Genomic DNA, 57,078 nt, shown 5'->3' with positions numbered 1-57,078 from the left:
TCACCCCGGCTAGAATGGCCATATTGCTTTTACAGCGAAAGAAAACGTGTGTGGGAGTCTGACCTACATGACCGCAGGTGCCGCCAGCTGGCTTCCCCTGAGCCCGGGCGAACGCTCGGTGGCGATCGAGGTGCTCGTCCACGGGCCCCTGTCGCGTACCGACCTCGCCCGACGGCTCGACCTCTCCGCGGGCAGCCTCACCCGCCTGACCAAGCCGCTGATCGAGTCCGGCCTGCTGGTCGAGGTTCCCGAGGCGGGCAGCGCGGCGGAGGTCCGCCAGGGCCGCCCCTCGCAGCCGCTCGACGTCGTCGCCGAGTCCCGCTCCTTCCTCGGCTTCAAGATCACCGACGACATGGTCTACGGCGTCGTCACCACCCTCCGCAGCGACATCGTCGCCCGCCACGACCGGCCGCTCGCCACCCACGAACCCGCCCGGGTCGCCGACCTGCTGGCCGAGATGACCGAGGAGCTCACCCGTTCCCACCCCCGGATCGCGGGCATCGGCATCGGGGTGGGGGGCCTGGTCCAGGACCGGGCCGTGGTGGGGGAGTCCCCCTTCCTGCACTGGCGGGAGGTCCCGCTGGCCGCGCTCGTCGAAGAGCGCACCGGGCTGCCGGTCGTCGTCGAGAACGACGTCGCCGCCCTCGTCGAGGCCGAGACCTGGTTCGGCGCCGGCCGCGGCCTGGACCGGTTCGTCGTCCTGACCATCGGCGCCGGCATCGGCTACGGCCTCGTCCTGGGCGGCAAACGGGTGCCGTACGCCGAGGAGGACCGCGGCTTCGGCCGCCACTGGATCGTGAACCCCAACGGCCCCCTCACGCCCGACGGCGAACGCGGCAGCGCCGTCTCGCTGCTGACCATCCCCAACATCCGCTACCAGGTCCAGGCCGCCACCGGCAGTGAACGCACCTACGAGGAGATCCTCGCCCTCGCCGCGGCGGCCGACCCGATGCCCGCCCGCGTCATCGAGGAGGCCGGGCGCGCCCTGGGAACCCTGGTCGCCCAGATCGCCAACTTCGTCCTGCCCCAGAAGATCCTGCTCGCCGGCGAGGGCGTCGGCCTGATGGACGTGGCCGGCGAGACGGTCCAGGAGACCATCCGCGCCCACCGGCACCCCCTGGCCGCCCCGGTCGACCTGGAGACCAAGGTGTCCGACTTTCACGACTGGGCACGCGGCGCGGCCGTGTTGGCGATCCAGGTGCTGGTGCTGGGGGCGGCGCAAGTGTGAAGTACGCCACGGGGCTTGACATATGGACGTGATCAGCAACACGGTCCGAAATGCCCCATTGGCTCGTGATTACTCACATCGCCTTCACGTCCGGAGCCGTATGCTTCACATCATGTCCACCAGTGTTGAACCCGCTACCGAACGTTCGGCTGACGAGGTCAACGAGGAGATCAGGGCCCTGTGGCTCCGGTCGGGCGGGACACTGAACGGCGAGCAGCGCGAGGAGTACCGGCGGCTCGTCCTCGAGTGGGCCGCAGCGGCCCCGCAGTCGTCCGAAGCGGCCTGAGCACTCCTCGAAGTCCCGCCGCCCCTCCTCGAAATCCCTCCGCTATTTCTGAGTTCCGGAGTCCGCTCCCGCCTCCCGGCGGAGCCCGCCGGGCATCACCGCGTCCGTCCGGGGCACTCCTGCCCGGATGGGCCCCCTTCTGGCACTGGCCTCGGCCGCCTGTTACGGCATTGTCGACTTCGCCGGCGGACTGCTGTCCCGGCGTACCCACTTCGCCGCCGTCACCTTCCTCGGCCAGGTCGGGGGACTGCTGCTCGCCCTCGCGACCGCCCTGCTGCGTCCCGCCGACGCCGTCCGCTCGGCCGATCTCGCCTGGGGCGCACTGTCCGGCGTGGGCAGCGGCACCGCCATGCACTGCCTCAACCGCGGACTGAGCCGCGGCGCGATGAGCGTCGTGGTGCCGGTGAGCGCGGTCACGGGGGTCGCGCTGTCCGTGCTGTGCGGGGTGCTCCTCGGCGACCGGCCGACGCCGCTGGCGTGGGTGGGCATCGTCGTCACGGTGCCCGCGCTCTGGCTGGTCAGCGCGGGCGACAGGGGCGCCGGCGGGGGAGTGTCCGACGGGCTGCTCGCCAGCGCCGGCGTCGCCGTCCAGTACATCGCGCTCGCCCAGGCGAGTGCGTCGAGCGGGTTGTGGCCGGTGGTCGCGGGCCGGGTCGCCGCCGTGCTCGTCCTGCTGCCCGGCGCGGCAGGGCACGCCGGGCGCCTGCGGATCCCGCCGGGGCTGTGCGCCCAGGCGCTCCTGGTCGGGGCGGGAGCCGCACTCGGACTCATCCTGTATCTCCTCGCCTCCCAACGGCAGTTGCTGGCCGTCGCCGTGGTCCTCGCCTCCCTCTATCCGGCTCTCCCGGTCGTCCTCGGACTCGCTCTGCTGCACGAGAAGGTCACCCGGAGACAGACGGCCGGCCTGCTGGGGGCGGCCGCGGCCACGGTTCTGCTGACCCTCGGATGAGCCGGGGCCCTCAGCCCCAGGTGGCCGAGTAGTACCGCCGGTACGCCTTGCGGTCCTGCTCCGCCCGGATGTACCGGGTGGCCACCAGGGCGATCAGGCTGCCCGCGATGACCAGTAACCCGGGACCGACGTTCCTGCGGTCCGTGAGCCGGGACAGCAGCGGCTCGCCCGCGCTACCGCCCGCGATCGGAGCCGACGCCCCGGGTGCGGCCGCGCCGGGGGCGATGGAACTCTGTGTGGCCGAGGCCGACGGTGCCGCCGAGGGCGCCGCGCCGCCGCCCGCGGCGGGGGTCGCCACGAGCAACTGCACGTCGAGTTCGGTCAGCGCCTTCGTCACCGGCTGGAAGAACGTCGTACCGCCCGCCTGGCAGTCCCCGCTGCCGCCGGAGGTCACGCCGAGCGCGATCCCCTCGGAGAACAACGGCCCCCCGCTGTCGCCGGGTTCGGCGCACACGTTCGTCTCGATCAGGCCGGTGACCGTGCCCTCGGGGTAGTTCACCGTCGCGTTGAGCGCCGTCACCTGGCCGTCGCGCAGCCCGCTCGTACTGCCGCTGCGGAACACCCGCTGCCCGACGGACGGATCGGCCGCGCCCGTGATCTGCACTCCCTTGCCCTCGCCGATGGCCACCACGGCGGCACCGTCGCCCGCCTTGCCGTCCGCGTACTGCACCAGGGAGTAGTCGTCGCCCGGGAAGCTCTGCGTGACCGTCTTTCCGACCTGCTTGGTTCCCCCGTTGTCCGCGAACCAGACGGAACCGGTGGGTCCGCAGTGCCCGGCGGTGAGGATGAAGTCGCGTTGCCCGTCGGTCACGTTGAAGCCGGCCGAACAGCGTCCGGCGGTCGACAGAATCGGCAGCGCGCCGTTGAGACGGGGAGTGAACGTGCCCTCGGTGCGTTCCATCCGGACGAAGGCGCCGATGCCGTCCGCGACCCGCGTCATTCTGGACCAGTCCGCGGCCGAGACGGTGCTGTCCCCGCGGACCACGATCTGGTTGGTCCGGTAGTCCATCGCCCAGGCCGTTCCGGCCACCCGGGGCGCCGAACGCAGCGTCTCGGTCGCCGACTTGAGCTCGTTCATGCTGTGCGAGACGACCTTCGGCTCGGCCCCCGCGCCGCGGACCTCGGCGGCGGCCTTCTGGTCGGTGACCGCCACGACCGGCCGGCCGTCCTCGCCGATCCAGGTGCCCGCCGTACGGGAGCTCCCGAGCCGCGAGACGAGACCGGCCCCGGTGTCGGCGGCCTCCTGGGCGTACGTCCGCGGGACGGCGGCCTCCGGAGGCTCGCTCGCCATGGCCCGCGTGACCATCGTGCCTCCCAGGAGGAGTCCGCCGACGGCCGCCAGCCGTGTCACTCGCCGGACGACCCGTCGTCGTGCGTGCCTCATGCATGGCTCCCGAACCCGAACACACGGTGTGAACACCGCGGGGCCCTCCGGTCGTTGAGCACCCACCATCCATACGCGGCCGGGGACCGCCGTGTTCACGGCACACGTGATCTCTCCGAATCCGCGAGGCGGACCCCCGCCCACCACGGGCCTCAACCGGCCTCAACCGGCAGACGAAACGGCGGAGTCGACGGGTGCGGCGCCCGGCGCCGGCCGGAGCCGAGCCCAGCTGCGCTCGTCGCCCCACACGGACGCGGTACCGACGTAGGGACGCAACAGCGCGGTGAGCGCGGGATCGCCGCGTCCGTTCAGCTCGTCCGAGCCGATCCTGCGGGCGACACCGGCGAGGAAGTCGGCGAGCTGCACCCGCGGATCCTCCCGCGCGATCACCAGCCGCACCCCGTCCAGGCCGACCCCGGCCCGCCGGGCCGTCTCCTCGATCCACGCGATGCGCTCCGGCGTCAGCATGTTCTGCCGGTCGTGCACCAGCCGTACCGGGCGGCCGCCCGCGCTCCAGTGCGCGGCCGTGGCGACGATGGCGGGAAGCAGCGGGTTGAGGACCGGGATCAGCGTGGGGCCGCCGGTGACGCCCGCCCGGTAGGAGTCGGCGCGAGGCCGGGCGGCGGCGAGACGGTCGAGGATGTCCGACACGGTCGTACCGGCATACGCCCGCCGCAGGCCGTCGACCTGCTGGAAGAAGGCGTCGGCGGGCCACCCGGGCTCGCCGTCGTTCCTCACCCGCAACAACTGGTTGGCCGCCGCGAGGAACTCGCGCCACCGCTGGTCCCCGAAGGTCCGCCGTCCCTCGCGGAACAGCGTGACCGCCTCCGCCGCCTCCGGCCCGTCCGACGTACCGTCGTCGAGCAACAGGTCCACCGCCCGGTCCACGACGAAGAACGTCTTCTCGACGAGATGCACGTGCGCGTGCCCGTGGAGCGGGCCCGCGGGCGCGAGCAGCCACTCCAGTACGGCCCGGTGCTTCTCGCGCAGCAGATGGTTCGCCTTGTACTCCTCGGCGGGCGAGCGGATCCGGTCCCGTATCTCCTGCACGTGCCTCGCCGCGCACTCCACGGACAGCCGCACACTCGCGTGCGCGAACACGTCGGTGTTCCCGGCGGTGAGGTTCTCGCCGTCCGATCCCGACTCGTCGCAGGCGACCTCCAGAACACCGGCCCCGACGACGGACACCGGACGCGCTCCCCGCACCCCGTCCTCACGATTCCCGGTCACACCACAGCCCCCTATCTTGTGCCCCATGACCAGGATCCCGCACGAACCGTCCGGTGAACCGAACCCCCTGGGCGCACTCACCCTCGACCGCCTCCGACGCCGTACGAGCATGAAATGGCGCACCTACCCCGACGACGTCCTTCCGCTGTGGGTCGCCGAGATGGACGTCCCCCTCGCCCAACCCGTGATCCGCGCGGTCACCGACGCCCTCGAACTCGGTGACACCGGCTACCCGGCTGGCACCGCGTACGCCGAGGCGCTCGCCGCCTTCGCCGACAAACGGTGGGGCTGGGGCGGGCTCGCGGTGGAACGCGCCGCGATCGTCCCGGACGTGATGCTCGGGGTGGTCGAGATGATCAAACTGGTGACCGGGCCCGGTGACCCGGTCGTGGTGAACCCGCCCGTGTATCCGCCGTTCTTCCAGTTCGTCGGCCACATGGACCGGCAGGTGGTCGAGGCCCCGCTCGGCCCCGAGGGGCGCCTGGACCTCGGCGTCCTGGAGGACGCCTTCCGCCGGGTCGTCTCGGACGGTCGCCGGGCCGCCTACCTCCTGTGCAGCCCCCACAACCCGACCGGCGCCGTGCACACCGCCGCCGAACTGACCGAAGTCGCCGCCCTCGCCGCCCGCTACGGCGTGCGGGTCGTCGCCGACGAGATCCACGCGCCCCTCGTCGCCGACGGCGTGCACTTCGTGCCCTACCTGAGCGTGCCGGGCGGCGAGAGGGGCCTGTCCCTCATGTCGGCGTCCAAGGGCTGGAACCTCGCCGGTCTCAAGGCCGGGCTCGCCGTCGCGGGCCCCGCGGCCGCCGCCGACCTCGCCAGGCTGCCCGAAGAGGTCGGCCACGGCCCGAGCCACGTCGGCGTCATCGCCCACACCGCCGCCCTGCGCGACGGCACCGCCTGGCTGGACGCCCTGCTCGCCGGCCTCGACGACAACCGGCGCCTGCTCACCGACCTGCTCGCCGAGCACCATCCCGCGATCGCGTACCGCCCCGGCGAGGCCACCTACCTGGCCTGGCTCGACTGCCGCGCACTGGATCTCGGCGACGACCCGGCGGAGGTCTTCCTGCGGGGCGGCCGGGTGGCGCTCAGCTCAGGGCTCCCGTTCGGGACCGGCGGGGCCGGACACGTACGCCTGAATCTGGCGACTTCACCGGAGATCATCGAGGAGGGCGTACGGCGGATGGCGGCGGCGCTGCGCTGACGCGGGCGCGTGCGGTGCGACTCCGGGTGCTGCGGACAGCTCGGCGCGGCCGCCTCCCTCGTCCGGTCCGGTGCGGCGGCCTAGACTGCCCGCCATGGACGACACGCCGCTGGAGCGGCTCGGTGCGGGCAAGTACCTGCTGATCACCAGCTATCGGAAGAACGGAACCGGAGTCGCCACCCCGGTGTGGGTGGTCCGCGACGGGGACGCGCTCGGTGCCTGGTCCGCCGCCGACGCCTGGAAGGTGAAGCGGATCCGGGCGCGCGGTGACGTCCTGGTCGGCCCCTGCGACCTGCGCGGCAACCCGACCGGCGACCAGGTGCCCGCCACCGCCGAGATCACCGACGCGGAGACCACCGCCCGTTACCGGCGCCTGATCGCCCGCAAGTACGGCATCGTCGGCCGCCTCTCCCTCCTCGGCAGCCGACTGCGCCGGGGACTGGACGGGACCGTCGGAATCCGCGTGACGCTGTGACGTACGGGCACGCCCGGGAGGTCCGTGCGCTGTGACGCACGGGCCACCGGGCCGCACGGGCCCATGGCCGCACGCCCGCATGGACCCATGGCCGCACGGGCCCATGGCCGCACGGGCCCACGGCGGCACGGGCCCACGGCCGCACGCCCGCATGCCCGCACGGACCCACGCCCGCACGGCCGCGCGCCTGCACGGGCCCACGCCCGCACGGTGGCACGGGCCCACGCCTTGGCATGGACCCACGCCCGCACGGCGGCACGGCGGCACGGGCCCACGGCCGCGCGGGCCGTGCCCCGCACGGCCCGCGCGGTTACGACGCGTTCAGCACCGTGCCCGTCAAGACCGGGCGGTCCGGCAGCGGCTCGGCGTCGTAGTCGGTCGGCGCGAGACGCATGGACTCGGTCGGCTCGGCCACCTGGTCCTTCACGGTCGGCACGGTGAAGTCGACGCTGGTGCTCCCGGCCGGGACGCTCAACCACACCCACAGGTTCGCCTCGGACAGCGGGCGCTCCGGGTCCGGCGAGTCACCGGAGGTGTCCAGGAGCCACTGCGGGTCCACGTCCTTGGTGGACAACTCGGCGCCCCCGGCGGCCGGAAGCACCCGCACCGGCTGCCAGATCTCCAGGTCGGCGGGCACGGCCAGGGACATCCGCCAGGTCAGCGTCTCCCCCTCGGTCACCCGGTCCGCGACGGCCGTCAAGGTGATCTCGGGCTCGGGGTCGTCGTTCTGAGCGGTCACGCCGCCCCGGTGCGAGCCGACCACCGCGTTGCGCACCGCCTTCACGACGATGTCGTGCCGCACGTCGTCGGCGAAGCGCGTGTTGCCCCGCACCTCGACCGGTACGTCGATGGCGTTGCCGCCGGGCCGTACCGTCACCAGCTTGTTCGTGACGAGGTCGGTGTCCGGATCGAGGACGTACACACGGACCTGGCCGCTGCCGTGCCCGGAGATCCCGACCGGGACCCGGTAGGTGCGGGTGCCCGAGTCGCCCTCCTTGACCCCCGTCCGGCCGATGTCGACGCGCGGCAGTGCGGCCGCCTTCACCGCCGGGGTGCCGGGGGCCCAGCCCCAGGCGTCCATCAGCCAGACCTGCCCCGCAGGCGAACGGGGTGTCAGCTCAAGGGACTTGACGTGCCGAAGGTCGAGACCGGCCCGGGTGGCCGCGGTCAGCGGGACGCGGACCTCGCGCGCCCAGTAGGAGGCGGTGCGGTTGCTGCCGGGGAGTCCGTCCACCTGTACCCGGCCGAGCGTGGCCCGGCGTCCGGCGGCGTCGGTGACGGCCACGTCGAGCTTGGTGCCGGTCGTGTTCGGCGGCACGAAGACCCGCAGCGCCAGGTCCTTGGAACCGGTGAGGGAGAGCGGCTTCGCGGGGCGGACGCGAGCAGCCTCACCCGGCGCCGACCACTTCAGCGCGACCGCGCGGCGGCCGGCCTCCTGTCCCGTCTCCCACCACGCGAAGTGCGGCGAGGAACCGGCGGCCTCGGGGTCCAGACAGGCGACGGCCGGGTCGGGGTCGATCGCCGAACACAGCTTGGCGCCGGTCACCTCGACCGGGCCGTCCGGCAGGAACCCGGCACCGCGGCGCGCACCGACCGCGTGGGTCAGCACGCGGGCGGGGTCGGCCGAGGGGGCCCGCCTGCCCGAGCCGTCGAGCAGCGGACGCACCCGGTCGTCCCCGCCGACGAACAGCCGGGCCGCGGCGGCGATGTAGGTGGCGCCCGCCCGGTGCTGCTGGTCGGCGGTCAGCCGGGTCGCGGTGCCCGTGGAGCACACCGGGTCCGGCGCTTCCTCGTCCTCCCAGAAGTCGTCCCCGGCGGGCGCCTCGGCCTGGCCCGGGGTCCACTCGCTGTTGAAGTAGTTGTGGTTGGCGCCGACCATGTAGACGGCGCTGTGCAGCGCGGTGCCCCGGCTGATGCCGCGTGTCCCGTCGACGTAGACCTCGCCCTGGAGGTCGGACACGTCGCCGTCGCAGCCCGGCAGGATCGTCACCGACGGCACGTCGGCGACCGGATTCTGGCCGAAGATCGTCGGTCCGATGAGGACGGTGCCGCGCACCTTCCAGCGCACCGGGCCCCGGTAGCCGTCCTGGGCGGCGGGCGGCGGGTAGAGGCTGTCCATGGCGGCCCGGTTCACGCCCTCGCCGCCACGCGAGTGGCCGACGAGCAGGACGCGGGAGAGGTCCGTCTTCGGTGCCTCGCGCACGACGGCCGGGGCGGTGGCCCGGTGGGCGGCCCAGCCGGCCCAGCGGGCGAGGTGCTGGCGCACCAGCGACGAACGTGCCTGGGCGCCGCCGTCGTCGGCGGCCCAGTCCTGGCCGTTGATGCCGTTGGCCGAGATCGACACCGTCACATAGCCCTGGGAGGCCAGGAGTTTCTGGTCACGCAGGTAGCCCTTGTGACTGGGGATCGGCTTGTAGCCGTCCGCACAGGGCCAGTCACCGGTCACGTCGTCCTCGGCGCCCGGCTTGTAGCAGGTGGCGTGGCGGCCGTGCAGGAACAGTGCGAGCGGGCGAGTGCCGGTGGCGCCCTGCGGGGCCACCACCTCGGCGCGCATCTCGACGGGGGCGGGGAACCCGGGCAGTTTCACCGGGTCGAGGTCGTACGCGCCGGTGACCGTGCGGTAGGAGCCGGGCTTTCCGGGGTCGACGCCGCCCGCCGGTGCTGCGGCCGACGGCTGCGCGGCGGCCAGGGAACCCCGCTCGCGGGGCTGGGCGGACCTGTCGGTCGTCACATCCAACCGACGGCCGCTCGCCAGTACTTGAAGGTCCGTCAGTCGTTCCGAGCGGGCCTTGTCGAGGTCCAGCCGGAACGTCCGGCCGTCCTTTCCGGCCTTCGGCACCCCGAGCAGCCGGCCCTCGGCGTGGAACTCGACACGCGCGTCCCCCATGGGCACGGGCTTCGGCGCCCGCCAGACCAGCTCACGCGCGGCACCCTCCCCGCCGAGCCGCCAGCCCGGTGGCAGCCCGCCGTCGGCGTTCGCGCTCAACGGCCCTGTCCCGCTCAACGGCCCTGTCCCTGGTGGCTGTTGAGCCTGTGCCAGTCCGGGCGATCCCGCCAGGGCCGCCAGCACCGCCACGGCGGTCACACATATTCGCCGGGCACGGATCAATGGTTCCCCTCCTCAAAACCCAAGCGCAGGCGCCCCGTTGGTCCACGGGAGCCTCTCGCGTCACAGAGGACGGAAGGGGAGGGGCTGTGGGTTGTCTGTGAAGAGGAAATGACCGCGGCCGAGCGACGCGATCAAGCCAGCGGGAGGGTGCGGGGCCGGTCGGGATCGGGGGAGGACTAGTCGCGGACGCGGTGGGGGAAGCGCTTTCCATGAGCCGACCCACCCACCACCGCGCAGCGATCGTCGGTACCGGTCACCGCGCCCAGATGTTCACCCGGGCCCTCGCCGAACGCCCGGACCACCGCGTCGTCGCCCTGTGCGACCCGAGCCCGACCCGGATGGCCTTCCACAACCGGCTGCTCACCGAGGCCGGCGAACCCGCCGCCACCAGGTGGGAGCCCGGCCACTTCGCCGACCTGCTCGTCAAGGAGGACATCGACGAGGTCGTCGTCACCACCGTCGACGCCGAACACGACCGCTACATCGTCCCGGCCCTGAAAGCCGGCTGCCGGGTGGTCACCGAGAAACCCATGACCGTCGACGCCGAGCGCTGCGCCCGCATCCTCGACACGGTCCGCGACACCGGCAACACCCTGACCGTCGCCTTCAACTACCGCTTCAACCCCGCCCACGAGAAGGTCCGCTCCCTGCTCGCCGACGGCGCGATCGGCGAGGTCCTGTCCGTCCACTTCGAATGGCTGCTCGACGTACGCCACGGGGCCGACTACTTCCGCCGCTGGCACCGCGAGAAGCGGCACAGCGGCGGCCTCATGGTCCACAAGTCCAGTCACCACTTCGACCTGGTCAACTGGTGGCTCGCCGACCGGCCGCAGGAGGTCTTCGGCTACGGCCGGCTCGCCTTCTACGGCCGTGAGGCGGGCGAACGCCACGGACTGCGCCGCGACTACGACCGCGCCCACGGCGCCGCCCCGGCGGCCGAGGACCCCTTCGCCCTGGATCTCGCGGCCGACGACACCCTGCGCGCCCTCTACCTCGACGCCGAGCAGGACGACGGCTACGTCCGCGACCGAAACGTCTTCGACGGTCCCGTCACCATCGAGGACGACATGGCGGTCCTCGTCCGCTACGCCCGCGGCGCGACGATGACGTACCACCTGACCGCCTACTCCCCGTGGGAGGGCTACCGGGTCATGTTCAACGGCAGCGCGGGCCGCCTGGAACTCGAGGTCGAGGAGAGTCGCTGGCAGCCGCCCCGCATCCGGATCACCTCCGGCGGCGGCGCCCTGCACGGCGACACGGCCGCCGAGCACGCGGGCGGGGCACGGCTCACCCTCCGTCCGCTGTGGCGGCCCCCGGTCGACGTCCCGCTCGAAACCGCTCACGAGGCCCACGGCGGAGGCGATCCGCGCATGCTCGACGCGCTCTTCGGGGCCGCGGCCGCGGGGCCGACGGACATCGGGGCCGAAGGGCACCCGACGGCCACCGAACGCGACGGCGCTCTCGCACTGGCCGTCGGTCTGGCCGCCAACCGGTGCTTCGAGAGGGGGCGTCCAGTGGGGGTGGGGGAGGTGGTACCCGGGGTGTGAGAGCGCTGAGGCGCCGCGTCGGGAGATCCGGCCGCCGGCGCGGCGGAAGTTCCGCGGCGTTGATCCGGGCGCCGCTTCCCGCCCAGCTCCCGCTTCCCGCCCGGTCCCGCTTCCCACCCGGCGGGCGGTTCCCCACGGGTATCGACGCCCGTCAGCTCCAGGCGCGGTAGGGCTCGTCGAGCAGTTGGAAGACCGGCTCGCCCCGGACCGGGTCCTTCGCGGTGGACAGCCGGACCCGGTCCCCGCTGTGGATGCCGATGGGCGGGCCCATGACCCGGCCGCGCAGGACGAAGCCCTCGGCCATCTCGATCAGGGACACGTTCCGGGCGGCGGGGGTGTTGCGGTGCACTACCGTGGAGTGGCGGACCGTCCCGGTGCCCTCGCTGCGCTCCGTCCGCAGGTCGCTGCCCTGGCAGACCGGACACAGCAGCCGGTGGTACATGGCGGTGCCGCACCAGGTGCAGCGCTGGAAGAGGATGGTGTCCGTGTCCGCGATCCTGTGATCCGGAGTCCTCGGATCCAGTAGGCCCGTCGCGAAGCCGGCTGACTGACGGGCAACGCTTCCTGAGGGGTGGTACACGCTGGTCAACTCCCTGCGTTCGACCGGAATCCCACGTGCGCGGATCACCGTGCACGCACGTGCCCGGTCGCCGTGCCACCGTGCACGCCCTCAGAGTATGGCACTCAGTGCCACTCGTAAAGGCACTCCGTACCCCTGATCTGAAGGTGTCGGTGCGGTGCGGGGTCCCTGTTCGAGTGCGGACGTGGCAGACGTCAGTCGCGCGCGAGCGTCGTCTCGATCTCCTGGACGACCCGCCACAAGGGCGCCCCGCGCCGGGAGACGACGACCACCACGTCCTCCGGCCGCTCGTCGGCGAGAGACGCGGGAGGGCTGCCGAAGGCGGACTGCACATAGCCGAGGGCGTGGTCGACCGTCGCGCTCGCGTCGCCCTGCCCGTCCGAACGCAGCCAGGAGCGCAGCGCGTTGTTGTGGGCCGCGACCACGGCGGCGGCGACCACGTCGGCCTGCAGGGTCCCGTCGCGGCGGCCGGCGAACCGGCCCCGCAGATACTCGGCCAGCGCCCGCTCATAACGCCACACCACGGACAGTTCGTACGCGCGCAGGCCCGGCACCTTCTTGGTCAGGCGGTAGCGCTGCACGGAGAACGTCGGGTTCTCGGCGTACATCTGAAGCACCATCCGGGCCGCGTCACAGACCCGCCCCACCGGTTCGTCCCCGTCGTCGCCGGCGGCCAGGAACTCCGTCATCTCGGCCAGGCACCGCTCGTGGTCCGGGAAGACCACGTCCTCCTTGGAGGGGAAGTAGCGGAAGAAGGATCTGCGTCCGACACCGGCAAGCGCCACGATGTCGTCGACCGTGGTCTGCTCGTACCCCCGCTCCAGGAAGAGCCGGAAGGCCGCCGCGACCAGCGCGTCCCGCATGGGCGGTTTCGCGACCGCCGCCTCCGCCTTCTCACCACGACGGGGCGCCGCGCTGCTGGAGCTCATGGACGGGAAAGTAGCATCTGCCCGAGATGAATGGCACTCAGTGCACTGATATGGGGGAACTGAGTGCTCTGCCTGCCCGATATCGCCGTCGGGCGAGGTCCGCCGTCGAAAACCCCGCCCACCGGGTGTCGCGGCCGCCGCAAGCGGTGCCGTTCGTTCGGCGAACACCTGTCGCATACGATCGGCTCCCCGCGCCACCGAGGAGTCCCGCATGCCGCCCGCCCGCCCCCGTCTCCTGTACGTCACCGACCTGGCGTACCAGGCACGCGGGCGCCGCTACTGCGACGAGGACATCTTCCTCACTTCCCGTCTGCGCGAGGACTTCGACCTCGCTCTGTGCCACCCGCGGGACGCGGCCGTGCTGATGGACGCCTTCGACGCCGTCGTCGTCCGCAACAGCGGTCCGGTCCTGGCCCACCAGGAGGCGTACGACGCGTTCCGCGCGCGGGCTCTCGCCGGCGGTGTCCGTGTCTACAACCAGCTCTCCGGCCGGGCCGACATGGTCGGCAAGCAGTACCTGCTCGAGCTGAGCGCGGCCGGACACCCGGTCATCCCCACCGTCGACCGCCCGGAGGACCTGCACCGGCTGCCCGAGACGGAGCGGTACGTCGTCAAGCCCAAGCTCGGCGCCGACTCCGTGGGCCTGCGGATCGTCACCGCCGACGCCGTGCCTGACCTGACGGACGGGACCGTCCTGGTGCAGCCGTGCATCGACTTCACCTACGAGGTGTCCTTCTACTTCGTCGACGACGACTTCCAGTACGCCCTGTACGCGCCCCACCCGGACCGGCGCTGGCAGCTGGAACCGTACGAACCCGCCGCGGACGACCTGGAGTTCGCCCGGCGGTTCATCCAGTGGAACGCCATCGACCACGGCATCCAGCGGGTCGACGCCTGCCGTGCCCCGGGCGGGGAACTCCTGCTCGTCGAGCTGGAGGACCTCAACCCCTACCTGTCCCTGGACGCCCTCGGCGACCAGGGCAGGGACGCCTTCGTCGGCGCGATGAAGGCGTCCCTGCACCGGTTCCTCGCCGCGGAACCGCACGCGGTCACCCCGGCCTGACGCCGAGGGCTCTCCTCCCAGGCGGGTATCGCAGCCGCGGGCGCTGAACTCCCCGTGCGGCGGACGCGTATCACTCCCCGGGGGATGCCGGCGGTCCCTGCGCAGGGGACGGAAGGAGAGCTGTATGCCGACACCGACCGATCGCGGGCAGCCGCCCGAGCGACCCGACGGCGAGCCGCTCGAACCGGTCAGGGTGCTGCGTCCTCGCAACACCGACGCCCTCGCGGAGCTCATCAGGGAGTTCCGGGAGCAGAGCGGGGAATACCGGGATCAGAGCGGGGAGTACCGCGAGCCCGCCGACGGCTATGAGGTGGTGGCCCTGCCTCGCCCCGAGGCGGAGACGCAGGAACTGCCCCCCGTCACCGGCCCCGGACGGGTGTCGCCGCGCGGCGGCCCCCCGGCGCGGCCAGACGGCCGTCCGGCGACGGGAGTCGGCCGTACGGCGAGGGGCGGTGGCTACCCGGTACGGGGCGGCGGCCCCGTCGGTCGAGTGCCCGGCCTGCGGCGCACCACCGTCGTGGCTGCCGTGGCCGCGGCGGCGCTGGTCGGCTTCGGCTGCGCGTTCCTGCTGCCCGGCCGGAGCGACGCCGAAGCGGCCCAGCCCTCGCCCCCCTCCACGACCGCGTCCGCTCCCGCCGCGCCCGCCCCCACCTCCTCGGCCGCCACCGACCCCGACGGGCCGGGCACCCTCCGCGAAGGAGCCGTCGGCCCGGAGGTGAGCGACCTCCAGCAACGCCTCCTGCGCATCCCGGACGTCTACGACCACGGCTCCACCAACGGCAGCTACGACGCCGACCTGACCGAGGCGGTGGCCCGCTTCCAGGTCTGGTACGGCATCCGCGGCGACGAGACCGGCGTCTACGGCGACGACACCCGACTCGCACTGGAATCCCGTACCGGCGGATGACGGGAGGCCGTCCGGACGGCTCGTCCACGAGTGAGGACCGTTCGCCCACACGTCCGGACGGCGGGGGCGGCCGTGCCGTGGTCACCTGAAACCGGGGTACCCACGCATGACGTCCACCGAACGGGAGCGATGCGAGCATGGCGGGTATGGACGCGTTCACCGACCGGCTGAACCCGGACATGTGCGTGGTGACCGCCACGGCGGGCGGGGAACGGGCGGGCTGCCTGGTCGGGTTCGTCTCCCAGTGCTCCATGCGCCCGGTGCGGTTCGTGGTGTGGCTGTCCAAGGTGAACCGCACCTACCGCGTCGCACGGGACGCGCCGCTCCTCGCCGTGCACCTGCTCACCCGCGAGCAGCGCGACCTGGCCGAGCTGTTCGGCGGGCGGACCGGCGACACGACGGACAAGTTCCAGCACGTCGGCTGGCGGGAGGAGCACGGCGGGGCGGCCGTCCTGGACGACGCGGCGGCCTGGTTCGTCGGCGCGGTCGTGCTGCGTGCCGACGGGGGAGACCACGTCGGTTTCGTCCTCGACCCGGTGGCCTGGGGCGAGCGCGAAGGGGCCGGTGACGGGCCGCTGCTGCGCCTCGACGACACCCTCACCATCGCGCCCGGTCACCCGGTGGACTGACCTTCGGCCCCGGTACTCGAACACCGGGCAACGCGTCGGGAAAGTGCTGGCGGGCACGGAGCGGCTGCCGTCACGATGGGCAGCTCCCTGTGCGAGGGACCAAGCACCACCCGAACCGAAGGCCACGCCGATGAGCGGCTCCCGTATCCCGGGCCTGGTACTGCCCGCCGTGTTCCTGCTGGCCTTCGTCGTGGGCGCGTTCTGGTACTGGCGACATCGCGGGGACGAGTGAACGACGACCCGAGCCGCCCCCGGTCGCCCCTCACTCCGGCTCGGAGGGCACCCGGATGTCGACCACGCAGACGTCGTCCCGCCGCTCGCCCTCGAGGACCGCGGCGAGCAGCGGGCTCAACGAGCCGGGCTCGTCCGTGTGGTGGGCGACGACCGACTCGGCGAGCCGTGTCAGGCCCTGGTCGATGCCCTCGGTGGGCCGCTCGACCAGCCCGTCCGTGTACAGGACGAGCCGGTCTCCGGGCTCCAGGCGGCACTCGGCCTCCTCGAAGACCGGCGAGGAGCTCGCCCCGATCAGCATTCCGCGCGGGCGGTCCAGATAGCGCACCTCGCCGTCGCGCAGCAGCAACGGCGGGGGATGGCCCGCCTGCGCCCACACCAGCCGGCGATCGCCGGGGCTGTAGCGGGCCAGGACCATGGTCGCGGTGCCGTGCGAGTCACGGGAGTGCAGCAGCAGCGCGTTGAGGCGGCTGAGCGCACCGGTCAGCGACGATCCGGTGATGACCATGCCCTTCGCGGTGAAGCGCAGCTGCGCCATCGTGGCGACGGCGCCGATGCCGTGCCCCGCGACGTCGCCGACCACGAACAGGGCGTCGCCGTCGGGCAGTTCGATGGCGCTGAACCAGTCGCCGCCGACATGGATGCCCGACTGGGCGGGCAGATAGGCCACTTCGACGCGCAGGCCGGCCAGCCGCACCGGCCGGGTGGGCAGCGGCAGCAGCGCGTGCTGCAGCCGGGTGGCCAGCGTCCGCTCGGCGCGCAGCACGCCGTGCTGGGTCAGGATCTCCTGCTCGCTCTCCACCAGGGCGAGTTCCGCGATGCGCTGTGCGGTGAGGTCCTGCACAAAGCCGTGCACCTCGACGGGTGTGCCGTCGGCGGCCGACACCGCCTCGGCGACGGCCCGCAGGTGCCGGACCCCGTCGGCCGTCCTGATCCGGAACGGGATGTCGAACCGGCACCCGTCGTGCACGAGTTCCCGGATGGAACGGATCAGCACCGGCACGTCCTCGGGCAGCGCAAGGCCCGGGAGATCGGTGAGCTGGACCGGGCCGCGCGCGGGGTCCCGGTCGAGGATGTCGTAGACCTGGGACGACCAGTTGACCTCGTGCGTGACCAGGTTCCAGGTCGCCCAGCCCAGGTTGCCCAGCCGCTGTACGTCCGCCAGCCGCTGCTCCTGCCGGTCCGAGGAGTCCTGCCGGACCCAGGCCAGGATCAGCCCGTCGCCGAGCCGTGCCGCCCGCATGGAATACGTCGAGAGCTCGGCGCTGCCGGCCACGACCTGATGGTGGGCGAACGGCGGGCCCTCGAACGGCTCCCCGGTCGCCAGCGTGCGCAGGCATCCCTGCCACAGCTCCTCGCCCGCCATGCTGGGGAAGCACTCCAGGATCCGGTGGCCCACCAGCTCGTGGCCGGTACGGCCGACGATGTCGGCGGCGTCCGGTGTCGCCGCGTCGATGCGGTAGTCCTCCACCTCCCCCGAGGAGGCGGTCAGCGGTGACAGCAGCATCGCCGCACCCGGCAGTGCGTCGAACACCACCTGGACGGCACGGTCCGCGGCGTACTCCGGCCGGGCTCCGAAGGCCCGAAGCCGGCCCGCGCAGAGCCGGGCGACCGCCCGCAACAGCCGGCGGACCGACGGGGTGAAGGGCCCGCCGCCCTCGCGCAGGACGCCGATGCAGACCTCGGCCGTGTCCCCGGCCGGCACCGGCAGCCAGGCGCGGGAGCGCCAGCGCTCCGGCGGGTCCCCGATGAGCAGGTACCGCTCCCGGTCCGTGTCGATGTCCTCCAGCCAGCGCGGCTCGTGCGCGCGGAGCGCGTCCAGGGCGGCGATCCCGGCCAGCGGGGGCACCCGACGCCACTGCGTGGCCAGCGTGTCGTCGACCCCGGAGTGTCCGACGAGTTCCAGCCCCCCGGCGGGCAGGTGCTGAAAGATCATGACCGCGTCGGCGCCCACCTCGGTCCTCAGGTGCTCCAGCAGACAGCGGGCGAGGTCCTGCGGGGTGCCGACGCGGACCAGGGCCTCGCCGAGCCGGCCGAGCGCGACGAAGGGGGCGTCCGTACCGCCGGGGCCGTCGGCGTCGAGCGTGTTCCGGGTGCCCGGCGCACCGGGCCCGTGGGCGTCGGTGGGGAGAGCGGGGGAGGCGGAGGCGGAGGACCCGGCGGTCTCGGGCTGCGCTGCGGCATGCCGCAGCGGGGGCACCAGCTCGCCGAGGGTGATCCAGCACTCCTCCAGCAGCGAGCGGTTCGCGGCCTTGGCGCGCTGCTGCAGCTCCTCGCCGGCGGCGTTCGGCGTGCAGCCGGTCAGCGCCATCAGCACACCCTTGGCCCGTTCCAGAACGGCTGACATCGCCGCCTGGTCACGCAGCCGGTCCATCTCGGCGCGCTGACGGGCGACAACCTTCGCCAGCGCTGCCATGTCGGGCGCGGCGCCGGGCTCGGGGCTGGCGGGCTCGCTGGTCACGCGTTGAGCATGGCATACCGGGGCCGTATCGATCGCCGACTTGTGCGCGCGGATCGCACGCACCCGTGAAGCCGGGGGACGGCGGGCCCGGCGCCTGGCCCGCCGTCCCGCCGGAGGGGGCGTCCGTCAGCGGTCCGGCGGCGGGTACAGCCACAGCCGCAGCAGGCGGCTCAGCAGTGGCATGACCAGGTACGTCAGTACCGGCAGCAGCACGACCGGGAACACCGCGGCGCGCAACGGCAGGGGCCAGGTCATCGTGTGCGGTGCCACCAGCCACTGGATGAGGAGGGTGAACGGATAGGCGCCGAGGAAGGTGGTGAGCACCATCTTCCACCGGTGCGGGGCCCGCACGGTGGTGCCCGGAAGAGCGAACCAGGTCTCCATCCCGGTCGTCGACTGCCGCTCACTGCCGATCTCCGTCGCGATCCGCTCGATCCTCTCGTGCCACGTGGCCCGCTCGTCCGACTCCAGCCAGGCGGCGAGCCGGTGCGGATCGGACCAGCGCAGCACCGCGTGGAAGCGGTGACCGTCCTCGGGCCGCAGCCAGGAGACACCCTCGTTGCCGGGGAAGCGTCTGGCGCAGCGGGTGATCCCGTGCGTCCACTGCTCGAACTCCTGCTCGTGGCCGGGGCGCACCTGCCAGGTGAGGACCGTGGTGACCGGGTCGCCCCGCCGTACGTCGGTGGTGCTCATGCTCATCACGTGTGCCACGTGAGACGCGCCTCATGCCCCCGCGCCGTGTGCCGGTACCGGTACCGGGTCGCGCATCACGCGCCGGGTCGCGGGCCGGACAGCCGACGCACGCGCCGTGTCAGCGTCCGTGTCCGTGCTCGATCAGAGCCTGGGTGACCGCCCGCACGCTGCGGGCGATGTGCTGCAACTGCAGGACCTCCGCCGCGTACAGCTTGATCGTGTGCTCGATGACCGACTCCGGAAGACCGAGTCCCGGCAGGTCGGCGCGTGCGGTCTGCAGGGCGGTGCGGGCGACCCGCACTTCCTGCTGGACCTGGATCTGGGCGTGCCGGGCGAGCAGGACGGGGTGGCGGATGAGAGCCGGGTAGCTGGCATAGCGTGCCGGCACCAGTTCGCGCAGCCACTTGGCCGCCGAGCGCTCCCAGTCGTAGCTGCCGGGGTTCTTCACCTGACACGGCCAGTCCGGGCTGATCCGCTTGGTGGTTCGCGTGGTCGTCAGGGTCATGGTCATCGCTTCCGGGTGTGCGTCGTCGTGCGGGGTGGTCCGACGGGGTGGCGCGGCCCCGGTCCAGGGGATGACCGGGGCCGCCACGGGCGCTCGCGCAGGCGATGCCCGACCGAACACCCTGGGCGCCGACGCGGGTAGGAATCGGCGGCTTCAGGTGTCCGTGCAGTGGTCCGCGACGTAGGACGGTGCCCGCGCGGCGTGTGGTGCGGCAGGCGCATGAGCGGACCGTCGTCTCTGTGCGGGCGGATGCGGGTGCGGAACGTGTGTCCCGGAATGGCCGGGGGTGCGATCCGTGAGCAGTATTTATATATGCCGTCCGCTTTGCAAGAAGCATGAAAACATTCATGCGCGGTATGAGACGAATGGTCCCCGTGTGTCCGATGTAGGGGTGGCGGGTCAGTCCCGCAGGAAGAACTGGTGCTGGTCGGAAATGTGCTCGTAGTCCTCGAGCCGGGCCTGCGTGCGTTCCGGGTCGGCGTCGGTCATGGCCTGCAGCAGCGCGGCGGCCATGACGCCCGGCGCGGCGTAGGAGTCGAAGACCAGACGGGACCCGGTACCGGTGGCGAAAACGGCGTCCGCCTCGTCGGCCACCGGTCCGAGCGCCAGGTCGGTGACCAGCGCCACCTTGAGGCCGGCGCTGCGCGCGACCCGTACCGCGGTCAGGGTCTCCTGGGCGTGCCGGGGCATCGAGAACGCCAGCACCCAGGTACCGCCCGCCTCGCGCGACTGGAGCAGGGCGTCGTAGGCGACGCTGCCGCCCCGGGTGACCAGCCGCACGTCCGGGTGGACCCGGCGGGCCGCGTACGCGAAGTACTCGGCCAGGGACGCCGAGATGCGCAGGCCCAGGATGGTCAGCGGGGTCGACCGGGACAGCTTGCGGCCGACGTCGATCACCTGGTCGGGGTCGGCGAAGTCGCGCCGCAGGTTCTCCAGGTTGTCGATCTCGGCGTCGACCGCCGCCTGGAGTTCGTTGCTGCCGTTCTCCTCCGCCGCGGGGGGACCGCCGGCGAGGGTGGCGAGCGCGATCGACTGGAGCCTCTCCCGTAGCGCGGGGTAACCGCTGAAGCCCACCGCCGCGGCGAAGCGCGTCACCGACGGCTGGCTGACGCCGACGCGCTCCGCGAGATCGGTGATCGAGAGGAAGGCAGCCTCGGTGATGTGCTCGATCAGGTACTGGGCGATGCGGCGCTGCCCAGGGGACAGCCGGGGCCGGTCGAACAGGCCCCTGAGCTGGGAAGTCGGGGAGACCTCCGCCTCCGGCGCGGTCTTCCCCGAGGTGATCGCGGATGCCTGGGCGCGTGCCTGCTGCGGCGATGGCACGGCTGCGCCTCCTTTGTCTCCCACAGTGCCTCAACATAGCTCACGCACCGTGGTGACCAGCGGCTTGAGCGCAAGCCCCAGAGGACCGGCCCGGGAGCGAGGGATCGAGCCGCCGAAAGGACGGATACGGTCGCGCCGGTCGGGAACCCGCCCCGGCGACAGCGCTTCGACGACGATCTTCGAAGCCGGCAAACGCACCAACTCTTCGGCAGGTGAGAGGCGAATGAGCGCACTCAGCGCGGTGGAACAGGCCCTGGAGAACCGGTGGGAGGCGCTGTGGGCGCGGGTCTTCGACAAGGAACCCGTCGAGCTCCTCGACGCGTTGCGACGCGAGTGCGACAGCAACGCGGTGGTGTGCAGCGAGACCCGTGTCGTGGTCCCCAACGCCTATGACATCGAACTCGCCGACTCCGTCCACGACGAGCTCTCGCGCCGGGGGACCAACGTCGGCCAGGTGCTCACCGACAGTCTGATGCGGCACGCCGAACACAAGGGCTACGAGTGGGCCGGCCCGCTCGCCGTGCACATCACCAGGTCGGCGCATGTGCCCAACGGCCGGTACCGGCTGGCCAGCAGCGTGATGACGCATGTGAGCGCCGACGGTTTCCAGTACGCGGCCCGCTAGGAGCGGACGTCAGCGGCGGTAGATCGTGATCGAATGACCGACCTGGTCGATCGCGCGACCGCTGTCGATCAACTCGGCCAGCTCGCCCTTCGCTTTGGCAATCGAGGAGTTCGACACGACCAGCAGTCCGCGCACTTCGCGCCGGGGCGCCGCGAGGGGATCGGATGAGTCGATGCCGTAAGCCGACGGCACGCCGCTGCCCTTGTACACGAGCCAGATCCGCTCGCCCCGGTACCGCTCCCGCAGCCGGTCGGCGAGCCGGCCGAGATCCTGGCCCCAGTCGACGTTGGAGTCGTGCAGCCTGAGCCGGGTCTTGGCCGGACCGCCGAACGCCTCGTTGGAGTACGGCAGATAGTAGGGGTACGTCCGCACGGAGCTGACGGCGACGAACAGCACCAGCGCCCCCGTCACCACCGGCGTCCACCGCCACCGCGGGACCAGGACGCAGCCCGCCGCCACCGCCAGGAACATCGGCAGGAAGACGGCGTACCGGGTGCCGAGGTCCCTCGCCCCCGTCATGGCCGCCGCCAGCAACACCGCGGCCGGCAGCAGCAGATACGGCGCCACGGGACGCAGCCGGCGTACCGCCACCACCACGACGGCACCGGCCGTCCACAGCGCGAGCATGCCGAGCGGCGTCTTCACCAGCAGCGCCACCGGCAGGTAGTACCACAGGGACCCCTCGTACACCCGGCCGAGCAGAAAGCCCTCCCACGGACGGTTCTCCAGGCTGAACTGGATCCGCATGCCGTCCCGGTACGCGTCCGGGAACGGCAGCAACTGCACCAGCAGTCCCCGCCGCCCGTGCACGACGGGCACGTACTGCTGCGGCGACCAGCGCAGCCGTGGATCGACGGCCAGATACGACGCCCATACGACGGCCACGGCGACCAGCGCCACGACGACGGCGCCCCCGGCCGCCCGCAGCAGCTTCCCGCGCCGGTCCGGTGAACCCCGCTCCGCGCACCACACCGACACGGCGGCCAGCACCAGCAGGACCGGTAAGGCCGCCAGCGCGCTCATCTTCGTGGCCAGGGCCGCTCCGAGCGCCGCTCCGGCGAGCGGCAGACACAGCCGAGGCCGCCTGCGCGCCCGCCACAGCAGCCACACCGACGTCAGCAGGAACCCGGCCATCGGCACGTCGAGCGTGGCCAGCGAGCCGTGGGCGATGACGTCGGGAGAGAAGGAGTACAGGGCGAGCGCCGCCAACCCGCCGACCGGACCGGCGAGTTCACGGGTGAAGGCGAAGACGACGAGCCCGAACAGCAGCGTCAGCGCGATCACCGGAAGACGGGCCCACAGCATCAGCCGCCAGGGGTCGTTGCCGGACTCGTACAACAGGTGCCGGCCGAGGCTGCCCTGGCCGCCGGTGAAGGACGGATCGACGTGCGGGTCGGCCAGGGCCACCCCGGCGGCGATGACCAGCTTCCCCAGCGGCGGATGCTCGGGGTTGCAGCGCACACGGTGTTCGTGCAGGTAGTCGGCGGCCGTTGCCACGTACACCGGCTCGTCGATGGTGGGGGTCTGCTGGACGGCGGTGGTCACCATCGCGGCGGCCATGTGGGCGAGCAGCATGACCACGAGGAGCGGCACCAGTCGGCGCCGCCAGGACGGCGATCGCCCCTGGGGCCGCGCGTCGAGCACCTCGGGGGCCGGGTCCAGGGCCGGGTCCCGTTCGCGCGTCATCATCCGCCCCGCGGTGACACCGGGCGGGCGGTGGCGGGAGCGATCCGGCGGCGTCTCATGCGCCTACTCTGCATCAGCTCCCGCCACCGGGGGCGTTACCGCTTCAGGAGTCGTACCGACAGACCTTCCGCCGTGTAGAGGGGTACGGCCCGCAGGGTGTCGGAGTTCAGCTCGACGCGGTCGAACTGGCCGCGCAGCACCGGGGCGCCGAGCACGCGGACCGTACTGCCCGCGACGGGCGGCCTGTTGGCGTCGAGGCGCAGGGACAGGGAGCTGCCCCGGCCGAGCACCGCACGGCGCGTGACCTCCAGGACCGGCTCCTGGCCCGAACGCAGCGTCACCTGAAGGGTGCCGGATTCCTGCGCGTATGTGCCGTGGACCTGCAGCGACTTGCCGAGCTGCAGCGTCCCGCCGGTCACCGTCACGCCACCGTGGCCCAGCGCGTGAGCCGAACCGGCGACCAGCACACCGTCCTCCAGCACGGTGCCGCCCGTGTACCGGTTGTGGCCCGTCAGGGTCAGCGTGCCGCTGCCACGCTTGGTGAGACCACCCTCGCCGTCGATGTCGTTGCGCCAGCTGTCGGCCGCCTTGAAGCCGCCGGCCGCCGCGTCGAGCGTGACGGTCACGTCGGAGTCGAAGGATCCGTAACCGTCCGCCGCGGCGAACAGGTTCAGCCGCCCCCACTGCTCGAAGCCGTCCAGCAGGACGTAGCCCGAGGGCAGCGCGGTCGTCCGCAGTACGTCACGGCGCTGGGCCGCGTCGAGGTACGGCAGTCGCGTCTCCAGCAGCACCTCCGCGCCCTTCGGCACGGTCAGCGGCTCGTCGCGGCCGCGCCGGGTCAGCACGTAGGTCAGCCGGGGCCTGACGGCACGTTCGTTGGCGTCGCGGTCGGCGTACGGGTCGGAGCCGTCCGCGTGGGCGTAGGTGTACAGCGTGTCCGCGGTGGTGCCGGTCTTCTCCTGGAAGTACGCCAGGGCCTGGGCACGCGCCGCGGCCTTGAGGCCGGCGTTCGCCGGGTCGGCCAGCGCGGCGGCGGCCAGGGCGGTGGCCATGATCCGGCCGCTGAGGACGTCGACCGTGGAGTGCATGCCCGCCATGATGCGGGTGTGGCTCAGCTCGAAGGCGCGCGTCACCAGCTCCTGGAACCGCTCGGGCACCGCGTAGGCGAAGGCCAGGGCCGCCAGGTGGAAGGCGTTGGTGTGACCGCTGGGGTAGCCGCCGTCGTCGGTCGGGGACGTGCCGCGCTGCCGCAGCAGCTGGGTCACGACGACCACGTCCGAGTCGTAGACCGGGTAGCCGAGCGCGTCCTTCGCCCCGGTGTCGACGACCTGGCTGTCCTCGTTCATGCGCCACGGACGCGGGTACTGGAAGGCGTACTTGCCGGGGTTGCCCGAGGCGAAGGGGCCGCGCACCGTGTCGACCAGCTTGGCGACCTGGCCGAGCGCCGAGTCGTAGGAGCCCGCGCCGAGGGCGGATCCCGCGGGGGCGCCGGCCGGGACGGCGTCGCTGATCGTGGTGGCGGGGACGCCCTCGGGGGCGCTGGTGATCGAGGTGACCGCCTTGGCGCCCGCCCGGTACAGGTCGGCCAGCGGGCCGAGGCCGCCGATCATCGCGTAACTCTGGTGCTGGCGGTCGTAGACGAACGCCTCCCTGGCCTGCGCCTCCGTGCGCGCGGCGGTGGTCCGGGCGCAGTAGCGCATGTTGGCGCGCAGCACCTCGGGCATCAGCGGGGTGCCGGTGTTCCAGGCGTCGCCGGTCTTCCACACCTCGGCCATGCCACCGAGGATCCGGACCACAGCGTTGGTCTCGGGCGTCAGGTTCGTCAGGACGTTCGTCTTGTAGTCGTCGACGAAGGGGGCGAAGGCCGTGGCCGCCTTCGCGTCCGTGGCGGCCAGCCAGGTGGCGAGCGTGGGAGCGGCCAGCACCCCGGCCGAGGCGCCCAGCGACGTCTTGAGGAACCCCCTTCGGTTCACGGCGCGTTCACGGACCGACGAGGGGGAGCTGTGCCCGGCTGGTGACGGCATGCGTCTGCCTCTCTTGAGTTCATCGGCCCTGCGGCCGGCGGAAGGAGGTGGTGCGATCGGCTGCGGCTCGCGGTGCGACGGGTGGCTCAAGGCCTCTCGAACGCGCTTTCCGAGCCGTACGAGCGAAGATCTACGGGCGGGTTGTGTCGGATCGGGGAGGACCCGGCATCCGCCGCGTGTCATACGAGTGAACGGGCCATCGCCACCGCCCCCTCGACCGGCGCCACCTCGAGGGGCCTCGGCCGGGCTTCCGGCACGCGCTCGGCCAGGGACGACACGAAGGCGTCGTACAGGGCGGGCTGGGCCAGGACGGTGCTGCCGGCGATCACGACGTCGTCGACCGGGACCCCGCGTGCGGCGAGCCGTTCGACGAGCGCGGCCAGGGCGCGGCCGCCTTCGGTGATGACCGTTCGGGCGAGCGGTGAGCCCGCCTCGGCGGCGGCGAACACCGCGGGTGCGTGCCGGCCCCACTCGGCGGAGACGTCCTCGGCGCTCTCCAGTGCCGCCCCGAGCCCGGGGACCTCGGCGACACCGAACGCGGCGACCAGGGACTTGGCCAGGGCGTCGGGTTCCTCGCCGCGGTCGTGCGCCGCCCACGCGGCCCGTACGGCCTCACGGACGAGACCGGCAGAGCCGCCCTCGTCGCCGAGCACCGCGCCCCAGCCGCCGACCTGGACGGGGCTGCCGTCGTCGAGCCGGCCGACCGCGACCGAACCCGTGCCGGCGACCAGGCCGACACCACGGTCCAGACCCGCCGCGGGGACCAGGAGTTCGGCGTCGCCCATGACCAGGGCGGGCGCGTCGAAGTGGAGTTGCAGAGCGGTGCGGATCTGGGCGCACTGCCGGGGGGTCTCGCAGGCGTGCCCGCCCACCGCGACGGCTGACGGGCGGGCGCCCGTCGGCAGCGCCTCGGCGACCAGCGCGGCCAGCCAGCCGGCCGCGGCCACCGGGTCGTGCGGCCGCCAGCCGCTGCTCGGCCGGACGTGATCGGCGACGGACCGCTCGCCCGCGAAGGCGCGCAGGTGCGTCTTGGTGCCGCCCACGTCAATGCCGACCACGAGCGGGCACGAGGGAGGAGAGTCCTGCACGGAACCTCTTTCGTCGTTGCGCTTGGCTGCGACGGTGGGCGAACCGTGCCTGGAACAGGGGGAGTTGAAGAACTCGGGAAGCCCCGGGACGGGCCTCTGACGGACCACGGCAGGCGAGTACCGTGACGTTCGTTAGGAAGTTAACTAACGAAGTACAGTGCGTGTCAAGAGGCATCGCGCACTCCACCGGAACGGCCCGTCCGGGCCGCCGAGAGGCGGGGAATCCGCGACGCCAGGGCATCCCATCGCCGCATCCCCCCGACCCGATCGACCCGGGAGCGCGGCCCTTGACCTGTGTGGGAGAACTGTGGAACACGACGTGGCGAAAGCCCCCCGCCTGACCGAGAGCGCGAGCGCGGTGTTCGCCGTGCTGGCCGGGGCGGGCAGGGCGACCCGCCCGCAGCTCGCGAGCCTGGCGGGCCTGTCCAAGCCGACGGTGTCCTCCGCCGTGGCGGAACTGGAGAACGCCCGGCTCGCCGCCTGCTCCGGCACCGCCTCCGGCGGCACGGGCCGCAGCGCCGCCGTATACGGCCTCGGTCCGGCGGCCGGGGCCGTGCTCGCCGTCGACCTCGGTCCCGCCCTCACCCGGGTGCGCGGCTGCGCCCTGGACGGCACCCTGCTCGCCCAGGCCACCGGCGCCCGGCAGGAGGCCGCCGACGTCGTGCGCGAGGCCCTCTTCGCCCTGCCCGCCGGGGCCCCGCTGCGCAGCATCGTCGTCGCCGTCGGTGACGTCACCGCGCCGCAGGAGGGAGGCGCCGGTATGCGGCCCGCGACCGCCAAGGCGGGCCCGGTCTTCGACGCCGTGGCCGTCGCGCTGCCCGCGGGTGTTCCCGTTCACCTGGAGAACAACGTGAATTGCGCCGCGCTCGCGGAGCTGCACGAGGGTGCCGCGCGCGGCCACCACACCTTCGGCTATCTGCGGATCGGCGTGGGCATCGGTCTCGGCATCGTGGTCGGCGGTCAGGTGCTGCGCGGGGCCAACGGTGCCGCGGGAGAGATGGCCCGGCTGCCCTACCCCTGGGACGACGACCGCGATCCGCGCCAGGAGGCCCTGGAGGAGTACATCGGCGCACGCTCGCTGCTGCGGCGGGCCGCCGAGGCCTGGCAGGACACCGACGGGCCGCGTCCCCGTACCGCCGAGCGGCTCTTCGCCGCAGCCGCCGAGGGGCGGGCCACGGCTCGCGCCGTCGTCGGCCGTCATGCCACGGACGTGGGCCGCCTGGCCGCCGCCGTGACCGCCGTACTGGACCCGGGACTGATCGTGCTGGGCGGCAGCACCGGCGCGGACCCGCAGCTCCTGCCCGGTGTGCGGGCCGAACTGGCACGGCTGAGCTGGCCCACCGAGGTGGTCAGCAGCACGGTCGGGGACCTCGGCACGGTCGTGGGTGCCTCCCGGCTCGCCGTCGCCCGGGGAGTCCAAACCGTGACCGAGGCCGTGGGGGAGAAGGATTGACGGCTTCCAACTCGATCTGCCAATGTCCGGACAAGCGCTTTCTAAGCCGGTCGGGACACCGGCTTGGGGTGAGCGTCCCGCCCGTACCCGAGGTACGGCAGCCACGCGATGGCGTGCTCGCGTGACGACGGCCATGGCGGCCGGGGATCCCACCCGTCAGGATGGCGCGGCCGGGCGAGGCCGTGCTCCGGAAAGCGATATTCCCTTCAAAATGCACCCGTGCCGCCTCGGCTGGCGCCGTGCTCCGTCCCCTACCGAAAAAAAGGGATCGAAGATGACCACTGTGGGTGTGCGGCGCTCTCGCCGACTCGGCCGCGGCGGTATGCGCCGCCTGGCTCCCCTCGCTGCCGTTGCCACGGCAGGTGCCCTGCTGCTCTCCGCCTGTGGAGGGGGATCCGACTCGGGCGGGACCTCCAAGTCGCTGACGTTCTGGATCTCCACGGTTCCGGGGCAGGACGCGGGCTGGAAGAAGATGGTGGCGCAGTACGAGAAGGAAACCGGCGTCAAGGTCAAGCTCGTCAACATCCCCTACGACGGCTACGACGCGAAGCTGCGCAACGCCGCGCAGGCGAGCTCCCTGCCCGACGTGGCGGCGGTGCCGAAGCTGGACCCGATCTGGTCGAACAAGCTGCTCGACCTCAGCTCCATCGCCAACAACAAGACCAACAAGATCAACGCCAACTTCGTCGCCAAGGACTCGTCCGGCAAGGTGCTGTCCATCCCCTCGGACGTCACCGCGTCCGGCATGTTCATCAACAAGTCGCTCTTCGAGAAGGCCGGCGTCTCCTACCCGACGTCGCCGTCCAAGACCTGGACCTGGACCGAGTTCATCAAGGCGGCGAACGAGGTCCGGGAGAAGACCGACGCCAAGTACTCCCTGACGTTCGACCAGTCGCCGTCCAGACTCCGCGCCATGGTGTACGAGATGGGCGGGCAGTACATGCACGCGGACTCCTCCGGCAAGTTCTCGGCGGACGAGGCGACCAAGAAGGCCGTGAACACCTTCGTCGGATGGAACGACGACAAGACCATGCCGAAGTCGGTGTGGACCAGCGGCGCCGACCCGTCGGCCATGTTCCAGAGCGGTGACGTCGTCGCCTACTGGTCCGGTGTGTGGCAGGTCGCCTCCTTCGCGGAGAGCGTCACGAAGTTCGAGTGGGCGAGCGTCCCGACCCCCGCCGAGCCGGTGCAGGCCAGCGACGTCAACAGCGGCGGCATGACGGTGGGCTTCAACAACAACGCGGACGCGGCCAAGGCCGCGACGGACTTCCTGTCCTGGCTGTACGAGCCGGCCCACTACCAGGCGCTGTGCGAGGCGTCCGGGTTCCTGCCCGTCGAGACCGGTCTGAACCCGACGTACCCCTTCAAGTCCGAGGCGGCGCAGGCGGCGTTCAAGCTCTACAACGAGTCGATCCCGCTCTACGCCCCCATCTCCGGCTACTTCAACGTCGCGCAGACGAACTGGGCGCTGAAGGGCAAGAGCCTCACCGACGACCCGACCAAGGCGGAGATCGGCAAGGCGATCAACGGTGAGCAGTCGGCCGACAAGGCCCTGGAGAACATCGTGGCCGGCTACAACCAGCAGGTCGGCGGCGCATCGTAGGCCCCAGGTCCGGGCGGCGGTACGAGCCACCGCCGCCCGGACCTGGACGTCCGCGTGATGCCGGGCTCATGGCGTGAGCCCACGGCAATCCCATCCACCAGCACGGAGTCAGGAAGATGACAAAACGAGCCTCGGACGTGTCCGTGAGCCCGCCCAGGAGCCGCAGTAAGTACACCCTCGCGCCGCTCGTCCTCATCGCGGCCAATGTCGTGCTCTTCGCGCTGTTCTTCGTCTGGCCGGCGGTGATCGGGCTCGTTTACTCCTTCACGAACTACACGGGCGTAGGGGCGTTCCAGTTCGTCGGACTGGACAACTACCAGAAGCTGCTCGGGGACTCGACCTTCTACGCCGCGACGACCCGCACGCTGCTGTACACCGTGCTCTTCGTTCCGCTGAACTTCGTGTTGTCGCTGCTCATCGCCAACGTGGTGGTGAGCAAGCACGCCAAGGGCGCGTCGTTCGCCCGCCTCTTCTTCTTCATCCCGTGGCTTCTGTCACCCATCATCGTGGGTGTCCTGTGGCGATGGCTGTTCGGTGAGAACTTCGGACTGGTCAACTACCTCATCGAGAAGGTCGGCGGGAGCGCCGTTCCGTGGCAGTCGAACGCGGACCTGTCACTGATCGTGGTCGTGGTGGCGGCAGCCTGGGCCTGGACGGGCTTCTCCATGCTGCTGTTCATCGCGGCGATCAAGAACGTACCGACGTCGTACTACGAGGCGGCCGCGCTCGACGGCGCCGGTCCGTGGCGCCAGTTCATCAGCATCACACTGCCGAGCATCGCGCCCACCTCGTTCATCGTCATCCTGCTCAACACGATCCACGCGATGAAGGAATACGCGGTGTTCGCCTCCCTCAACAACGGCGGACCCGGAACGTCGAACAACCTGCTTGTCCAGTACATCTACCAGACTGGGTTCAAGGCAGGCCAGATCGGCTACGCGAGCGCCGCGTCGTTCGTGCTCATGCTCATCCTGATGGCCGTCGCGATCATCCAGATGATGGTCAACCGGCGGGTGGAGAACCGATGACAACCACAGACATGCCGCGCAAGGTCGACGCCGACTCCGTACGGGCCGTCTCCAAGAAGAGGCCCCGTGGCTCGGCAACCGGCGGGCTTCGGCGCGCGATTCCCGCGACGACACTGCTGTGGGTCCTGGCGGCCCTCTACGGGATCCCGGTGCTGTGGTTCGTCCTCAGCTCCTTCAAGCCGGCGGGAGACCTGTTCTCCCTTCCGCTGACGGTGTTCCCGGACGACCCCACCGTGTCGGGTTACAAGGAAGCGTGGGCAAGCGCCAACTTCGCCCAGTACTTCATCAACACGACCCTCGTGTGTGTGATCGCGACGATCCTCACGGTGGGAGTCAGCTGCTGTACCGGGTACGCGCTGGCCAAGTACGACAACAAATGGCTCAAGGCCTTCTTCCTCTGCATCCTGGCCACCACGATGCTGCCGGCCGAGGTCATGCTCGCCCCGCTGTTCCTGGTGGTCCGCGACCTCGGCTTCTACAACTCGCTCGCCGGCATCATCCTCCCGGCCCTGCTCACCGCGACCGGGTGCTTCATGTTCCGCCAGTTCTTCCTGACGGTCCCCGACGAGCTCATCGAGGCCGCCCGCATCGACGGCGCCCGTGAGCTGTCGATCTTCCTGCGGATCATGGTGCCGCTCTCCCGGCCCATCATGCTGACGCTCGCCATCCTGTCGTTCCAGTGGCGGTGGAACGACTACATCTGGCCGCTGTTGATGCTCAACGACCCCGAGAAGTTCACCGTGCAGATCGGCATCCAGAGCCTCGTAGGGGCGCAGAACATCAACTGGTCGGTGCTGCTCGGCGGTTCGGTCATCTCCATGATCCCGCTGATCGTCGTCTTCCTGGTGTTCCAGAAGTACGTCATGAACGCCGACATCAACGCCGGCCTGAAGGACTGACCTTGCCCACCCCGCTCGATCACGAGTTCGTCCGCGCGGTGGCCCGCGCCGCCGACCGGCTGGCCGCCCCGCTCGCGGCCCGCCCCGACGAGGAACCCGCCGGTGTGCCGCACCGTGGTCTGGCGCGACGGGTGAAGACCCTGGTCGCGGCATACCGCTCCCCGGACTCGGTACTGCACGGCAGCGGGCAGGCCATCGCCGCCGCGACGACCCACCTCCGCGCCCTGCGGGCCACGCAGACCACCACCGGCCTCTTCGCCGGCGGCGACAACGTGCAGTCGCCGCCGGACTCCGGCTTCACCGTCAACGACGTGTGCGACGCGCACGTCCTCGCCGCCGGCGGGGGGCCGGAGCTGCGCGACGTCACGGCCGCGCTCGCCGAGATCGCCCGCGCCGCCACGGGCAGCCTCCTCACCGGCGGGGTCCACACCCCGAACCACCGCTGGGAACTGTGCGCGGCGCTGGCCCGGCTGCACCGGTCGTTCCCGGACGACCGGCTGCTCGACCGCGTCGAGGAGTGGCTCGCCGAGGGCGTCGACATCGACGCGGAGGGCCTGTACTCGGAACGCAGCGCCAACTACGCGGCCCATGTGTCCAACCCGTCGCTGCTCCTGCTGGCCGAGGTCCTCGGCCGCGCCGACCTGCTGTACGCCGTCGAACGCAATCTCGCCACGACCCTGGACCTGATCAGGCCGGACGGCACGGTGGAGACCGTCCACTCGCGACGGCAGGACCAGAACCGCCCGTTTCCGCTGGCGCCCTACCTGCCCCACTACCGGCTGCTCGCGATCCGCACCGGCCGGGGCGACTTCGCCCGGGTGGCGCGGCTGGCGGCCGCCGGCGGTATCGACGACCCCGACCTGCTCGCCGAGACCCTCCTCACCCCGGACCTGTGCCGCGCCCTGCCGGCCCCGACTGCGGAGACCCTTCCGCGGGACCGGTACCTCACCACCGCACGCCTTGCCGCACGCGCCTCGGCCACCGCGCACACGGTGGTGTACGGCGGCTCCGACGTGCCCGAGCACCGGCGCATCCGCTCGGGCCTCGCCTGCAACCCCACCTTCCTGCGCCTGTTCGCCGGCGGGGCCGTCCTCGACGCGGTTCGTCTGACGCGGGGGTTCTTCGACCTGGGCCCGTTCCGCGCCGCCGGCATGCAGCAGCTCGCCGACAACCGGTATGGGCTCACCGAAACCCTCACGGCCGCCTACTACCAGCCGCTCCCGAAGGACGAGAGGCGGGACGACGGTGTCTACCGACTGGTGGACGACGGACGTTTCTCGGCCTCGATGGCCTTCCCGGACCGGCCTCGGGACGAGGTCTCCCAGACGACCCGCGTCGAAGTGGACCTGAGGGAAGACGGTGCCGACCTGCGGATCGACATCAGCGGACCACGGGTCCCCTGGGCCCTGGAACTGACCTTCCGTCCGGGCGGTGTGCCAGAGGGCGCCGTACCGATCGGCGACGGACGCTGGTGCCTGACGACCGGGCCGATGACGTACCGGGTCGGTGACGACGAGATCCGGGTCGAGGCCGACGTGGAGGCAGGCGAACCGCTCGCCGGGCCGGACCGGAGCGACGTACTGCGCTACGACCCGGGTCAGGACTACACCGTGGTGGGCGGCACCGACGCGACGACCGGGAACCGGGTGTACATCGGTGGACTCGGCCCGCACACACTGACCGTCGCACTGCACGCCCGTCGGCCCGCACCTGTCGTGTGACCCCGACGACCATGGCCACTCAGGCATGAAGGGTTGACCCCGGTGAACCTCACGCACCAGCGCGGCCCGCTGCACGAGCTGCCGGACACGCCGGAGGCGTACGACGCCGTCCTCGCCGGATCACCTCGCGCCGAACTCACCCAGGAGCAGGCCGCGTTCGCCCTGGCCGAGGACCCGCGCGGTTACGGCAACCCGGACGTGGGCTGGCGCCACCTGGTCAGCTCGACGGCCCCTGGAGGCCGGCCCGATCACGGACGCGCCGGACGACCTGCACGTCTTCGCGGTGCGCTACGGCTCCCAGGAGCCGTTCACGGTATCCGTCGAGCGGGGCGGGGAAGGGCTGACGGTACGGACGGACGCCTTCACCGCCGTGATCGGGGACCTGGCGGGGGACGCCCACGGGGAGCCGGGCTGACCCTGTGCGAGGCCGACGACTAGGCCGTACTGCCGCGGTCCGCCCACTCGGATGTACGTGCCAAGTATGGTGCCGGCCTCGAACCTGGCCGCATGACGAGGAAGAAGCTGCGCAAAGGCGACAAGGTCACCTGGAAGAGCCACGGGCAGGAGGTCTCCGGGAAGGTCACCAAGAAGATCACAGAGCGTACCGAGGCGGCCGGCCGGACCGTGGACGCCTCGGCCGACGAGCCGCAGTACGAGGTGGAGAGCGACAAGACGGGCCGCTCCGCGGTCCACAAGCCCGACGCCCTGCGCAGGAAGGGCGACGACTCCTGATGGCCGACAAAGGCGACGACCGGGACGCCACGCTCGACGCCTTCGCCGAGGCCGTCAACATGACGCCGAGCCGGCTGGAGAAGTGGCTGGAGACGGACGAGTCCAAGAGCGTAGGCCAGAGCAAGGGCGGCGGGGACGAGGAGAGTGTCGGGCACGCCTCCGGGCGGCGGATCGTCGAACTGCTCCGCACCAAGAAGGCCGACCTCGGCGACGACGACGTCGCCCACATGCGCAAAGTGGTCGGGTACGTCCACCGGCACGTCAAGCAGCGCCCGCCAGGCGACGTCACCGACACCCCGTGGCGCCACTCCCTCATGAACTGGGGGCACGACCCCCTCGCCTAGAGCCACCCGGCAGACCGGACCGCTCGCGGTCCGGCGCGGCACGGCGACGGACCGCCCCCTCCGGCTGCCGCCCCTCCTGCCGCCGCACCTGCGGCTGTCCCACGACGTCCCCCACGACCAGGTCCGCCCCCTCCCGCGTCGCGGCGACCAGCTCGGCGTTGCGCTCGTCGGAACCCAGCACCCACGCCACCGCCTCCTCGTGGCCCTTGCCGAACTCCTCGTGCCGGGCGACCAGTCGGCGCAGGCGCTCGTCCTCGTCGGGCTCGCAGAACCACACCTCGTCCAGCTCGGCCCGGACCCGTGCCCACGCGCCCGTGTCCAGCAGCAGGTAGTTGCCCTCCGTCACGACCAGCCGGGCGGTCGGGGGCACCGGGATCGCCCCCGCGATCGGCTGCTCCAGCACCCGTTCGAAGCCGGGCGCGTACACGGTCTCGCCGTCCGGATCCTGGTGGCGCAGCCGCCGCAGCAGCGCCGCGTACCCCGCCGCGTCGAAGGTGTCGGGCGCGCCCTTGCGGTGGCGTCGGCCGAGCCGGTCGAGTTCGACGTCGGCGAGGTGGAAGCCGTCCATGGGGACGTGCGCCACCCACGGGTCACCGTCGGCGTTGAGCGCCCGCACCAGGTTCTCGGCGAGCGTCGTCTTGCCGGCGCCCGGACTGCCGGCGATACCGAGGAGCGCACGGCGGCCGTGGCGGGTGAGGGCACGGGCGCGGGTGAGGAGGTCGTCGAAGGTCAGTGGCACGCGTCCGAGTCTGTCACCCGGCGTCGAGTCGATGACTTCGGGCGGGCAGGGCACTCTGGTGCGGGGGAGAGGAGGGAGCCACCCATGTCCGACGACCAGGCGCAGATCCGCACACTGATCACCCACTGGGCCGAAGCCGTCCACCGGGGCGACCTCGACGGCGTCCTCGCCGGCCACGCCGAGGACCTCGTGATGTTCAACGTGACGCCGCCCCACGAGGGCATCCACGGCCTGGCCGCCTACGGGGCGACCTGGCCGCCGTTCTTCGCGTGGCAGGCCCAGGGCGCCTGCTTCGACATCGAGACCCTTGACGTCACGGCCGGCACCGACGTCGCCTACGCCCACGCGCTGCTGCGCTGCGCCTCACCCGAGGAACTCGCCGAGCACCCCGGCGTGCGCCTGAGGCTGACCTTCGGTCTGCGCAAGGAACGCGGCCGCTGGCTGGTCGCCCACGAGCACCACTCGTTCCCGCACGACTGACCCGGCGCACAAGAGGGGCGTAAGAGTCCGTCGTGAAGTGCGCCCGGTGTGGCGTGCGCCACTCACTGGACCCGCTCTGGCGGGGAACCGTGTCTGTATGACGGAGCTCGGTCTTCCCGAAGACATCCTGGCCTGCCTCTTCGACCTCGACGGTGTGGTCACCAAGACGGCCGTCGTGCACGCGGCCGCGTGGAAGGAGATGTTCGACGCGTTCCTGCGCGAACGCGAGGGCGAGCAGTTCCGGCCGTTCGGCGACGCCGACTACGACGAGTACGTCGACGGCCGCCCCCGGGCCGACGGCGTCCGCACCTTCCTCGCCTCCCGCGGCATCGAACTGCCCGAAGGCGGCCCGGACGACCCGCCGAGCGCCCCGACGGTCCACGGCCTGGGCAACCGCAAGAACGACCTGGTGCTGGAGAAGATCCGCACCGACGGCGTCGAGGCCTACGACGGCACCCTGCGCTACCTCGAAGCGGTCCGCGCACGCGGCCTGCGCACCGCGATCGTCTCCTCCAGCGCCAACTGCCGCGACGTGCTGCGCGCCATCGACGCCGAGGGCTACTTCGACGTGCGCGTCGACGGTGTGGTGGCCGCCGAGCGGAAACTGCCGGGCAAGCCGCGCCCCGACACCTTCCTCGCCGCCGCCCACGACCTGGGTGTCGATCCCTCGCGCTGCGCCGTCTTCGAGGACGCCCTGGCGGGCATGGACGCGGGCCGTTCCGGCCACTTCGGACACGTCGTCGGTGTCGACCGGGTCGGGCAGACCGACGCCCTGTACGCGCACGGCGCGAACGTCGTCGTCAAGGACCTGGCCGAGCTGGGAGGCAAGGCGTGATCACCGAAAGGGCGTACACCGTCGAACCCTGGGCCGTGCGCGAGAGGGACCTCGACCTTGACGTCCTCGCCCAGAGCGAGTCCGTGTTCGCGCTGTCCAACGGCCATGTCGGCTGGCGCGGCAACCTCGACGAGGGCGAACCCCACGGCCTGCCCGGCTCCTACCTCAACGGCGTGCACGAACTGCACCCGCTGCCCTACGCCGAGGCGGGCTACGGCTACCCGGAGTCCGGTCAGACCGTCATCAACGTCACCAACGGCAAGGTGCTGCGGCTGCTGGTCGACGACGAGCCCTTCGACCTGCGCTACGGCCGGCTCGTCGCCCACGAACGCACCCTGGACCTGCGCGGGGGAGTCCTCGAGCGGACCTGCGAATGGATCTCGCCGGCCGGCTCGCGCATCCGGGTGCGCTCCACTCGGCTCGTCTCGCTCACGCAGCGGGCGATCGCGGCCGTGGCCTACGAGGTGGAACCCGTCGACAGCCGGACCCGCGTGGTGATCCAGTCGGAACTCGTCGCCAACGAGAGCCTGCCCGAGCCGAACGGCGACCCGCGCGCCGCCCAGGCCCTGAAGTCGCCCCTGGAGCCCGAGGAGGACTTCGCCTCCGGTCCCCGGCTGCGTCTGGTGCACCGTACCCGCCGCAGCGGCTTCCGGGTCGCCGTGGCCGCCGACCACGTCATCGACGGACCCGAGCGGACCACGACCGACAGCGAGAGCAACGTGGACGTGTCCCGGCTGACGGTCACCTCCGTCCTGGAGCCCGGGCAGCGGCTGCGGGTCGAGAAGCTCGTCGCCCACGGCTGGTCCGGCGCCCGCTCCCGGCCCGCCATGAGCGACCAGGTCGAGGCGGCGCTGGCGGCTGCCGCGCACAGCGGCTGGCAGGGCCTGCTGGACGAACAGCGGGCCTACCTCGACGACTTCTGGGCCCGTGCCGACGTCGAGGTGGACGGCGACGAGGAGATCCAGCAGGCCGTTCGCTTCGCCCTCTTCCACGTCCTGCAGGCCGGCGCCCGCGCCGAACAGCGGGCCATCCCCGCCAAGGGCCTGACCGGGTCCGGCTACGACGGGCACGCCTTCTGGGACACCGAGGCCTTCGTCCTGCCGCTGCTCACCTACACCGCGCCCGACTCCGTCGCCGAGGCGCTGCGCTGGCGGCAGAACACCCTGCCCGCCGCCCGGGAACGGGCCCAGCAACTCGGCCTCGCCGGCGCCGCGTTCCCCTGGCGGACCATCGAGGGCTCGGAAGGGTCCGCGTACTGGCCCGCCGGCACGGCCGCCTTCCATGTGAACGCGGCCATAGCCGACGCCGTGGTGCGCTACACGGCGGCCACCGGCGACACCCACTTCGAACGGGACACCGGCGTCGAGCTCCTGGTGGAGACCGCCCGCCTGTGGCGCTCGCTCGGCCACCACGACCACCACGGCGTCTTCCACATCGACGGCGTCACCGGCCCCGACGAGTACAGCGCGGTCGCCGACGACAACCTGTACACCAACCTCATGGCCAGGGCGAACCTGCTGTCAGCCGCCGACGCCTGCGAACGTCACCCGGACCAGGCGGCCCGGCTCGGAGTCGACGCGGAGGAGAGCGCCGCCTGGCGGGACGCCGCCGAGGCCGTGCACATCCCCTACAACGACGATCTCGGCGTCCACGAACAGCACGCCGGCTTCACCCGCTACCAGCGCTGGGACTTCGCCGGCACGAGCGCCGACCAGTACCCGCTGCTGCTGCACTTCCCCTACTTCGACCTCTACCGCAAGCAGGTCGTCAAGCAGGCCGACCTGGTCCTGGCGATGTACACGTGCAGCGGCTGGTTCGAGGAGTTCCACGACGAGGAGCAGATCGCCCGCAACTTCGCCTACTACGAGCCCCTGACGGTTCGGGACTCCTCGCTCTCGGCATGCTGCCAGGCGGTCGTCGCCGCCCAGGCCGGCCACCTCTCTCTCGCCTACGACTACACCGCCGAGGCCGCCCTGATGGACCTCGCCGACCTGGAGCAGAACACCCGCGACGGACTGCACATCGCCTCGCTGGCCGGTACCTGGACCGCTCTGGTCGCCGGATTCGGCGGCCTGCGCCGCGACGGCGACTCGCTCCGCTTCGCCCCGCGCCTGCCCGACAGGTTCAGCCGGCTCGCCTTCACCCTCCAGCTCCTCGGCCGTCGCCTGCGCGTGGAGATCGGCCCGGACAAGGCCACGTACACGCTGGTCTCGGGCGACCCCCTGACCATCCGCCACCACGGCACCCCGCTGACCGTGAACGGTGACGGTCCCGTCGTCCGCGCGGTCCCGGCGCAGAAGCCGCGCCCGGCCCCGGAACAGCCGCCGCACCGCATCCCCAACGCGCGCTGACGACGCGGGAGTCCAGTCGGAGTCAAGGTCCTGCAGGCCCGCGAACCGGGCCTGCAGGACCTCGACGCGTGGGTGGCCGCGCCGCTCGAAGCCGTCCCCGCCGGAGCTTCAGGCAACTGGCCGAACCCGACCCTGCACATCCGTCCGAAGCGGGTTAATTTGTCCATGATTCCTGTTTGGTGCAACGTGTAGGGGGAGGGGTGGACGATGGCCCACGGTACGCACGCGAGGTTCGTCGGATCGCGACGCGGCGAACCGGCGCCCGTGCCCGGCAGGTCCTGGCGCACCCGCGGCGAGTGGCTGCTCGCGGCCGTGGCCGGCGTCTTCACGCTCGCCCAACTGCTCCTCGTACGCCCGGGCATGGGTCTCGGCTGGGACGAGACGGTGTACGTCAGCCAGGTCGGCACCCAGGCTCCGGCGGCCTTCTTCAGTGCCCCCCGCGCCCGGGGCGTCTCCCTGCTGATGGCGCCGGTGGCGTCCTGGTCGACCTCCACCGAGTTGCTGCGCGTCTACCTCGCCGTGCTCTCGGGCCTTGGCCTCTACCTGGCGCTGCGCGTGTGGCGGGGCATGTTCCCGGCCCGAATCCTGGCTCTGGGCGGCGCCCTCTTCGCCTCCTTGTGGATCACGCTCTTCTACGGCCCGCAGGCCATGCCCAACTACTGGGTCGCCATCGGTGCCCTGGTCTGCGTCGGCTGTTTCCTGCGCGCCCGCGCCGGCCGGGACCGGGCGGCCCTGTGGGGCGTCGCCGCGGGCGCCGCGCTCATGGCGTGGATGCGGCCCGCCGACGCCGTGTGGGTCGCGCTGCCGCTGCTCGTCCTGGTGGCGGCGGCTCGCCGGTGGCGGCCGGCGCTCGCGCTCCTGGGCGGGCTGGTCGCGGGTGCGGGACAGTGGGTGATCGAGGCGTACACCGACTACGGCGGCCTGGGCCGGCGACTGTCCGAGGCCTCCGACATCCAGGGCGGACTCGGGTGGCACCTCGCCGTCGACGACCAACTGCGCAGCCTGGTCGGACGGACCCTGTGCCGCCCGTGCACCGGACCGATGCCGAACCCGGCGGTCATGGTCTGGTGGTTCGTCCTGCCGCTGCTCGCCGCCCTCGCACTGGTGGTCGCGGCGCGGGCGCGGCGCACCGCCCCCACGTTGTTGCCGCTGGCCTGCGCCACGACGGCCGCCGTGCCGTACCTGTTCATGATCGGGTACGCAGCCCCCCGCTTCCTGCTGCCCGCCTACGCGCTGCTCGCGATCCCGGTCGCGAACGCCCTGCTCCACCTGGTCACCACGAAGGCCGGGCGATGGCGGCCGGTGGCGGTGGCCCTGGTCGGCGTCGGGCTGGCCGGGCATCTGGCGGTGCAGTACGCCGTCCTGGACCACACCGTGGACCGCACCACGGCCGACCGCCGCGACTGGGCACGCACCGCCGCCCACCTGCACCGCCTCGGCGTCCGCCCGCCGTGCCTGCTCACCGGCCGCGAGGCGATCCCCGTCGGCTACTACACCGGCTGTTCCTCGGCGGCGACCGGCGGCCCGAACGCCAACAGCACCCGGGCGGACATCCTGCGCACCGCCCGCCGCATGCCGACCGCCGTTCTCACGCGGCCCCGCGCCGCGCCCCCCTCGTACGCCCGCGACTGGGAGACCCACCGGTCCGCGGGACTGGACCTGCACATCGCGCCGACGCCGGCCCGCCGGGACGGGCCCGGATGACGTCCGAGCAGGTCACCGTCGAGCCCACCCGCAGACGTGCCCCCTGGCACACCGCCCTCGCCCTCGTTGTCTTGGTGACCGCCGCCTGCCTGGCCCGGCGGCACTGGCCCGTGCTGGAGACCGGCGCCCTCCGGCTCGCCGTGGCCGACCAGGGCTGGCTGCTGGTCGGCGCCACGGCCACGGGCGCGACCTGGCTCTGCTCGGCGCTCGCCCAACAGGGCGCCGTGCCCGGGCGGCTGCCGCCGGGGCGGCTCGTGGCCACCCAGTTCGCCGCCTCGGCCGCCAACCACGTCCTGCCCGCCGGGCTCGGCGCGAGTGCGGTGAACCTGCGCTTCCTGATGCGCTGCGGGATGCCGGCCGGCCGCTCGGCGACCGCGGTCGCGGTCAAGGGCGCGGCCGGCGCCCTCGCGCGGGGCGCCCTGATCGCCGTACTCGCCACCGTCTGCCCGGGAGTCCTGCGGATCCCGCCCGGCTGGGGCGGACGGGCGGCCCTCGCCGGCGCGACGCTCGCCGGCATGGTCCTGCTGGGCGTCCGGCTCCGGCCGCGATGCCGGCGTGCCCTCGGCGTCGTGCTGGCGGACGTCCGGGCCATCCACGCGCGGCCGCGGCGGGCGGCGGCCCTGTGGGGCGGCTCGCTGGCGTTCGTCCTGCTGCACGCCCTCGTCCTGATCGCCGTCACCCGGGCCGTCGCGCTGCCACTGGCCCCGGCCCTGGTGGCGCTGCTCTACCTCGCCGCGAGCTGCGCCGCCGCCCTGCTGCCCACCCCGGGCGGCCTCGGCTCCCTCGATGCCGCGCTCGGCCTCGCCCTCGCCGCGGCCGGAGCGCCCCCGTCCGCGGCCGCCTCCGCGGTGCTCGGCTACCGCCTGTTGACCATGTGGCTTCCGTTGGTGCCGGGCCTGTTGGTGCTCGGGATCCTGATCCGGCGCAAGGCGCTGTGACCGTCCCCCGGCGTTTCCCGGCCGCCCGCTTCTGGTAGGAGTCCGGTTGTCGGGCCGCGGACGAGGGGGGCATGCCATGACAGGAAGCGATCACGGCGGACGGTTGGGGGAGGAGTTCTTCACTCCGGGATCGTCGTCCTTCACCGAGTTCTTGGCCGCGCACCGCCCGGAGTTGCTCAGCACCCGCCGGGTCCTCCCGGACGGCGTGGTCGCCGCGTCCGACCAGGTCCCGCACGGCACCACCGTGCTCGCCCTCACCTACCGGGACGGTGTGCTGATCGCGGGCGACCGCAGAGCCACCATGGGCAACCTCATCGCCCAGCGCGACCTGGAGAAGGTGCACCCCGCGGACGACTACTCGGCGGTCGCCTTCGCCGGCACCGTCGGACTCGCGGTGGACATGGTGAAGCTGTACCAGGTCGAGCTGACGCACTTCGAGAAGATCGAGGGCACGGCGATGACCCTCAACGCGAAGGCGCGCCGCCTGGCCGGCATGATCCGGCAGAACCTCGGCCAGGCCATGCAGGGTCTCGCCGTCGTACCGCTCCTGACCGGCTACGACCCCTCGGCCCCCGAGGGCGAGCGGGGCCGTATCTTCAGCTTCGACGTCGTCGGCGGGCTGTACGAGAAGACCGACTTCCATGCCGAGGGGTCCGGATCGCCGTACGCCCGGGGCGCGTTGAAGAAGCTGTTCCACAAGGGCATGGACCGGCGCGAGGCCGCCCTGGCAGCGCTCCACGCGCTGTACGACGCCGCCGACGACGACTCCGCGACCGGCGGCCCGGACATCCACCGCCGGATCTTCCCCGTCGTCTCGGTCATCACCGAGGACGGCTTCGAGCGGTTGCCCGAACCGGAGACGGAGCGGCTGAGCCGCGAGATGGTCGAGCAACGCCGCGGCAGGCCGGACGGACCGAACGTGACGGCGTGACCCGCGACTTCCTGACCGGGCACTTTCCCCACCCGTGGTGAAGACCTGTCACGGGCTTTACTGCACATGACTTGCAGCTGCCGGAGGATGGCACAAGGCTGCTCGACGCGGCCGTTGGTACGACAGGAAGATCCTCCCCCCGATGACGGCCGGCCCTGATTCCGCTCCGCCCCTCCTCCCCGCCACCGCCCCCGAGAGGGGCTCGGCCCGGCACCGCGTCCTCGGCTCCATGACGCGGCAGGAGTGGGTCAGGGTGGGAGGGATGGCCGTCGTGGTCGTGGCGCTGCACGTGATCGGCTGGTTCACGCTGGTCGTGATCGTCGCGCCGCACCACTACGGCATCGGCGAGAGGTCCTTCGGCATCGGCATCGGCGTCACGGCGTACACGCTCGGCATGCGGCACGCCTTCGACGCCGACCACATCGCGGCGATCGACAACACCACCCGCAAGCTGATGGGCCAGGGGCAGCGACCGCTGTCGGTCGGCTTCTGGTTCTCGCTCGGCCACTCCAGCGTCGTCTTCGCCCTGGCACTGCTGCTCTCGCTCGGCGTGAAGACACTCGCCGGACCCGTCCGCGATGACAACTCCCGGCTCCACGACATCACCGACCTGATCGGTACGACCGTCTCCGGGGCCTTCCTCTACCTCATCGCGGCGATCAACCTGGTCATCCTCGCCGGGATCTGGAAGGTGTTCCGGCAGATGCGCTCGGGTCACTACGACGAGGCCGCCCTGGAGGACCAGCTGAACAACCGCGGCTTCATGAACCGCCTCCTCGGCCGGGTCATGAAGTCCATCACCAGCCCCTGGCAGATGTACCCGCTCGGCCTGCTCTTCGGCCTCGGCTTCGACACCGCCACCGAGATCGCCCTGCTCGTCCTGGCCGGGTCCGGCGCCGCCTCCGGCCTGCCCTGGTACGCCATCCTGTGTCTGCCCGTCCTGTTCGCCGCCGGCATGTCCCTCCTCGACACGATCGACGGCACCTTCATGAACTTCGCCTACGACTGGGCCTTCTCCCAACCGGTCCGCAAGGTCTACTACAACCTCACCATCACCGGCCTGTCCGTCGCCGTCGCCCTGCTCATCGGCACCGCCGAACTCCTCGGCCTGCTCGCGCGGAGGTTCGGCCTGCACGGCGCCTTCTGGGACTGGATCGCCGGCCTCGACCTGAACGTCCTCGGCTTCGTCATCGTCGGCCTGTTCTTCGCCACGTGGATCGTCGCCCTGGTGGTGTGGAAGGCCGCCCGCATCGAGGAGAAGTGGACGGCGGGCCTGGCGGCAGCCGCGGAGCGCGCGGCCGAGTGAGGCAACAGGGCCTTCCCGCTTGCCGAGAACCGGTCGTGATCACTTCAGTGGCGTAGCGACAGAACGATTCGCCAGGTGAAAGGCCACCTCAAATGATCAGCCGCCGGGGCACACCGGCCATCCTGAGTCGGCAGTCCCACCCTCCACCGACCAGGGAGATTCCCTTGCGTGTTCGTCGTATCGTGACCGGCGCCCTCGGTTCCGCCGCCCTCGTGCTCAGCTCCATGGGCGCGGTGACCACCACCGCTAGCCCCGCGGCGGCCGACCCGTGCGGCTTCTACGAGACCGGCTCGGACGCCTTCTACAACCACTGCACGTCCGACGGTTCACGGGTCGTCATCAAGGTGGAGGTCCCCTTGGCGCCCGACTACGAGCGGTGTGTCGGCCCCGGCAAGTCCTGGCTGGGTTCGGCGAGCAAGATCAGCGGTGCCTACTACGTCGGCCGTACCTGCTGACGAGCGGTCCGACCCGGAGTGCTCCGTACCGCCCTCGGCCCGGGCGGTACGGAGCACTCCGTGCTTCATCGCCTCTCAGGCACGCAGTCTGAACTCCTTGCGTCCCTTGGTGAGCTGCTTCTCCGGGTCGCCGGTGTACGACCACGGGGTGCGCGTGGCACGCGGCCCGAGCATCCGCAGCAGTGACGCGGAGATGTCCTGGACGCCCGCGCAACAGGCCGCGTGCGTCAGGTAGTTGACGTCCCGCAGCTCGCCCGGCGCCACCTCGTTCTCCGTCCGGCCCATGATCCACCGCTGCCAGGTGCGCCGTACGTCCGTGATCGCGCCGTCGTTGTTCCAGTGCTGGCCGAGGCCTACGGAGGCCCGGCTGCCCTGCGCCGCGTCCAGGGAGTGCCGGTACTCCTCGACCCGGGCGTACTGCACCAGCACCGGCAGCGCGCAGCCGGGCGGTGCCACGCCGGCCGCGTCGCGGGCGAAGTCGTACATCAGGCCGTGCGAGCCGTGCCAGCGGGACGAGTAGTAGTGCAGGACCTGGAGGTGGCCCTCCACGCTGTACTGGTCCCGCCCGTGCAGCTCGTCCCACCAGCGCGCCAGTTCCTGCCGGCGCACCCCCGCCGGGTACAGCCGTGCCACGGAGATCAGCGAGATCCACGGCGTGGGGTCGTCCGGATACGCCTCGGCGGCCTGCAGACAGGCCATGACGGCGCTGTCGACGCGGTGCCGGCCGATCGGCACGCCCCGGCCCGCGGCGATGGCCAGGTTGAACGCCCGGGCCGTCTCGGTCGCCGCGTAGAGCACCAGCGCGTCGGCGGCGCTCGGCTCGGCCGCGAGCCACGTCTCCGCCGTCGAACTGCTCGCACAGGCCTGGGCGAGCAGCCGGACCCGGTGGCCCCGGGCGAGCCAGTCCGGTCCGGTGGCGTGCAGGAGTTCGCGCACTCCCTGCCAGCGGCCGATGACGAGGTCGTGCCGGGTCGAGCTGAGTGCGGTGTCCCCGCAGTCGGGGTCGAAGTCGGGAGCGAAGCGGTCTCGCGCCATCGGAGTCTCCCTCAGAAGTCGGTGGGCAGACCCTCGTGGACAGGGGTGTGCGCGTCCGCGCGGTCGTCGGGGACGTAGTCCGTCTCGACGGTTCGGGTGGCGTCGAGCCTCGCCGGCCGGTAGTAGTCGCTGCCCTGCCGCCAGTACCAGAGCATGGGGATGAGGCCGACGGCCAGTCCGCCGATGCCGATCGCGACGGAGGCGGTGCTCAGTTCGCTCAGCGACTCGACGAACACCCAGAACATGAACAGGGCGCCGAACAGCGGCCACAGCCCGCCGAACACGAAGTTCGCCACCGACTTCAGCAGCATCCTGCGGTAGGCGACGACCACCGCGAGCCCGGCCAGCCCGTAGTAGACGGCGATCTGCAGACCGATCGCCGAGATCGCGTCGGAGAGGATGTCGCCGACCGTGCCCAGGGCGTTGGAGGCGATCAGCATCACCAGCGCCACCGTGCCGACGACCACGATCGCGACCCACGGGGTGTTCCACCGGGGGTGGACCCGGCCGAGCGCGGACGGCATCGTACGGTCGCGGCCCATCGCGAACAGCGAGCGCGTGACCTGGATCAGGGTGGTCTCCAGCGTGGCGATGGTGGACAGCATCACCGCCACGACGAGCAGTTTGCCGCCCCAGCCCGGCCAGAGCTCGTCGCCGAGCACGGACAGCACGTTGGCGTCGTTCTCCTCGATCTGACGGGAGGAGAGGATCACGTTCACCGCGATGGTGAACGCCTCGAACAGCAGGAACACGATGCCGACGCCGATGAGGCCCGCGAGTCCCGTCGTACGGCGGCTGTTGCGGGTCTCCTCGCTCAGGTTGCTGGTGACGTCCCAGCCCCAGTAGTAGAAGGCGGCGATGAGCGCGCCGGACGCGAAGCCGGACACGCCGTCGAAGTGGCCGAAGCCGAGCCACGACCAGTCGAAGGCGCGGGCGCTGCCGGTGTGGAGGACGGCGAGGACCGCGAACAGCGCCAGAATGGCCAGCTCCACCCCGGACATGACGAGCTGTGCGCGGACGGTGAGCCGGGCCCCGCCGAGGACGACCAGCAGCATGGCCACGAACCAGGCAGCGCCGACCACCGTGGACAGCGCGGTGTTCTCCGCGAGCTTCTCGTCGAAGAGGGCCAGCGTCATCGACCCGGCGGGCAGCGAACCCGCCACCATGAAGATGGTCGCCGAGATCACCAGCGCCCAGCCGCTGATGAAGCCGAGAAAGGGATGGAGCGTACGCCCCACCCATGAGTAACTGGCGCCCGCGTTCACGTCGATCCGGCCGAGATAGCTGAACGCCAGTGCGATGCCGAGCATGGGTATCGCGCAGTACAACAGGGCCGCGGGGCTCGCCAGGCCCACCGCGCCGACCAGGACGGCGGTGGTCGCGGCCAGCGAGTAGGCCGGGGCACTGCCGGCGACGGCCATCACGACCGTGTCGAACGTGCCGAGGGCATTGGCCTGCAGACCTCTGCCCCTGAAGTTGCTCATGGATGCGCTGCTTTCCGTCGTGCACGACGCGGGGAGGACAAGGCCCCGACGGCGTAAGGGGAGTGGGGGGTGGACCCGTCCCGGACGAGCGAGGGATGGCCTCGGGTCGGGGACGGTGAGGGAAAAGGAGGGGTGGCGGATACCGCGCGGTCGCTGCGTGGACAGTCGGTCACACCGTGTGTGCGTGTGATGATAGCCGCACTCATTGAGCTTTCAAGATTGACCGGTAAGTAATCTCCCGAGGCCGTCGAAAGCCCCACTCCCGTCCCACATTCGAGGTTGGAGATCCCGTAGCGGGAAACGCGGATCAGGACACCCGAGACAGACGAGCGCGACGCGCCAGGGAGGCGACGATGGACACGGAGCGGACGAACCCCGAACCGATGGGGGACGACGCGTACCAGCCCACCGGAACCAACGAGGAGCAGGAGGACGCGGCCCCGCTCGACCTGCAGGACGCCGTCGACGAGCGGACGTACGACGAGACCCTCGCGGAGGGCTACTCGCCGCCGGAGAAGCCGCTCGGCGTCACCAAGTACGGCACCACGGCCTCCGAACAGCACGACGGCGAGAGCCTCGACCAGCGCCTCGCCCAGGAGGTCCCCGACACGGCCGTGCCCCCCGGCGACGGCATCGGCGACGCCCCCGAAGGGGAGGGCGAGCCGATCGACCCCGAGGCGGGCACCGACCGCGCCGGCCGCCTCGTCGCCCCCGACGAGGGCGCCCACCCCGACACCACCAAGGAGGCTGTTGCCTCCGACGTGGGCATCGACGCGGGAGCCGCCGGCGCGGAGGAGGCCGCCGTCCATGTCGTCGAGGACGACGCGATCCTTGCCGACGGACCGCAGGACGAACTCGCGGACGTGCTTCCGGACGACGAGGAGAGCTGAGCGGAACGCTCAGTCCCCGATCCGGTCGATCAGGCGGAGCTTGTTGGTGGCGTCCAGGGCGGCGACCTTGTAGGACTCGGCGAGCGTGGGGTAGTTGAACACGGCGTCGACCAGGTAGTCGACGGTGCCGCCGCAGCCCATCACGGACTGTCCGATGTGGATGAGCTCGGTGGCGCCGGTGCCGAAGCAGTGCACCCCGAGCAGGCTGCGGTCCTCGGCGGACACCAGCAGCTTCAGCATGCCGTGCGAGTCGCCCATGATCTGGCCGCGGGCCAGTTCCCGGTAGCGGGAGATGCCGACCTCGAACGGCACCCGGTCCTCGGTGAGTTGGTCTTCGGTGCGGCCCACGAAGCTGATCTCGGGGATGGTGTAGATGCCGATCGGCTGGAGGTTGTGCATCCGGGCGACGGGCTCCCCGCACGCGTGGTACGCCGCGGCCCGCCCCTGCTCCATCGAGGTCGCCGCCAGCGCGGGGAAACCGATCACGTCACCGACGGCGTAGATGTGCGGCACCTCGGTGCGGTAGTGCTCGTCCACCGTGATCCGGCCGCGCGCGTCCGCGGACAGTCCCGCCTTGTCGAGGTGCAGTTCGTCGGTGAGGCCCTGCCGGCCCGCCGAGTACATCACCGCGTCGGCCGGGATCTTCTTGCCGCTCTCCAGGATGGTGAGCGTGCCCCGGGGGTGGCGCTCGACGGCCGCCACCGTCTCCCCGAAACGGAACGTCACCGCCAGGTCCCGCAGGTGGTACTTGAGCGACTCGATCACCTCGACGTCGCACATGTCGAGCATCCCGGCACGCTTCTCGACCACGGTGATCTTGCTGCCGAGCGCGGCGAACATGGACGCGTACTCCATGCCGATGACACCGGCACCGACGATGACCATGGAACGCGGCACCCGTTCCAGGGCGAACACGTTGTCCGAGTCCATGATCGTCCGGCCGTCGAACTCGACACTGTCCGGCCGTGCGGGCCGGGTGCCCGTGGCGATCACGAAGTGCTCGGCGCTGACCAGCCGTTCGTGGCCGGTGACCTCGCGCAGGGCGACGGTGTGGCCGTCGACGAAGCGGGCGGTGCCGGAGTAGAGGGCGATGTGGTTGCGGGACAGCTGACTGCGGACGACGTCCACCTCACGGCTGACCACGTGCTGGGTGCGGGCGGTCAGGTCGCCGACGGTGATGTCCTCCTTCAGCCGGTAGCTCTGGCCGTACAGATCGCGCTGGCTGAGACCGGTGAGGTACAGCACCGCCTCGCGCAGGGTCTTGGAGGGGATGGTGCCGGTGTGGAGGGAGACCCCGCCGACCATGTCGGGGCGGTCGACGACGGCCACCCGGCGGCCCAGCTTGGCCGCGGCGATGGCGGCCTTCTGGCCGCCCGGACCGGATCCGATGACAAGCATGTCGAAGTCGGGCACCTCAGGAGTCTGGCAGTCCCGGTGCCCGCTTCGATAGAGCGAACGGTCAACTGTGCTGCCGCCGGGGGACCACGGAGGCGTCGGTGAACTCCCGGCTACGGCAGCAACTTGTCCAGCGCGGCCGGGCCCTCCGCCTCCAGCTTCCGCTTCGCCCATGCCAGATTGCGAGGGGTCAGGTCCTTGCCCGAGGCGAGTACCACGTCCTCGGGTGACACGTCCGTGCCGGTGCGGGTGTGGAGCAGGGCGTCCGGTGTGGCACGGTCCTCGGACGGCCCGGGCGCGTCGGGTGATGACGTCGGCATGATGTCTGCTCCTCGGATCCGGACAGTTCCTCGGTCCCGGTTTCCCTCACCGGGCCCGCTATCACCATTCAACGCCCAAGCCGACCCTGCATCCCGAGCGGACGGAGAAACAGTCACGAACGCTGCGAAGAGACCCCCCTCCGGCTCGGGATGCCCGCGCGATCACCCCGGCGTCTAATGGCGGTATCGCACGACTCGGCCGACCGGAAGACGAGGTCCATGTCACGTACACCTACAGCCGCCCGGGCCCAGGACGAGGGAGAGGAAACCGCCGCTCCGGGGGTACTGCGGCGACTGGGGCAGTGGTGCGCACGGCACTTCGTGATCGTCATCGTGGCCTGGCTCGTGGCCCTGGGAGCGCTGCAGGCCCTGAACCACTCACACGGCGGCACCTACTCCGACAACTTCTCCCTCCCCGGCGTGCAGTCCCAGCAGGGTCTCGACGTCCTGGAGAAGCACGACCCGGCAGCGGGCGGCTACAGCAGCCAGATCGTCCTGCACGACGGGCAGAAAGCGCTGACCTCGCTGAGTTCGCAGATGTCGACGACCGTCGGCGACCTGCAGAAGCTGCCGCACGTCCTGGCCGTCCAGAATCCGCTGTCCGGCCAGGCGTCGAAGGTCGGCCCGATCACGTCAGACGGAAAGACGGCGTACATCACGGTCCGGTTCGACGTGCAGCCCTCCACCCTCGGCGACGCCTACCTGGACGGCGTCGACAACGCCGTCCAGCCGCTCCGCGCCGCCGGCGCCGAGGTCGAGTACGGCGGACCGCTCGGCGAACTGGCCCGGCCGGCCGCCGACGACCGGGTGAGCGAACTGATCGGCTTCGCGGTGGCGATCGTCGTCCTGCTGGTCGGCTTCGGCAGCGTCCTGGCCGCCGGACTGCCCCTGCTGACCGCGCTGATCAGCGTCATCGGCGGGCTGGCCTGTCTCGGCCTGCTCGCCGCGGCCTTCACCTTCGCCACCGTCTCGCCGACCCTGGCCACGATGATCGGGCTCGGCGTCGGCATCGACTACGCCCTGTTCCTGATCACCCGTCACCGGCAGAACCTCATGGACGGCAAGGACCCCGTCGGATCCGCCGGGCAGGCCGCCGCCACCAGCGGACGCGCCGTCCTGGTCTCCGGCTGCACGGTGATCGTCGCCCTCGCCGGGTTGTCCGCGTCCGGGGTGTCCTTCATCAGCAAACTCGGAGTGGCCGCCGCCGTGACGGTCGTCTCGGCCGTGCTGGGCGCGCTGACCCTGGTTCCGGCGCTGCTGGGCCTCATCGGCACCCGCATCGACCGCTACCGGGTGAAGCACCCCGTCGCCGAGACCGACGCCGCCGCGGGCGCCGTGTCCGAGGGCACCTGGCACCGCTACGCCCAGCGGGTGGCCCGGCGGCCGTGGCGCTTCCTGGCCGCGGGCGTCACGACCGTCGTCATCCTCGCCATCCCGGTCCTGTCCATCCAGCTCGGCCACATCGGCGACGGCGCCGACCCCACGTCCTTCACCGACCGGCGGGCCTACGACCTGATGACCGACGCCTTCGGGCCCGGCTCCAACGGCCCCCTCACCGTCGTCATCGACCAGACCTCCGTACCGTCGTCACAGCGCGACACCCTCACTTCCACGGCGCAGAAGACCCTCAACGCCGTCGCCGGCGCCTCCACGGTCACCACGCTGACACCCACCCAGGACGGCGACGTCCTCATCGCCACGGTCTACTCGCAGAAATCCCCGCAGAGCGCCGACACCACCGACCTCACCAACCGCCTCGTCGACGACACCCTCCCCGACGCGGTCTCCGGCACGGACGCCAAGGGCTACGTCACCGGGACGACCGCCGCCCAGGTCGACTTCCGGGACATCGTCGCGAGCAGGCTGCCCCTCATCATCGGCGTCGTCGTGGCCCTGTCCTTCCTGATCATCCTCATCGTCTTCCGCGGGCTGCTCGTGGCACTCAAGGCGGCCGTCCTCAACGTGCTCTCGATCACCGCCTCCTACGGCGTCGTCGTCGCCGTCTTCCAGTGGGGCTGGGGCGGGCCCGCGCTCGGCGTCTCCGGCAAGGTGCCCATCGAGAGCTACGTGCCGATGATGATGTTCGCGATCATCTTCGGGCTGAGCATGGACTACGAGATCTTCCTGCTCTCCCGCGTCCACGAGGCCTGGCTGCGCACCGGAGACGCCAAGGCCTCGGTCGCCCACGCCCTGGAGATCACCGCGCGGGTCATCTCCTGCGCCGCACTGATCATGGTGAGCGTCTTCGCGGCCTTCATCGTCAGCGACAACATCGTGGTGAAGATGCTGGGACTGGGCCTGGCGGTGAGCGTCCTCATCGACGCCACCGTCGTACGGCTGCTCATGGTCCCCGCGGTGATGACCCTGCTGGGACGGCACGCCTGGTGGACACCCCGCCCGCTCGACCGGATCCTCCCGCACATCGACACCGAGGGGGAGCGCGAGCGGGCCTGAGACCTCGATCGACAGCGAGGCGGAGCGCGAGCGTCCCTGAGATCTCAGGGACGCTTCAGCCGTCCAGGTGCCAGGACGAGCATCGTGACGTCGTCGTTGAGGGTCCTGCTGTAGCCGACGAGGTCCGTCCACACGCGCACCGCCAGGGCGGCCGGGTCGTCGTCGGGGAAGCCCGTGAGCCGCTCGGCCAGGGGATAGAACACGCCGGCCGCGTCCCTGGCCTCGGTGACCCCGTCGGAGGCCAGGAAGAGCCGGTCGCCGGATCGCAGCGGCACCGTCCGGCCGGCCGGCGGCACGGCGTCGGCCAGACCGAGCCCGAGCGGGCTGCCCACCGGCACGTCCAGCTGGACGACCTGCCCGTCCCGCAGCAGTACGGGAGCGGGATGCCCGCACGCCACGATCCGCACCGCCCGCCCGTCCGCGGCGAACTCGAGGAACACGGCCGTCGCGAACAGCTCGGAGTGCCGTTCGCCCGCCGAGTCCAGCTCCAGCCTGCGGTCCAGCCGGGCGGCCACCGCCTCCGGGTCCGGCTGGTCGAGCACCGCCTCCCGGAACGCCCCCAGCAGCGCGGCGACCGTCGCGACGGCCGACAGCCCGTGTCCCTGCACGTCGCCCATGACCGCCCGGACCCCGAAAGGCCCCTCCCGCACGTCGAAGAAATCGCCCCCGACCAGCGTCCCGCGCTGCGCCGCCCGGTACAGGCCCGCACACCGCACGGCCCCCACGTGCGGCGGCAGCGGCGGCATCACGGCGTGCTGCGCGGCCTGCGCCACCGCCCGCTCGGTGACCAGCTGGGCGTCTCGGCGGCTGCGCACGAACGACACGAACACGCTCAGCGCCGCCACGAAGGACACCGTGAGCAGGTCGGTGCTGCCGGGATCGTTCAGGTGGAAGGCCGGCACGAACAGCACCGCCACCACCAGACCGCCGAGCACCGCGGTCGCCGCCGGACCGTAGGACAGGACCGCCAGGGGCGGGATGGCGCCCAGCACGAACCCGATGTCGAGCGGTTCGGAGCTGAGGAGGGTCGCCGTGCACACGCTCGCCAGCAGCGCGGCCGGCAGCACCCGCACCCAGCCCGGCGGCGGGGCGCCCCGCAGCCAGCCACGCCGGTCCCGTTCGGGGCGCGGCCATCGGCCGCGCAGAGTGCTCACACCCCTACGCTGCTACGTCGGCCCCCGTACCGCATGCCGGGAGCGTGGCGGTATCCGAACGGCGTGAGCGTCGGCCGTGTCCCCGCGATCGCCGGGTCCTGGATGTAGGAGGCGAAGCCGGCCGTCGTCGAAGGCGAAGCCGTACGCCCTGCCGTCCTCGGTGGTCGCGTGCAGTCAATTCGGCCCCCAGGACCGCTTCAGCGGTGTAGCGTGAGGCGCCACGCCCTGAGACCGACGGAAGGAGGCGAGTGCCGTGCAGATCACGACAACCACCCAGCGCTCCCCTTCCGTTGCCCCGGCGTGCTTCGTCTGACCGGGAGCGCTCCACGCAGCATGCTTCTCGGAGGACACACCCATGACCCACTCGGTCATCCGCGCGCTCGACGAGCGCGACACCCATCTCTTCGACGCCCTGCCCGACCCGCTCGGCGCCCGTGAGGGACACCGGAACACCCGGCATCGCCCCGACTGGAAGCGGGTCGCCCTGCGCGACGGCACTGTCGTGGCGCGCGGTGCCTGGTGGGGCGGCCCCGACGACGCCGAACCCCTCAACATCAACTGGTTCGACGTGGCCGAAGGTGAGGAGGAGGCCGGCGCCGAACTCCTGCGCACCGCGCCCTGGCAGGTCGAACTCGAACTGAACCTGCCCGGAGGCTGGCGCGAGGACCCCGCCCTGCACGCCGCCGCCGAGACCCGCTTCACCGCCGCCCGCAAGGCCGGATACGAGCTCCTGGTGGAACGCTTCCTGTACCGCTGGACACCGGAGTGCGGCCTGCCCGAACGGCCCGGCCGACTGGTCTTCCGCCCGGAACCGGACGACGAGGTGTTCCTCGACGCCCTGCGCCGCATCCACTCGGTCACCCTGGACGCCCACGCCCTTCGGGCCATCGAGGAGGGCGGAGTGGACCAGGCGGCCCAGGAGGAACTGGACTTCTTCCACTGGTGCCCGTCGCCGCGACAATGGTGGCAGGTGGCCCACACCCCGCAGGGAGACCCGGTCGGCATCCACATCCCGGCGCACAACCCGTCGGGCCCCTGCGTCGGCTTCATAGGAGTCCTGCCGCAGCAGCGGGGACAGGGCTACGCGTACGACCTCCTGGCGGAGTGCACCCACTTCCTGGTCGAGCAGGGGGCGGAGTTCGTCTCGGCCGCCACCGATCAGGGCAACTTCCCGATGGCCGCCAACTTCACCAAGGCGGGCTTCCCCGTCGTACGGGAACGCATCAACTTCCAGGCGCCGCGCACCGGCTGACGTGAGGCAGGCCCTCCCGGCACCGGCAGGCGGTTCGGGCCGTCTGTCAGTGCCGGGTGGCATGCTGATCGCCGGGTGGATCGGCGGCGGACGACGGAGGCGGGCGCGGTGGGGTTCGACGGCGAGGTCTGGCGGGTGCGCAGCGGCGAGGAGGCGGTCGGGGAGATCCTGATCGACGACATCGACTTCCCCTGGCTCGCGGGGCGGTTCACGGCCGGCCCGGCGTACGGCATGGTCCAGGAGCTGTTCGCCCGCGAACTCGCCCTGGCGGAGCGGGACGACGAGGAGCACTGGAAGGAGTGGGAGGCGGCCTACGACGAGATCCGGCGCCGTGTGTCGCTGTCCTCGCCGGACGGCCCCGTGCCCGAGTTCCTGCTGCACATCGAGAACGACCGGGCCTGGTTCCGGTGGAGCGAGGAGCCGTTCGGCGACGAGGAGTGAGCGGGCACCCGCCGGCCGTGGGTCAGCCGCCGTCCAGCACGCCTTCGGCCGCCGCGAGGATCTCGGTGACCCGCAGCCCGAACCGGGCGTCGCACGGGTGCGGGCGGCCGGTGCGGGCGGCGTCGAGGAGGGCGTCCGCAGCGCGGGAGAAGGCGGTGAGGACCCCCTCGGAGCTCTCCGGAAGCAGCGTCACCCCAAACTCGCCCCTCAGCTCCAGGACGACTCCCGCCGCGGCTGTCGGGGCCGTGAGGCTCAGTGTCAGCGTGCTCGAGGCGCCGTCCGCGTGGTCGAGGACCACGTGCACGGTGTCGCCCGGGCCGTGCGCGGCCGCCGCCACCCGCCGGACGTCGCCGAGCACCGGCAGCAGCACGGACAGCGCATGCGGGCCCACGTCCCACAGGGCGCCCTTCTCACGCCGCCACGGCGAGTCGGCGAAGGGGCTGTCGCTGGTGAACACCGAGCCCAGCCATTCGGCCCGCCCGGTGAACCAGCCCCGCGCTTCCACCTGTTCGGCGATCCACGTCTCGGTCTGGGACTGGAAGCGCGTGGTGAAGAAGACGACGGAGGCGACGCCGGCCGCCTCGACGGCCTCGACCACCGCCCGCCCCTCCTCCACGGTCGCGGCGATGGGCTTGTCCAGCAGCAGATGACACCCCGCCCGCGCGGCCCGCACCGCGAGCCCCGCCTGCACGGCCGGCGGCAGGGCCACGGCCACGGCGTCCACGTCGGCGAACAGCACGTCCACGTCGTCGTAGACACGCGTGCCGTGCAGGTCGGCCAGTTCCTTGGCCGCGTCCGTGCGACGGCCCCACACCCCGACGAAGTCCAGTCCGTCGTGTGCGCTCAGGGCCGGGGCGTGGGCCATCCGGGCCCAGGGTCCGGTACCGAGCAGTCCGATGCGCATGCCGCCGCCTCTCCACGCCGTACGACCTGGTGACGACCGGCACAGCCGACGCCGAGGGTGAGCCTGTCACACCGGCCGGGCGCACGCGCAAGCCCCCTGGGGCTGCCGACGGGGGGACGGGGCGGCGTCACGAGACCGGTGACATCGCCGGTCCCCGCGCCAGGGGTGCCCGCCGACAGTGACACGACCAGCCCTCCGCGGCGCCCGCCGGCCCGGCACACCCGCGTGTGCCGGCCCCCGGCCGGGCGGCCCGCCCCCACAGAAGAGGACGACTCGTCGTGCACCAGCACCCGCAGAACACCGCACTTCCCGGGGCATCCCACCCGTCACCGCACGGCGCCGGCCGCCCCAGGGCTCCCCGGTTCACCGGTGCCCTGGCGGCGATCGCCGCGACCGTGGGGCTCGGCACCCTCGCCGCCCCCGGCGTCCAGGCGGCGGACAACCCGTACGAACGCGGCCCGGCACCCACCAACTCCTCCATCGAGGCGCTGCGCGGTCCCTACGCCGTCTCCGAGACGACCGTCTCCCGCGCCGCCGTCACCGGGTTCGGCGGCGGCACGATCCACTACCCCACGAGCACCGGTGACGGCACCTTCGGAGCCGTGGTCGTCTCGCCCGGCTACACCGGCACCCAGTCCTCCATCGCCTGGCTGGGACCGCGCCTGGCGTCCCAGGGCTTCGTCGTCTTCACCATCGACACCCTCACCACCCTGGACCAGCCGGACTCCCGGGGCCGGCAGCTGCTCGCAGCCCTGGACCACCTCACCGAACGCAGCTCGGTGCGCACCCGCGTCGACCGCAGCCGGCTCGGCGTCATGGGGCACTCGATGGGCGGCGGCGGCAGCCTCGAGGCCGCGAAGTCCCGGCCCTCCCTCCAGGCGGCGATCCCGCTGACACCGTGGAACGCCGACAAGTCCTGGCCCGAGATCAGCACACCCACCCTGATCGTCGGCGCCGACGGCGACTCGGTGGCACCGGTCGCGAGCCACGCCGAGCCCTTCTACAGCAGCCTGCCCTCCTCCCTCGACCGCGCCTACCTGGAGCTGAACAACGCCACCCACTTCTCGCCGAACACCTCGAACACGACGATCGCCAAGTACAGCGTTTCCTGGCTCAAGCGGTTCATCGACAACGACACCCGCTACGAGCAGTTCCTGTGTCCGCTGCCGCGGCCGAGCCTGACGATCGAGGAGTACCGCGGCAACTGCCCGCACACCTCCTGACGGCGCCGACGGCGTTGTGCCGGTGCCCTGCCTCCCCGGCGGGAGTCCGTGCACCGGCACAGGCCGTCCACCCGTTCGGACGTGCGGCTTCCGCCTCTCGTTACGGGTCAGTAGCGTCGCGGGAATGACCGGACCCAGGACCGTGCCGACGACGGACGGACCGAACCGGGCGGAGAGGTACACGGCAGCGGCCGAGCAGGCGCTGCTCGCCGGACGCCCGCACCGGGCGCTCCGGCTGCTCGCCGCGACGGGCGGCGGCGCGGCACCGGCCGGGGTGCGCGGCCGCGCCGAACTGGTACGGGGGCTGGCGGAGCTGCGCGACGGCCCCGTGGGTGACGCCCACGCGTCCCTGATGCTCGCCGCGGCCCTGCTCGGTCCCGACGCTCCCGGACAGTCCGCCCGTGCCGCTCTCGCCGCCGCGGACGCGGCGTGGGCGGCGGGCGACCGGGCGGCCTGCCTCAGGGCGCTCGCGTGCGAGGCCGCCGACGGCGACCGTGGCGACGCCACCCGGATCCTCCCGTCGGCGAGCGTCGGAACGGGCCGGGGACGCGGCGGGTACGACCCGGTGCGCGATCACGCGCTCGGGATGTGCGCCGTACTGGAGGCGCGCTTCGACCGGGCGGCCGTACCGCTGCGCCGTGTGGTGGAGTACGCCCGCACCGGTGAGAAACCGGAAGGCCTGCTGCGGTCGGCGGCCGCGGCCCTCCTGCTCGGGGACGTGGGCGCGGCCCGCCGAGCCGGCGCGCGAGCCCTGGCGGCGGCCCGGAACCGGGGGGCCGCGACGCTCGTACCGCGGGCACTGGAGTACCTGGCGTACGCCGAGCTGCGCGCGGGCCGGCACGCGCAGGCCC

General features: G+C 72.0%; 49 protein-coding genes and 2 pseudogenes. 32 read left to right on the top strand and 19 right to left on the bottom strand.

The features are described 5' to 3' along the window. Positions 1-67: 67 nt before the first annotated feature. From ACWBNA_RS10675 to ACWBNA_RS10665, 3 genes are all read left to right on the top strand, one after another. Complete coding sequence (locus ACWBNA_RS10675; RefSeq protein ID WP_482704035.1) at positions 68-1,228, top strand: ROK family transcriptional regulator; 1,161 nt, start codon at positions 68-70, stop codon at positions 1,226-1,228. Positions 1,229-1,328: 100 nt separating this feature from the next. Next, a complete protein-coding gene (locus ACWBNA_RS10670; RefSeq protein ID WP_217237898.1) occupies positions 1,329-1,514 on the top strand; it encodes a hypothetical protein in 186 nt (61 codons plus the stop codon). Positions 1,515-1,641: 127 nt separating this feature from the next. Further along, on the top strand, positions 1,642-2,463 hold the full coding sequence (locus tag ACWBNA_RS10665; RefSeq protein WP_482704034.1) for an EamA family transporter: 822 nt from the start codon (positions 1,642-1,644) through the stop codon (positions 2,461-2,463). A 10-nt stretch (positions 2,464-2,473) separates the two neighbouring features. Here ACWBNA_RS10665 and ACWBNA_RS10660 read toward each other — a convergent pair whose 3' ends face one another. Further along, entirely contained in the window at positions 2,474-3,847 is a 1,374-nt protein-coding gene (locus ACWBNA_RS10660) for a S1 family peptidase (protein ID WP_482704033.1), read from the bottom strand. A gap of 162 nt (positions 3,848-4,009) precedes the next feature. After that, on the bottom strand, positions 4,010-5,077 hold the full coding sequence (locus tag ACWBNA_RS10655; RefSeq protein WP_482704032.1) for a hypothetical protein: 1,068 nt from the start codon (positions 5,075-5,077) through the stop codon (positions 4,010-4,012). Between the two features lie 25 nt (positions 5,078-5,102). Between ACWBNA_RS10655 and ACWBNA_RS10650 the strand changes: the two genes are divergently transcribed. Next, positions 5,103-6,281 (top strand): MalY/PatB family protein, encoded by a 1,179-nt coding sequence (locus ACWBNA_RS10650; protein WP_482704031.1) that lies wholly within the window; start codon positions 5,103-5,105, stop codon positions 6,279-6,281. A 94-nt stretch (positions 6,282-6,375) separates the two neighbouring features. Beyond that, complete coding sequence (locus ACWBNA_RS10645; RefSeq protein ID WP_482704030.1) at positions 6,376-6,756, top strand: PPOX class F420-dependent oxidoreductase; 381 nt, start codon at positions 6,376-6,378, stop codon at positions 6,754-6,756. A gap of 310 nt (positions 6,757-7,066) precedes the next feature. On the opposite strand, the gene ACWBNA_RS10640 is transcribed toward ACWBNA_RS10645, so the two are convergent. Next, positions 7,067-9,865, bottom strand: a complete 2,799-nt coding sequence (locus ACWBNA_RS10640) for a dienelactone hydrolase family protein (RefSeq protein WP_482704029.1) — start codon at positions 9,863-9,865, stop codon at positions 7,067-7,069. Positions 9,866-10,074: 209 nt separating this feature from the next. Here ACWBNA_RS10640 and ACWBNA_RS10635 point away from each other — a divergent pair, with 209 nt between their 5' ends. Beyond that, positions 10,075-11,412, top strand: coding sequence for a Gfo/Idh/MocA family protein (locus ACWBNA_RS10635; RefSeq protein ID WP_482704028.1), 1,338 nt, complete (start codon positions 10,075-10,077; stop codon positions 11,410-11,412). 151 nt (positions 11,413-11,563) lie between these two features. Here ACWBNA_RS10635 and ACWBNA_RS10630 read toward each other — a convergent pair whose 3' ends face one another. Next, entirely contained in the window at positions 11,564-11,992 is a 429-nt protein-coding gene (locus ACWBNA_RS10630) for a Zn-ribbon domain-containing OB-fold protein (protein WP_482704027.1), read from the bottom strand. A 194-nt stretch (positions 11,993-12,186) separates the two neighbouring features. After that, complete coding sequence (locus tag ACWBNA_RS10625) at positions 12,187-12,921, bottom strand: TetR family transcriptional regulator (RefSeq protein ID WP_482704026.1); 735 nt, start codon at positions 12,919-12,921, stop codon at positions 12,187-12,189. A gap of 211 nt (positions 12,922-13,132) precedes the next feature. Here ACWBNA_RS10625 and ACWBNA_RS10620 point away from each other — a divergent pair, with 211 nt between their 5' ends. The 3 genes from ACWBNA_RS10620 (at position 13,133) to ACWBNA_RS10610 (ending at position 15,520) form a co-directional block, all read left to right on the top strand. After that, complete coding sequence (locus tag ACWBNA_RS10620; protein ID WP_482704025.1) at positions 13,133-13,984, top strand: ATP-grasp domain-containing protein; 852 nt, start codon at positions 13,133-13,135, stop codon at positions 13,982-13,984. A gap of 124 nt (positions 13,985-14,108) precedes the next feature. After that, positions 14,109-14,891, top strand: coding sequence for a peptidoglycan-binding domain-containing protein (locus tag ACWBNA_RS10615; protein WP_482704024.1), 783 nt, complete (start codon positions 14,109-14,111; stop codon positions 14,889-14,891). A gap of 137 nt (positions 14,892-15,028) precedes the next feature. Then, positions 15,029-15,520 (top strand): flavin reductase family protein, encoded by a 492-nt coding sequence (locus ACWBNA_RS10610; RefSeq protein ID WP_482704023.1) that lies wholly within the window; start codon positions 15,029-15,031, stop codon positions 15,518-15,520. Positions 15,521-15,782: 262 nt separating this feature from the next. On the opposite strand, the gene ACWBNA_RS10605 is transcribed toward ACWBNA_RS10610, so the two are convergent. The 4 genes from ACWBNA_RS10605 to ACWBNA_RS10590 all read right to left on the bottom strand — a co-directional run bounded on the left by ACWBNA_RS10605 (position 15,783) and on the right by ACWBNA_RS10590 (position 20,733). Further along, positions 15,783-18,167, bottom strand: coding sequence for a SpoIIE family protein phosphatase (locus tag ACWBNA_RS10605; RefSeq protein WP_482704183.1), 2,385 nt, complete (start codon positions 18,165-18,167; stop codon positions 15,783-15,785). A gap of 171 nt (positions 18,168-18,338) precedes the next feature. Further along, complete coding sequence (locus ACWBNA_RS10600) at positions 18,339-18,905, bottom strand: antibiotic biosynthesis monooxygenase (protein ID WP_482704022.1); 567 nt, start codon at positions 18,903-18,905, stop codon at positions 18,339-18,341. A 118-nt stretch (positions 18,906-19,023) separates the two neighbouring features. After that, entirely contained in the window at positions 19,024-19,416 is a 393-nt protein-coding gene (locus ACWBNA_RS10595) for a hypothetical protein (protein ID WP_217237912.1), read from the bottom strand. 393 nt (positions 19,417-19,809) lie between these two features. Continuing rightward, positions 19,810-20,733, bottom strand: a complete 924-nt coding sequence (locus tag ACWBNA_RS10590; protein ID WP_482704021.1) for a MurR/RpiR family transcriptional regulator — start codon at positions 20,731-20,733, stop codon at positions 19,810-19,812. Positions 20,734-20,956: 223 nt separating this feature from the next. Between ACWBNA_RS10590 and ACWBNA_RS10585 the strand changes: the two genes are divergently transcribed. Then, complete coding sequence (locus tag ACWBNA_RS10585; RefSeq protein ID WP_482704020.1) at positions 20,957-21,358, top strand: DUF3662 domain-containing protein; 402 nt, start codon at positions 20,957-20,959, stop codon at positions 21,356-21,358. A gap of 9 nt (positions 21,359-21,367) precedes the next feature. Here ACWBNA_RS10585 and ACWBNA_RS10580 read toward each other — a convergent pair whose 3' ends face one another. From ACWBNA_RS10580 to ACWBNA_RS10570, 3 genes are all read right to left on the bottom strand, one after another. Continuing rightward, complete coding sequence (locus tag ACWBNA_RS10580) at positions 21,368-23,047, bottom strand: ArnT family glycosyltransferase (protein WP_482704018.1); 1,680 nt, start codon at positions 23,045-23,047, stop codon at positions 21,368-21,370. Between the two features lie 92 nt (positions 23,048-23,139). Beyond that, positions 23,140-25,068, bottom strand: coding sequence for a phosphatase PAP2 family protein (locus ACWBNA_RS10575; protein WP_482704017.1), 1,929 nt, complete (start codon positions 25,066-25,068; stop codon positions 23,140-23,142). A gap of 179 nt (positions 25,069-25,247) precedes the next feature. Next, positions 25,248-26,156 (bottom strand): N-acetylglucosamine kinase, encoded by a 909-nt coding sequence (locus ACWBNA_RS10570; RefSeq protein ID WP_482704016.1) that lies wholly within the window; start codon positions 26,154-26,156, stop codon positions 25,248-25,250. Between the two features lie 319 nt (positions 26,157-26,475). Here ACWBNA_RS10570 and ACWBNA_RS10565 point away from each other — a divergent pair, with 319 nt between their 5' ends. The 8 genes and pseudogenes from ACWBNA_RS10565 (at position 26,476) to ACWBNA_RS10530 (ending at position 33,936) form a co-directional block, all read left to right on the top strand. Then, entirely contained in the window at positions 26,476-27,609 is a 1,134-nt protein-coding gene (locus tag ACWBNA_RS10565) for an ROK family transcriptional regulator (protein WP_482704015.1), read from the top strand. A 274-nt stretch (positions 27,610-27,883) separates the two neighbouring features. Then, positions 27,884-29,212 (top strand): extracellular solute-binding protein, encoded by a 1,329-nt coding sequence (locus ACWBNA_RS10560; RefSeq protein WP_482704014.1) that lies wholly within the window; start codon positions 27,884-27,886, stop codon positions 29,210-29,212. 116 nt (positions 29,213-29,328) lie between these two features. After that, positions 29,329-30,240 (top strand): carbohydrate ABC transporter permease, encoded by a 912-nt coding sequence (locus tag ACWBNA_RS10555; RefSeq protein WP_482704013.1) that lies wholly within the window; start codon positions 29,329-29,331, stop codon positions 30,238-30,240. After that, positions 30,237-31,139 carry a carbohydrate ABC transporter permease gene (locus ACWBNA_RS10550; RefSeq protein ID WP_482704012.1) on the top strand — a complete coding sequence of 301 codons (903 nt, stop codon included), beginning with the start codon at positions 30,237-30,239 and terminating at the stop codon, positions 31,137-31,139. The genes ACWBNA_RS10555 and ACWBNA_RS10550 overlap by 4 nt, the downstream gene beginning before the upstream one ends. Before the next feature lie 2 nt (positions 31,140-31,141). Further along, entirely contained in the window at positions 31,142-32,860 is a 1,719-nt protein-coding gene (locus ACWBNA_RS10545; RefSeq protein ID WP_482704011.1) for a hypothetical protein, read from the top strand. Positions 32,861-32,986: 126 nt separating this feature from the next. Beyond that, positions 32,987-33,275 (top strand): annotated as a pseudogene (locus ACWBNA_RS10540) (hypothetical protein); the annotation flags it as partial. Positions 33,276-33,367: 92 nt separating this feature from the next. Further along, positions 33,368-33,592, top strand: coding sequence for a hypervirulence associated TUDOR domain-containing protein (locus ACWBNA_RS10535; RefSeq protein ID WP_482704010.1), 225 nt, complete (start codon positions 33,368-33,370; stop codon positions 33,590-33,592). Beyond that, positions 33,592-33,936: a DUF3140 domain-containing protein gene (locus tag ACWBNA_RS10530; protein ID WP_482704009.1), complete on the top strand. Its 345-nt coding sequence runs from the start codon at positions 33,592-33,594 to the stop codon at positions 33,934-33,936. The genes ACWBNA_RS10535 and ACWBNA_RS10530 overlap by 1 nt, the downstream gene beginning before the upstream one ends. On the opposite strand, the gene ACWBNA_RS10525 is transcribed toward ACWBNA_RS10530, so the two are convergent. Further along, the gene (locus tag ACWBNA_RS10525) at positions 33,905-34,675 is read right to left on the bottom strand and encodes a nucleoside/nucleotide kinase family protein (protein WP_482704008.1); all 771 of its coding nucleotides are present in this window, start codon (positions 34,673-34,675) and stop codon (positions 33,905-33,907) included. The genes ACWBNA_RS10530 and ACWBNA_RS10525 overlap by 32 nt on opposite strands. An 84-nt stretch (positions 34,676-34,759) precedes the next feature. Between ACWBNA_RS10525 and ACWBNA_RS10520 the strand changes: the two genes are divergently transcribed. The 8 genes from ACWBNA_RS10520 (at position 34,760) to ACWBNA_RS10485 (ending at position 43,675) form a co-directional block, all read left to right on the top strand. Then, on the top strand, positions 34,760-35,155 hold the full coding sequence (locus ACWBNA_RS10520) for a YybH family protein (protein ID WP_482704007.1): 396 nt from the start codon (positions 34,760-34,762) through the stop codon (positions 35,153-35,155). Positions 35,156-35,252: 97 nt separating this feature from the next. Beyond that, on the top strand, positions 35,253-35,990 hold the full coding sequence (locus tag ACWBNA_RS10515) for a beta-phosphoglucomutase family hydrolase (RefSeq protein ID WP_482704006.1): 738 nt from the start codon (positions 35,253-35,255) through the stop codon (positions 35,988-35,990). Continuing rightward, on the top strand, positions 35,987-38,341 hold the full coding sequence (locus ACWBNA_RS10510; RefSeq protein ID WP_482704005.1) for a glycoside hydrolase family 65 protein: 2,355 nt from the start codon (positions 35,987-35,989) through the stop codon (positions 38,339-38,341). The genes ACWBNA_RS10515 and ACWBNA_RS10510 overlap by 4 nt, the downstream gene beginning before the upstream one ends. 207 nt (positions 38,342-38,548) lie before the next feature. Then, positions 38,549-40,045 carry a hypothetical protein gene (locus ACWBNA_RS10505; protein ID WP_482704004.1) on the top strand — a complete coding sequence of 499 codons (1,497 nt, stop codon included), beginning with the start codon at positions 38,549-38,551 and terminating at the stop codon, positions 40,043-40,045. Then, a complete protein-coding gene (locus ACWBNA_RS10500) occupies positions 40,042-40,983 on the top strand; it encodes a lysylphosphatidylglycerol synthase domain-containing protein (protein WP_482704003.1) in 942 nt (313 codons plus the stop codon). The genes ACWBNA_RS10505 and ACWBNA_RS10500 overlap by 4 nt, the downstream gene beginning before the upstream one ends. Positions 40,984-41,059: 76 nt before the next feature. Next, complete coding sequence (gene prcB, locus ACWBNA_RS10495; protein WP_482704002.1) at positions 41,060-41,914, top strand: proteasome subunit beta; 855 nt, start codon at positions 41,060-41,062, stop codon at positions 41,912-41,914. Positions 41,915-42,056: 142 nt separating this feature from the next. Then, on the top strand, positions 42,057-43,220 hold the full coding sequence (nicT, locus tag ACWBNA_RS10490) for a Nickel transporter NicT (protein WP_482704001.1): 1,164 nt from the start codon (positions 42,057-42,059) through the stop codon (positions 43,218-43,220). 164 nt (positions 43,221-43,384) lie between these two features. Beyond that, on the top strand, positions 43,385-43,675 hold the full coding sequence (locus ACWBNA_RS10485) for a DUF6355 family natural product biosynthesis protein (protein WP_482704000.1): 291 nt from the start codon (positions 43,385-43,387) through the stop codon (positions 43,673-43,675). Between the two features lie 75 nt (positions 43,676-43,750). Here the strand turns inward: ACWBNA_RS10485 and ACWBNA_RS10480 are convergent, their stop codons facing one another. Both ACWBNA_RS10480 and ACWBNA_RS10475 read right to left on the bottom strand, forming a co-directional pair. After that, the gene (locus ACWBNA_RS10480) at positions 43,751-44,710 is read right to left on the bottom strand and encodes a hypothetical protein (RefSeq protein WP_482703999.1); all 960 of its coding nucleotides are present in this window, start codon (positions 44,708-44,710) and stop codon (positions 43,751-43,753) included. Between the two features lie 11 nt (positions 44,711-44,721). Further along, a complete protein-coding gene (locus tag ACWBNA_RS10475; RefSeq protein ID WP_482703998.1) occupies positions 44,722-46,194 on the bottom strand; it encodes an APC family permease in 1,473 nt (490 codons plus the stop codon). A 353-nt stretch (positions 46,195-46,547) separates the two neighbouring features. Between ACWBNA_RS10475 and ACWBNA_RS10470 the strand changes: the two genes are divergently transcribed. Continuing rightward, entirely contained in the window at positions 46,548-47,084 is a 537-nt protein-coding gene (locus tag ACWBNA_RS10470; protein WP_482703997.1) for a DUF5709 domain-containing protein, read from the top strand. 9 nt (positions 47,085-47,093) lie between these two features. On the opposite strand, the gene sthA is transcribed toward ACWBNA_RS10470, so the two are convergent. After that, positions 47,094-48,497 carry a Si-specific NAD(P)(+) transhydrogenase gene (gene sthA, locus ACWBNA_RS10465; RefSeq protein WP_482703996.1) on the bottom strand — a complete coding sequence of 468 codons (1,404 nt, stop codon included), beginning with the start codon at positions 48,495-48,497 and terminating at the stop codon, positions 47,094-47,096. Positions 48,498-48,592: 95 nt separating this feature from the next. Further along, a complete protein-coding gene (locus tag ACWBNA_RS10460) occupies positions 48,593-48,799 on the bottom strand; it encodes a hypothetical protein (protein ID WP_482703995.1) in 207 nt (68 codons plus the stop codon). Between the two features lie 219 nt (positions 48,800-49,018). Here ACWBNA_RS10460 and ACWBNA_RS10455 point away from each other — a divergent pair, with 219 nt between their 5' ends. Continuing rightward, complete coding sequence (locus ACWBNA_RS10455) at positions 49,019-51,253, top strand: MMPL family transporter (protein ID WP_482703994.1); 2,235 nt, start codon at positions 49,019-49,021, stop codon at positions 51,251-51,253. 44 nt (positions 51,254-51,297) lie between these two features. On the opposite strand, the gene ACWBNA_RS10450 is transcribed toward ACWBNA_RS10455, so the two are convergent. After that, positions 51,298-52,407 (bottom strand): PP2C family protein-serine/threonine phosphatase, encoded by a 1,110-nt coding sequence (locus ACWBNA_RS10450; RefSeq protein ID WP_482703993.1) that lies wholly within the window; start codon positions 52,405-52,407, stop codon positions 51,298-51,300. 355 nt (positions 52,408-52,762) lie between these two features. On the opposite strand from ACWBNA_RS10450, the gene ACWBNA_RS10445 reads away from it, so the two are divergent. Beyond that, the gene (locus ACWBNA_RS10445; RefSeq protein ID WP_482703992.1) at positions 52,763-53,659 is read left to right on the top strand and encodes a GNAT family N-acetyltransferase; all 897 of its coding nucleotides are present in this window, start codon (positions 52,763-52,765) and stop codon (positions 53,657-53,659) included. A gap of 108 nt (positions 53,660-53,767) precedes the next feature. Next, complete coding sequence (locus ACWBNA_RS10440; RefSeq protein WP_482703991.1) at positions 53,768-54,100, top strand: hypothetical protein; 333 nt, start codon at positions 53,768-53,770, stop codon at positions 54,098-54,100. Between the two features lie 22 nt (positions 54,101-54,122). Here the strand turns inward: ACWBNA_RS10440 and ACWBNA_RS10435 are convergent, their stop codons facing one another. Beyond that, positions 54,123-55,004, bottom strand: a complete 882-nt coding sequence (locus ACWBNA_RS10435) for a Gfo/Idh/MocA family protein (protein ID WP_482703990.1) — start codon at positions 55,002-55,004, stop codon at positions 54,123-54,125. A 278-nt stretch (positions 55,005-55,282) separates the two neighbouring features. Between ACWBNA_RS10435 and bdeA the strand changes: the two genes are divergently transcribed. Together bdeA and ACWBNA_RS10425 are read left to right on the top strand one after the other, a co-directional pair. After that, a complete protein-coding gene (gene bdeA / locus ACWBNA_RS10430) occupies positions 55,283-56,227 on the top strand; it encodes a bis(hydroxyethyl) terephthalate hydrolase (RefSeq protein WP_482703989.1) in 945 nt (314 codons plus the stop codon). Positions 56,228-56,351: 124 nt separating this feature from the next. Next, positions 56,352-57,078, top strand: a pseudogene (locus ACWBNA_RS10425) (LuxR family transcriptional regulator); the annotation flags it as partial.

Source organism: Streptomyces sp. Q2, from assembly GCF_056820935.1.
Note: the sequence above shows the minus strand (reverse complement) of the source record. Positions and strands in the feature narration are given on the sequence as shown.

Excerpts from the sequence above, each read along its gene's own strand:
- ACWBNA_RS10675 (WP_482704035.1), top strand. The coding sequence starts at position 68 with ATGACCGCAGGTGCCGCCAGCTGGCTTCCCCTGAGCCCGGGCGAACGC.
- ACWBNA_RS10670 (WP_217237898.1), top strand. The coding sequence starts at position 1,329 with ATGCTTCACATCATGTCCACCAGTGTTGAACCCGCTACCGAACGTTCG.
- ACWBNA_RS10665 (WP_482704034.1), top strand. The coding sequence starts at position 1,642 with ATGGGCCCCCTTCTGGCACTGGCCTCGGCCGCCTGTTACGGCATTGTC.
- ACWBNA_RS10660 (WP_482704033.1), bottom strand. The coding sequence starts at position 3,847 with ATGAGGCACGCACGACGACGGGTCGTCCGGCGAGTGACACGGCTGGCG.
- ACWBNA_RS10650 (WP_482704031.1), top strand. The coding sequence starts at position 5,103 with ATGACCAGGATCCCGCACGAACCGTCCGGTGAACCGAACCCCCTGGGC.
- ACWBNA_RS10645 (WP_482704030.1), top strand. The coding sequence starts at position 6,376 with ATGGACGACACGCCGCTGGAGCGGCTCGGTGCGGGCAAGTACCTGCTG.
- ACWBNA_RS10635 (WP_482704028.1), top strand. The coding sequence starts at position 10,075 with ATGAGCCGACCCACCCACCACCGCGCAGCGATCGTCGGTACCGGTCAC.
- ACWBNA_RS10625 (WP_482704026.1), bottom strand. The coding sequence starts at position 12,921 with ATGAGCTCCAGCAGCGCGGCGCCCCGTCGTGGTGAGAAGGCGGAGGCG.
- ACWBNA_RS10620 (WP_482704025.1), top strand. The coding sequence starts at position 13,133 with ATGCCGCCCGCCCGCCCCCGTCTCCTGTACGTCACCGACCTGGCGTAC.
- ACWBNA_RS10615 (WP_482704024.1), top strand. The coding sequence starts at position 14,109 with ATGCCGACACCGACCGATCGCGGGCAGCCGCCCGAGCGACCCGACGGC.
- ACWBNA_RS10610 (WP_482704023.1), top strand. The coding sequence starts at position 15,029 with ATGGCGGGTATGGACGCGTTCACCGACCGGCTGAACCCGGACATGTGC.
- ACWBNA_RS10605 (WP_482704183.1), bottom strand. The coding sequence starts at position 18,167 with ATGGCAGCGCTGGCGAAGGTTGTCGCCCGTCAGCGCGCCGAGATGGAC.
- ACWBNA_RS10600 (WP_482704022.1), bottom strand. The coding sequence starts at position 18,905 with ATGAGCACCACCGACGTACGGCGGGGCGACCCGGTCACCACGGTCCTC.
- ACWBNA_RS10595 (WP_217237912.1), bottom strand. The coding sequence starts at position 19,416 with ATGACCATGACCCTGACGACCACGCGAACCACCAAGCGGATCAGCCCG.
- ACWBNA_RS10585 (WP_482704020.1), top strand. The coding sequence starts at position 20,957 with ATGAGCGCACTCAGCGCGGTGGAACAGGCCCTGGAGAACCGGTGGGAG.
- ACWBNA_RS10580 (WP_482704018.1), bottom strand. The coding sequence starts at position 23,047 with ATGATGACGCGCGAACGGGACCCGGCCCTGGACCCGGCCCCCGAGGTG.
- ACWBNA_RS10575 (WP_482704017.1), bottom strand. The coding sequence starts at position 25,068 with ATGCCGTCACCAGCCGGGCACAGCTCCCCCTCGTCGGTCCGTGAACGC.
- ACWBNA_RS10560 (WP_482704014.1), top strand. The coding sequence starts at position 27,884 with ATGACCACTGTGGGTGTGCGGCGCTCTCGCCGACTCGGCCGCGGCGGT.
- ACWBNA_RS10555 (WP_482704013.1), top strand. The coding sequence starts at position 29,329 with ATGACAAAACGAGCCTCGGACGTGTCCGTGAGCCCGCCCAGGAGCCGC.
- ACWBNA_RS10550 (WP_482704012.1), top strand. The coding sequence starts at position 30,237 with ATGACAACCACAGACATGCCGCGCAAGGTCGACGCCGACTCCGTACGG.
- ACWBNA_RS10535 (WP_482704010.1), top strand. The coding sequence starts at position 33,368 with ATGACGAGGAAGAAGCTGCGCAAAGGCGACAAGGTCACCTGGAAGAGC.
- ACWBNA_RS10530 (WP_482704009.1), top strand. The coding sequence starts at position 33,592 with ATGGCCGACAAAGGCGACGACCGGGACGCCACGCTCGACGCCTTCGCC.
- ACWBNA_RS10520 (WP_482704007.1), top strand. The coding sequence starts at position 34,760 with ATGTCCGACGACCAGGCGCAGATCCGCACACTGATCACCCACTGGGCC.
- ACWBNA_RS10515 (WP_482704006.1), top strand. The coding sequence starts at position 35,253 with ATGACGGAGCTCGGTCTTCCCGAAGACATCCTGGCCTGCCTCTTCGAC.
- ACWBNA_RS10505 (WP_482704004.1), top strand. The coding sequence starts at position 38,549 with ATGGCCCACGGTACGCACGCGAGGTTCGTCGGATCGCGACGCGGCGAA.
- ACWBNA_RS10500 (WP_482704003.1), top strand. The coding sequence starts at position 40,042 with ATGACGTCCGAGCAGGTCACCGTCGAGCCCACCCGCAGACGTGCCCCC.
- prcB (WP_482704002.1), top strand. The coding sequence starts at position 41,060 with ATGACAGGAAGCGATCACGGCGGACGGTTGGGGGAGGAGTTCTTCACT.
- nicT (WP_482704001.1), top strand. The coding sequence starts at position 42,057 with ATGACGGCCGGCCCTGATTCCGCTCCGCCCCTCCTCCCCGCCACCGCC.
- ACWBNA_RS10480 (WP_482703999.1), bottom strand. The coding sequence starts at position 44,710 with ATGGCGCGAGACCGCTTCGCTCCCGACTTCGACCCCGACTGCGGGGAC.
- ACWBNA_RS10475 (WP_482703998.1), bottom strand. The coding sequence starts at position 46,194 with ATGAGCAACTTCAGGGGCAGAGGTCTGCAGGCCAATGCCCTCGGCACG.
- ACWBNA_RS10470 (WP_482703997.1), top strand. The coding sequence starts at position 46,548 with ATGGACACGGAGCGGACGAACCCCGAACCGATGGGGGACGACGCGTAC.
- ACWBNA_RS10460 (WP_482703995.1), bottom strand. The coding sequence starts at position 48,799 with ATGCCGACGTCATCACCCGACGCGCCCGGGCCGTCCGAGGACCGTGCC.
- ACWBNA_RS10455 (WP_482703994.1), top strand. The coding sequence starts at position 49,019 with ATGTCACGTACACCTACAGCCGCCCGGGCCCAGGACGAGGGAGAGGAA.
- ACWBNA_RS10445 (WP_482703992.1), top strand. The coding sequence starts at position 52,763 with ATGACCCACTCGGTCATCCGCGCGCTCGACGAGCGCGACACCCATCTC.
- ACWBNA_RS10435 (WP_482703990.1), bottom strand. The coding sequence starts at position 55,004 with ATGCGCATCGGACTGCTCGGTACCGGACCCTGGGCCCGGATGGCCCAC.